This is a genomic window from Pseudomonadota bacterium (genome assembly GCA_039193195.1).
Lineage (GTDB): Bacteria > Pseudomonadota > Gammaproteobacteria > Steroidobacterales > JBCBZW01 > JBCBZW01.
This window is the reverse complement of record JBCCWS010000027.1, coordinates 1-57671: the sequence shown is the minus strand read 5'-3', so window position 1 is coordinate 57671 and position 57671 is coordinate 1. Positions and strand designations below refer to the sequence as shown.

The window sequence follows — 57671 nt, the reverse complement described above, 5'->3', positions numbered from 1 at the left end:
GCTGCCCGGTCTGGAGTTGGCGCTCGACCTCGGCCAGGCGCTCGTACATCGTCGCTAGCTCTTCCTCGACACGCCACAACTTCGAGTCGATCCGGCGGCCTTCACCGATTCGCCTTCGGAACCGGTAGGACCCATCTCGGATGCTCACGCCATCGGGAAGCGGTGGTCGCTTGCTCACGTAAGCGTCTCGAAGTTTGGACCAGGCTCACCCTTGTCGAGCTGCGGCGCACGGTCTAAGCCCAGGGCCTGGATGCTGGCAATCAGATATCGCGATCGGAGGCAAAAGATTTGCGCTTCAGGCGAAAAGATACGTTTTCCAGTGCTGGTAAGTGAATTTCAAGAATTCAGAAGCTTTCGAATTCGATCGGTCAATGATTTCTGTATGCGGGGGTCAAGGGGTCTTTGGCGCGATAGTTAGTGACCTTAAGTCTGTAACTTGCTGACTCTCACTTCGCGGTTGGAATGCTCTCGGGGTAGTTAGTGACCTAAAACGCGCAAGTGACTGATTGCTCAATGGCAACTTATCGCTCAGGTCGCTAGCGGTCGAACGCAGCGGCAAGGTCCTCGTTGCCTAGCACGCGGACGATCAGAACGTTGCCACTTGGCTCGAGGCGATAGTAGATCGCATGGGATCGGAACACGCAGCGCCGGTAGTCGCCGGGAAGGTCCGGCACTTCTGGCCAAAGGAGAGGCTGCGCTGGGATGCGAGCGATAGCATCGATTAGCCCCTCAGCGTAACGGTCAGCCTGGTCTAGGCCGAAGGTCAGTGCACCGTAGACATACAGGCGATCGAGGTCTTCGTCGGCCCGAGCCGTGAGCCTATAGCTTGCCATCCGCTTTCAACCGGGAGCGGGCTCCTTGGAAGATCTCCTTAGGCGTGCGTGTGCTCGTTCCGCTTTCCTCGCCCTCGGTGAGCGCTTGGCGTAAGGCTTGGAGCTTCTGCTCGCGCTCTTCGATGAGGCGCAGCCCCTCGCGGACGACCTCGCTAGCGGAGCCGTAGCGGCCGGTGGCCACGAGGTCGGAAACGAAACCCGTGAAGTGATCGCCCAAGTTGATACTGGTGGTTTTTGGCATGATCGTTCCTCCGTTACTAGATATTACCATTCCGTAGTAACTCTAGTCGCGTCCGCGCACGCCTACGGACCTAAGCGCCAGGTGCGGCCTGCGATCCGCCAGACTATGTTCTCAAGGGAGAGCCGTTCCCCTCACTCTGGGACCGAAGATCTGATAGACGTCGGCCTATCTGGTGCCGCAACCGATACGCCGGGTGGTAGAACGCGATGAGTGATTCCTAAGCGCTCCATCGCAGCAGCATTCGCAGGCGAGTTAGCAGAGCTGGTCAGGCGCGCTCGCCCTTGGCGACCTCTGCCTCCGGGCAGCCCCGGCGCTGACTCGGCGCGCGGAAGCCCAACACGCGGTCCGAGAAGTCACACCCACAACAACCGCAAGTTGCTGTTCCGTTCTCCAGCATCCCGCAGACTCACACCCATCCCCTGCTATGAAAATTGTTGATTACGCGGCGGAAGTTGGACGAGCCTTGCTGACTCTTGATCAGTAGGTTCGGGGTTCGAGTCCTGATGCCCCACCATCTCTCTCTTGGCGCCTGAGTATTCGGCCAAGTCTTGGAGAGATTCAACCAGAAGTGACGCGTTGGCGGTTCTAAATCCGTCTCCGCGCTCGTGCGTCAACCGGTCGCAGCATGCGAGTCTCAGCACGGTTTTCGTGTTCAAGAACGGGTGAGGCCCACAGACTCCAAGGACTTGTGAAGAAGTCGACAGCGGTTCGAGTCGCGTCCTCGAAGCTGATCCTAGTCCGCCTCCTTCCTCGATCCGCTCCTCAAGGGCAAGTCCTTGTTCTTCGTGATGGCGGAGCCGCCTCGTAGGCTCGCCAGTCAAGCCGACAGCTCAATAATAGAGTCCCTGGCCTCAAATCGGCCTTCGCTGGCGTGCGGTCACCGACGGAATCGTATGATGCAACGTCCGTCGCGACGCCGAACCACGCGGTAGGGTTGATGGAGATTCCGGGTACCTTCGGGCGCAGCCCCCCGATGAGTCGCGGATCTGCGTATCGCGTTGCGAGAGCGAAGAAGTGAGCGTAACGCAGATGTGTTGGCCGGAGATAGTCCTCTTCGAGGAGAATCGGCGCCTTTAACGTCGGGTGCTGCGAGGCAGTGCCGCCGGTCCACTAGGTGACCGTGGACCACCCCATCTCACTCCGCCTGATGCTTCTCCTGAAACGGTTCGGGGCGTTACGTTGACCGGTGGGGCGCGCTCAGCTCTCCATGCTATCATTTTCCGTAGTATTCACCAATGCAACGAGGAGAGAGCAGTGGCCTGTGTTGGATCCTGTACGCCATCAAGCACTTTGAGTAGGTCGGTCAGGGTGGCGCTCCTCGGTGCGACGTGTCAGGTGGCCGGTGCGATCGTACCGGCCGCCCTCGCGCAGACCGAACAACCAAGTATCGATCTAGCTACGTTGCCATCCGATGCTGGAACTCGCCTTCTCGGCCAGTCTACTGAAGAGGAGTTTTTCGGCTACTCGGTTGCAGCTGTTGGTGACGTGAATGGCGATGGCATTGATGACATCGCGGTTGGTGCAGTCGGATCAGACCGAGACGGGGAAGAATCGGTAGGAAGGGTGTATGTCGTACTAGGGCGACAAGACCTTGCGGACGGCAGTGACATTGAGCTTGAGGGATTGGATTCGCCACTCGGGTTTGTCTTCGAGGGGGTGCAGACCAACGACTTGGTAGGTGGCGCGCTTAGTGGCGTCGGTGATCTAAACGGTGATGGTTTTGATGATGTTGCGATCGGGGCATTCTTCGCTGACTCTGAGGTTGGAGCCGAGAACGATACCGGTCAGGTTTATGTCGTCTTCGGGCAAGGCGAGCCTTTCCCATCGGAGCCTCTGACGAAACTCGACCTCGACGGAGCGAACGGCTTTACTGCGAAAGGACCATTCCCGGACGGCATTACGGCTGCGGTTGCCGGCGCCGAGGATGTGAACGGAGATGGGTACGACGATCTGGTGATCGGAACAACCGATGCATATCCGGCCGATGTCCCGAGCGCGGGGCAGGGCTACATAGTCTTCGGCTCACCTTCAGTGGGAGCGTCTGGATCCGTTGACCTCGTGAGTCTTCGGGGTTCATCAGGAGCCGTCATCAATGGTGTGGAGCCGTTCGCCGATCTCGGTAGATCTGTCGGAGGTGGCGGTGACGTGAACGGTGATGGCTTGGGAGACGCCGTTTTTGGTGCGTTCGGTGCGGCGCCCGGCGGTGTAACGTTAGCAGGACAAGTTCACGTGGTGTTGGGCCGTAGAGAGCCGTTTCCCCAGAGACTCGAAGTATCGGAACTAAACGGTTCAAACGGCTTCACGTACGAGTGTACCAAGCAGGGTGCTAGGTGCGGGATCTCAGTCGACGTTCTCGGTGACCTCAATGCAGATGGGTTCGACGATATCGTGTTCTCTGGACCGGGTGCCAACGTAGAGGGTCGCGTAGATGCTGGGCAGACATACGTGGTGTTCGGAGGGGCGGACGTTGGCGGCGACGGCACGCTCTCTACGGACGACTTGGTAGCAGCGGTCGGCGTGATCATAAACGGCGCAGGTGAAGGTGATTCGTCCGGCCTGCAAGTGAGCTCCTCGGGAGACTGGAACGGAGACGGAATTGCCGATCTTGTTATCGGGGCCGCTGGCGCTTCGCCGCTTGGGCGGGCGTCGGCCGGAGCCGTCTACCTACTGTTTGGGAGCCCCACCTTCGGCAGCGAGGGGGCGCTAAACCTAGCCGACATTACCCCTTGGGAAGGTCACATCATACTCGGAGCGACCGCGGGAGAGAGCGCAGGTTTCTCAACGACAGGGGCCGGTGACTTCAACGGGGATGGAGCTGACGATCTTCTCATTGGAGCCTACAACGCGTCGCCCGGTGGCGTTTCCAGAGCTGGCATTGCTTACGTGTTGTGGGGACAACCCGATGCAGACGGCGACGGCATAGTCGATCCTCTCGATAACTGTCGGGACCTGGAGAATGCTGACCAACGCGATTCAAACGCAGATGGGTTCGGCAATGTGTGCGATGCAGACCTAAACGATGACTGTGTAGTGAACATTCGCGATTGGCTATTGATGCGAAATGTGCTGGGCACCAGCGATGCCGACGCTGACATTGACGGGGACGGCGTCGTGACCGTCGCTGATGCCCGTGTGCTGTTTCAGAATCGACTTAGCCCGCCTGGCCCGAGTGGCATCACTGATCGGTGCGAGACAACTTATTCAGATCGCATTGACGCGATTCCGCAGTAGCCTGTTCATGGCATAGACAGCTAACATCATACGCAAGCATGCGCGCAGGCTTGCTCATCCGCAGCCTGGGCACGTCGGCAACACTCCTATTCCACCGCTCCAATGAGGGGCTGGACCGACCAGGGCTACCCTGGAACGCCGTTCGGCCATCTCCCGGATGGCAACTACGTCGACACCCGGTCGCGTACGATGGACCTTAGACAGTTGACAAGGAGCATAGTGATGAGCCGGCCGCAGTCGTTTGGCATGTCCATTACGTTGACTAGGTCAGTCAGGCTGGCGCTCGTCGGTATGTCGTGTCACGCGGCCGGCGGTGACCAGCTGCAAATCGATTTAGGGAGCTTGCCGCCTTCTACCGGTACGCGGCTGCTGGGGTCGGCAATCGAAGAAGACTTTTTCGGCTACTCCGTTGCGCCGGTCGGCGATGTCAACGGAGATGGAATCGACGACCTCGCCATTGGCGCGATTGGATTTGATCAAGGCGACCAGCGCACCGCGGGTCGAGCCTATGTGCTGTTCGGAAGAAGCGAACTGGACGCGCTTGAGGAGATCCGCTTGGACGCACTGGAATCCTCTGAAGGGTTCATTTTTGAAGGGGTCAAAACAAGCGACTTCGTTGGGGGTTCGTTGAGTGCAGCTGGGGACTTAAATGGAGATGGTTTCACAGAAGTCGCGATCGGGGCGTTCTTCGCGGATTCTGAGATTGGCGCCGACAATGACACCGGACAGGTATACGTGGTGTTCGGGAGTGACGGTCCGTTCCCTGAAGCCCCCCTCACCAGATCCGATCTGGACGGAACCATTGGCTTTATCTTGCGGGGGCAGTTCCCGGGTGGAATCGCCGGGCAAGTGGCTGTTGCGAATGACGTCAATGGAGACGGATACGATGACCTTATAGTTGGCGCGACTGACGCATACCCAGCAGACATCCCTAGTGCGGGACAGGGCTATATCGTGTTCGGCGGACCGTCGATAGGGCAGTCCGGCTCTGTGGAGTTGATAGCGCTGCGAGGAGATACCGGAGCCGTGGTGAACGGGGCTGATCCATTCGAAGATATTGGGCGAGCTGTTGCCGGTGCAGGGGATTTGAACGGAGATGGCTTCGCCGATGTAGTCTTTGGGGCGATTGGAGCATCTCCAGAAGGGATCTCGTTGGCGGGTCAAGTTCACTTCATTTTTGGGAGCTCCTCACCTTATCCGCAGCGAGTGAGCGTCTCGGAGCTCAATGGTGCTAACGGGTTCACCTTCGAGTGTGAGCAGCAATCTGGACGGTGCGGGCTTTCCGTATCGGGGGTTGGTGACGTGAATGCTGACGGCCTCGATGATGCAGCGTTCTCGGGGCCCCGTGTCAACCGTGATGAGGATTTGGACGTTGGCGAGACGTACGTGGTCTTCGGATCTGCGGTGGTCGGTGGGAACGGTCTTCGCCGAGTTAGCGAAATCGATGGGTCCAACGGTGTTCGTGTGATCGGCGCTGCCGCCGGCGATCAGTCCGGTGTGCAGGTGAGTTCGCCGGGTGACTGGAACGGCGATGGGACCGCGGATCTTCTTATTGGTGCCCCCGGAGCATCGCTTCTCGGCAGGGACACTGCTGGTGCCGTCTACCTCTTGTTCGGCAAATCCGACTTCGGGAGCAACGGAGAGATTGCCCTAGGTCACTGGGATCCAAGCGACGGCGTGGTGTTTGTCGGTGCCGACCCCGGTGATAGCGCGGGCTTTGCCACCGCGGGTGGTGGCGACTTCAATGGGGACGGGGCTGACGATCTACTTATCGGCGCCTACAACGCTTCTTTGGAAGGCGAGCCCAGGGCGGGTGCTGCGTACATCCTTTGGGGGCAGGCAGGTGCAGATGCCGACGGCGATAGCGTTTCTGATGGCCTTGACAACTGCAGTGAGACGCCAAACGCAGATCAACGCGATAGCAACGCTAATGGATTCGGCAACGCGTGCGATGCTGACCTGAATGACGACTGCAGTGTCGACATCCGCGACTGGTTGGTGATGCGAGGTGTGCTAGGGACAGGGAACGCGGATGCAGATCTTGATGGAGATGGGATCGTGAATGTCACAGACGCGCGACTCCTGCTTGAGCGTCGACTCCAACCGCCCGGACCCAGCGGCTTGACCGAGAACTGCCGTGGGGAATAGGCCGCCTGTCTAAGTGGAAAGGAAAGGGCCACCGCCGCCCCCTCCACTGATCGAGGATCCACCTACATCAAGCCCCAGCTCGTCGCCGGGCGAACCCAATTCCTGAAGCTGCTCCAAGCCTCGCGATCCGGAGCGAACACGCGGTCGCCCTGATAGTGCGTAAGTGCCTCGCGTACGCGGAGCGCTGAACGCTGGTTCTCTGCGCAAAACGAGGTCTTTCAGCAACCTAGCTAGTGTCCTGTCTCGTAAGTTCGTTAAAGAATTCGCGGGTACTTTTTGCCCCTAGGCACGTTGCTCCTCCTCCCGTGGGGCCTGCCACGCTCGTCCTCCCGCCGCGCCTAGGAACAAAAAGCCCCGTGCGACTCCTTCAACGAACTTACGGGACAGGACACTAGCGCTTGGCGTACAAAAATGTCCTCAGGACAAAAACTTGCGTGACGAGTCCGGTCCTCGAGCGGTGACGATTCATGCGCGTTTTTCGATTATTCTCAGGCAAAACGCGCCGGGCCCCACGCCCCATACATGGAGGAGAAGAAGCGGATGAAGATCGCATTAGTCATCGAAAACAGTCAGGCTGCAAAGAGCAGCGTGGTCCACCGGGCGCTTAGAAATGTTGCGGAACCGCTGGGGCACGAGGTGCACCACTACGGCATGTACGGGCCGGACGATTCTGCAAGCCTCACCTACGTGATGAACGGTTTGCTGGCTGGCATCTTGCTGAACTCAGGCGCGGCCGATTTCGTAGTGACTGGCTGCGGTACAGGCATGGGCTCGATGCTCGCGTGCAATTCAATGCCTGGCGTGTTTTGCGGCCTGGTGATCGATCCCACCGATGCCTTCCTGTTCGGGCAGATAAATGACGGCAACGCCATGTCCATGCCCTACGCCAAGGGCTTCGGATGGGCCGCCGAGCTCAACCTAGAGGATTGCTACAGAAAGTTGTTCGAGCACGAACGCGGAGTAGGCTATCCCAAAGAACGTGCGGCGATCATGGCGAAGAACCGAGGGATCCTATCTGAAGTCAAGGCCGCTTCAACGCACGATATGCCAACGGTGCTGAGAAAGGTGGATCAGGGACTGCTCAGAGACACGATCGCCGGGGAGAAGTTCTCCGAGCTGTTCTTTGCGAACTCCCAGGATGCAGAGATCTCTGACTACTTGAAGTCCGTCTTGCGGTAATTTTCGGGCGTCGTAACTACGCCTTCTGGGGGCTTAGGGCTGTGCCGCTCGTCTGCTCTTGCGCGCGCGTGGCGTCCACTGCATGCTCTGACCAAGTGATCTCACTAGGTGGAACCAACGCGGCTATCTGCAAGCGTGCTACCCGGTTTCAGGCCGCGTGCAATAGCTTACTTGGCGTGGGGGCGTAGGCCGCGTTGGCGGTGCGGCTGCAGGCTCTGTGGAGGGGCGGTTATCAATTGCGCGCCGTGACCTTGTCATCTCGACCTAATTCACGGTCAAGCTAGCCTTATCGATTCCGCGGCGAACACCTCGGAACCGTTTCTTAGGTCCGCAGGGCATGAAGTCGTCGAAGCGGGTGTCACCCATCGGCGTGCCGGCGGCAACCCGAGGTGTCGGCAGCGTCGTATCCATCTGGTCGGGCATGTCGCCGCAACAGTCAGGGAGAAGGTGATGGCGACACGTTCGCTGCGATGTTCGCGATACAGCTCGTAGCCTGCGCGACATGACGTGCCGATACCCCCTCCGCAAACCCCCGATGCCTGGGTCACGCTCGTGCCAAGGCGCGCATCGATCGCGACTTCCTCCGGCCATGTCAGGCACGCCAGTTGGTAACTCAGTCCATTCGAAATACGCGAAGTGCGGTGCTCTGAGCGCCTCGAGCCTCCTCACCTAACGCCCGTTAGTGGGCGGCGGGGCATGTTGTTCCGGTGGAGGGTGCACTTAGTGGTAGGCTCCTCGCTCCATGCCGACGATAGCACCGACGTTCGCACGTGCTGTCGATGGAGTATTCGGTTCATCGACGGAGCATGTCCATCTGCCGGGAGCCACTGTCCGCGATGTCGCCGAGTCACGGCAACGTCGTGGCAACATCGCAGTTGTGACCCCTGCTCGTGATCCGACGTTCTGTGGATTGGTTCTGGCGGGTCGCCAGACGTTAACACGCAAATAGGGAAGGCGCTTAGCAATGCACGGCGAGTACAAGGTACCCAACGGCAAACTCGTGGTAGTCGACCTGGAGGTGCGCGAGGGCGCGTTGACGCAGGTGCAGCTCGCGGGGGACTTTTTCCTAGAGCCTGCCGAAGCCCTAGGGGACCTGGTCGGGGCCCTGGAAGGTCAGTCGGCGAGTGCAACGGTGGCGGAGCTGGTGACCGCCCTGGAGGCCGAGCTGCGCCCGGGCGCCGCGTTGATCGGCTTTAGCCTGCAAGCCGTTGCCATCGCCGTGCGCCGCGCACTCGGCGCGCATAAGGTCTGGCAGGACTTCGAGTGGCAGATTCTTACTGAGGAAGGGCCTTACTCCCCTGCCATGCACCTCGCCCTCGACGACGTCTTGACCAACGAGGTAGACGCCGGTCGCCGAGCACCCACCTTGCGCTTCTGGGAGTGGGACCGAGCGGCGGTGATCATCGGCGCCTTCCAGTCCTTGCGCAACGAAGTGGACCTAGAGGCGGCGGCGCGCCACAGCGTTCAGGTCGTGCGCCGGGTGACGGGCGGTGGCGCTATGTTCATCGAACGTGGCACGGCGATCACCTATTCCTTGTACGCACCTGGCGAACTCGTCAGCCACCTGAGCATCCCCGACTCCTATGCGTTCTTCGATAGCTGGATATTGACGGCGCTGAACGCTCTGGGAGTTCAGGCCACCTACAAGCCGCTCAACGACATCGCGAGCCCCGAGGGTAAGATCGGCGGCGCGGCGCAGAAGCGCTACCGACGTGGCAGCGTCTTGCACCACGTCACCATGGCCTACGACATGGATGCAGGGAAGATGATGGAAATCCTGCGTATCGGTCGCGAGAAAATCTCCGATAAGGGCATCGCGAGCGCGGCCAAGCGCGTGGATCCGGTCCGCAGCCAGACGGGTTTGCCGCGAGAGCAAGTCATGGACCACATGGCCAAGACCTTCATCGATTTGTACGGCGCGAAGCCCGGGCGCATCGACCCGGCAGAGCTCAGCCTTGCTCAGGGGTTGGCAGAGGAGAAGTTTGCCAGTGACGCTTGGCTGCGGCACATCCCCTGAAGGGGATCAGTGTTCCTTCACGGTACCAGTCGCGACCTGATCTGATGGTCATCGACCTCGATGGCTGTGCGGTTCTCAGATGAGTCTAGCGAACTGACCTTCTTCTCCCGCAAGCCGCGAACATCCGCAGCATGGGCATGGGCGGCCTGCCGCAAAGCACCTTTGACCTGTCGCCCTCGACCTGTCGCGCCTCGCCCGGGTCGAGGCGCCGGTGAATTGGCTGGAACGAGGTCGATCAATGGCTCTGTGATGGCCCACCGTCTCGTGTGGGCGCTGTTACAGCTGCCCGAAGCTCCGATACCCTGGTCTGGGTAAGGCGGCGGCGCTGCGGAGGTTGTCCCCCTGGGGGCCGGGCAGACTACGCCAGTCGGCGCGAGTGTCTCCGGGCCAGCGAACAGTAATCGAGGGGCCAATCCTCGCCCCTCGACGCCCTGCTCGACGCACGCGCGTGGCTTGAGCGTCGGCCGGTGGCGTTTGACCACCGTTGGCATCGCTGGACGCTTTCGAGTGATAGCGGCCTTCAGTAGCCAGCCGACCAGCAACCGGTCGGGGGGCGCCAATGAGCTGGGAATGATCACAAGACTATTCGAGACCCGCAGAGGCAACTGAATGACACACATCACCTTTATTCACGGTATCGCCAACAAGCCACCGGCTGACGAACTGCACGAGCGCTGGCGTCGGGCGCTGGCTGATGCAGACGGCATCGACCTTGGAACGCACAACATCTCCTCTTCGTTCGTCTACTGGGCGGACGTCATGTACGCGTCCCCGTCGAGTGACGACTCGGACCACGAGCGTGTCGGTGATGACATCGTCGATGAGCCGTCCGATGATGACAGCAGTTGGCATGCTGAGATGCCCGCCGAGAACCAAGACTTCATAACGGCGTTGGCAGCGCGACTGAACTACGAGGCTGAAGCGCCCGACGGCGATGATGCCTACGTGCCACCGCCTTCAGACGAATCTGGGTTTGAGCGCATACCCTTGCCGTGGGCGATCAAGCGGCGGCTGATGAAGGCACTGCTCAGGGACGTGCATCACTACTTGTTCAACGCGCAAAGCACGCCGAGGCCTGGTGAGACGTACCGGGTGCAAGACGAGATCCGTCGGCGCTTCGTCGAGACCCTTGCGCAGGACGCCGATGCCAACGGTGGAAACGGCCCGCACATCGTTGTGGGTCACAGCATGGGCACGGTGATTGCGTACGACTGCCTAAAGCGTGTGGCGGCGTGTCCCGCCGTCGACGGCTTCATGACCCTCGGTTCGCCGCTCGGCATCGATGAAATTCAGGACAAGCTGTCGCCGGAGTGGACGCGCAATGACGGGTTCCCGAGCAAGGTGGCGGGCGAATGGGTGAACGTCGCCGATCGCCTCGATCCGGTGTGCATCGACACCCGTCTCGCCAATGACTATCGACGCAATGGCCAGAGCGTGGTGATCGACCAGCGCCAGCGCAACGGCGGAAAATGGCGGCACGATCTGCACAAGTATATGTTGCAGGACGAGCTGCGCGAACACATGGCACGTCTGCTCGGCGTGATTTGGCCATGACGTTTCGGATCCGGGAGTTCAACGATGCGCTCTTCGACGCGGTCAGCACCTTCGACCAGAGCAAAGCGGAGGAACTGTCGAACGAGCTGATCGACCACATCATTGAGCGCGATGATGCCTACCCGGTTCAGGAAGCGGCGAAGGCACTCGGCTTGCTCAGGCGCCGTCGCTACTTCGTCCTGATGGAGCGCGTTGCCGATGCGCTGATCCAGAACGGTCAGCGCGGGCCCAAGGTGCGCCGCCTGTACGCTCAGGCACTCATCGATCAGGGACGACTGACCAGCGCTATCTGCGTGCTCGAGCGCCTAAAGCACGATAGCGACGTAGGCGGAGCGTGTGCTGACCCTGGGGAGCACGCAGAGGCCCTGGGCCTGCTAGGCAGGAGCTACAAGGACCTGTACATCAACGCAGCCAACCCCCAGCGAAGCCGACACCGTGCCTATCTGGATAGCGCAATTGGCTACTACAAGCAGGTCTACGATGTGAACAGCGAAATGGCTTGGCACGGCATCAACGCGGTGGCCCTGCTGCAGAGGGCCGATCGCGACGGAGTCGACGTGAGGGGAATTGCGGACCCCAAGCGGGTGGCCCAGTCAATGGCCAGCCAAGTCCTCGCGGAGATGACCAACCGGCTGCAGATGGACACGGCGACGCGGTGGGATCACGCGACGGGCTTAGAAGCCTGCATCGCCCTAGCGAAGGATGAAGAATCGCTCGAGTGGCTTGGCTCCTACATTGGCGATAGGAACACGGATGATTTCGAGCTGGGCAGCAGCTATCGTCAACTGACCCAGGTTTGGCAACTGAAGACCAGCGAACCGCTCGGCGCCAAGGTACTTCCGGCGCTCAAGGCTGCCCTGCTCGAACGGAAGGGGGGCGACATCGAGATCCCCGTGGACGAAGCCAGCCACGAGGGAAGCGGTGTTCTCAAACTTGGTGAAGGCTTCGAGAGGCGCTTCGGAAGCGATGGCTTTCAGACGTTCTCGTGGTTCAACAGATGCATGACTCGGGCCCGATCCGTCGCCCAGATTCTGACTGATTTCGACGAAGCGATCGGTACCGGCTTTCTAGTTCGCGGTGGTGACCTATACGAGGCTTGGGGTGATGAACTCCTGATCCTGACCAACGCGCACGTGGTTTGTAGCGACACTACCGTCAGCAGTGCGATCCGACCGCAGCACGCCAGGGTCACGTTTGAACTTTGGAAAGGCGGTCCACAGGCCTTTGAGGTTGAAGAGCTATGGACATCAAGGCCGGACAAACTGGATGCAACGGTGCTGCGACCGAGGGTTGATCTGGCGGGCATCGAGCCGGTTCCGGTGGCAGGCACTCTACCTGCCAGGGATGGCAAGCAACGCGCTTACGTCATCGGTCATCCAAACGGCCGCAAGCTGTCGTTCTCCATCCATGACAACCACCTTCTTGACTACGACGAGCGCCTGATGCACTACCGCTCGCCGACTGAACCGGGCAGCTCCGGCAGCCCGGTGTTCAACGCGCGTTGGGAGCTGATTGCCTTGCATCACCGAGGCCTGAAAAAGATGCCGAAGCTAAACGGGCAGGAGGGGACGTATCCTGCGAACGAGGGGATCGTCATTGATGCGATCGTGGAAGCACTTGGTACTTCGTCGCTGTCCTGACCCATCCGGAGCGACTAGCCGAATGGGCGCGCGGGAGTATCCATGGCCATGGGTGGGTTGATACCCCTGCGCCTGCGCTTCTCGCCGGTTGATCGCACTAGCTGCGCGCTTACCCCGTTGCGATCATCCGCACTTCCCCCGAGACGCTCACACCGCTCCCAGGCGTATCACCCAAAGCGACCTCAATCAGCGATGGACTCCCCATGTCTTCGCCCTGGCGGATCTTGAATGCCCCACCGTGAGGCCAGGCCTGATCCCGTAGGTAGCCCGCGAAAGCGGCGGCCGCCGCGCCGGTGGCGGGGTCTTCGAGGACGCCACCGGAGGCGAACGCATTGCGTGCGATGAAGGTCTGATCGTGTTCGATGAAGACGAGCATTACCGTCACCCACCCATGCCGGCGCATGAGCTCGCGGCCCTCGGCGAGGGAGTAATGCATGCCGGCCACGGTGGTGCGCGACTTTAACGGCAGGACCAGGTGATCCGCGCCACCGTGAATCCTCGCAGGTGCAAGGCGTGGGTCGAGGTCGGACGCCGTCAGCGAGAACAGCGATAGGGCCGCCTGCAGCTCTTCTGCCGCGACCTCTCGACTTCGAGTGGGGGGCGAGGTGAGCGTGGCGATCATCCGATCATGCCCGCCTTCGGCATCCACGGTGACGGTGGCGTCATTCAACGTCAGTGTGTAGGTACCAGCACCCCCCCGCTGCCCGAGCACGGCGCCTAGGGCGATGGTGGCATGCCCGCAGAAGGGCACTTCCGACTCCGGCGAGAAGTACCGCACCCGCCACTGCTTGCCGCTAGCGTCCTGGGGGAAGGCAAAGGCGGTTTCTGAATAGCCGACCTGCGCCGCCACCTGTGCCATGGCCGCTTCGGTGGCCGCTTCGCGAAGCAGCACGACCCCGGCTGGGTTGCCGCCCTCGTCACCTTGGCTAAAGGCCGCAAATCTCTGGACCTCCATGTTGCTCTCCTCTCGACAGTGTTCACGTGGGAATAAGCCTAGCCGTCGCGCACGCTGCTGTCCCATGGAAGTCGAAGGAATATTGAGCCCATGATTTTCGATTCGTGGGCTGCGGTGTTAGTTTGCTTTCATGGCGAAGCCACTCGACAAAATCGACCGGTCCATCATCGACTTGCTCGAGCGAGATGCGCGTGCCAGCCTTGCGCAGATCGGCAAGACCGTTGGTCTCACGGGGCCCGCGGTAGGCGAGCGACTGCGCCGAATGCGCGACTCGGGCCAGCTGGGCGGCTTTGTCGCTCGCGTGGACTTGGCGGCCCTCGGTTACCCCATTCAAGCGCTGGTGAGGGTGAAACCACACAGCGGACAGCTGTGGGCGGTGGAGCGCATGATTCGAGACGAGCGCAGATTCGTCTCCTGTGACCGTGTCACGGGCGATGACTGCTACGTGGCACGCCTAGTCCTCGCCGAGCTCGCCGAGCTGGATGAGATCCTATCTGCGCTGCACGAGCGGGCGGAGACGACCACGTCGCTGGTGAAGTCGTCGATCTTTGCTGATCGGTTGCCGCCGCCCAAGCCATCGGTCTGACAAAGGTGTCGGCCTGCGGCGGGCCGTGGTGCTGCAGGCATGTTAGGTGCAGTGGCCGGGCCTCGCCGCCTGGGGTTTGGCCTGCCCGGTGGGGACCACCGCACTGAACTGACCAAGATCCAGACGGTCCACCCTCTGGGTGAACATCGGGGATCCCTTATGAGAGCAATGTGGATGATAGGCGGGGTCGGCTTCGTCGCCGTGGCGATCCTGCTCACGCTTGCTATGCCATCGATGCAGCGCAAGCCGCTTCCTGCGCCCGAGGGGGCAGCCGTCTCGGCAGCGCCTTCGACGGCGAGCGGCGGGCCGCGCACGCCGGCACCCCCCAACACACCCAATCAGCCGGCGGCTCTATCCCAGTACGTGATCGAGTGTCCGCGCGAGACGCTGTGTTTCCCCAACGGTCATCGCGAGGCAGTGCGTTGGCGGGAGGATGGGCCGCGCCCGGCGGGGCCAGATCACCTAGAGCCGCCGTATGCCCCCCACATGCCGGCACTGCTTGCCCGCGCCGAGGCGGGTGATGACGGCGCGGCCCTATTGGCCCACAACATTCTCAGCGGCTGTGCCCGATCGCCGGCAGACCCGGCTGCACTGGACCGCGCCATCGTGCTGCTGATGGAGACGCACCAGCTAGAAGATGCGCAGACCGGATACGTCGGGCGCGTGGGGTCGACCAAGATCGACCAGTTCGAGCAGATTCTGCGTCAGGGCTACGCCGACTGCGAAGGCGTTCCGCGCCTAGGCGAAGCGGAGCGGCTGAAGTACCTCGCCATCGCCGCCGCAGGACCCAAGCCCTTCGCCCGCGTGCGCTATGCAGAGGCGCTCCGGCAATCGGATCCCGCGCGTGCGCGCCAGCTCTATGTGGAGGCCTGGGACTTGGGTTACCTGGATGTCCTCCCTCACTTGGCCGACTACTCGCAGCAGGACTACCAGTCCGGTACCGCCACCGAGGGGTTGATCGACGCGATGGCAGCCCGCTACGTCTACGCCTCGCTCTACCACGCCCGGTACGGCATGGACGAGGCGCGCATCATCGGTCGACACGTAGCGACGGTTGCTGGACGCCGCCGAGGCGACCGCGGCTCAGCTACGAGTCCACGAGCTAGCGCTGGCCATGGCGCGCGCCGAGAGTCTGCTGGTGGAACCGTGTTGCCTCGACGACCTGTAAGTCATGCTCGGCCGCATTCTGTCCATCGCTCGGTCCCTTCAACAAGCTGGCCGATCGGCCGCCCGGTCCTGGATCTGACCGGACTGATGGACCGAAGCGTACGCGTGAGATGAGAGAAAGCGCGCGCGAATCACACTGTGGGGTGTAGGGACCGACCGCTCGCTCGCCGCGGAGCACAAGCACCGGGTCAGGAGGCCGCCCCCGTCAGGGCGTTGGCAGGCGGACTTTAGCCCAGCGTCCCCGACTGAATCTCAGAGCAACTCAGGAGGAGTTCCATGAGCGCGCATCAAGCCCGCGACCACGAGTGGATGGAGTACTACGGCAAATTCTCAGAGTATTTCCAGCCCAACGCGGTCCGTGATGGCTGCCACCCTAGACGCTATCTGCATGACGAGCCGACGGGCGAGGCGATTGTGCTCGTGCACGGTCTTTCCGACTCGCCGCACTTCATGACCGCGATCGCTGAGCACTTTCATACGGCGCTCAACTACGACGTGTTCCTACCGCTGCTGCACTTCCACGGCTTGAAGCAGCCCCAAGGGATGAACGGGATCTCGCTGGTGGAGTGGCGGACGAACGTCGACTACGCGGTCCAACAAGCCGCTGTGCGCGCCCCGCACAAGGTGTCCATCGGAGGGCTCTCCACGGGGGGAGCACTGGCGTTCTCGGCGGCGGTCAAGGACGCCCGAATCACCGGGGATCTGTACCTCTTCTCTGCCGCGCTGGATCTTGCGGGAGGCCCCTTGGGGATCATCGGGGAGCTTAAGGAGCGCTTGCCGAGAATGGGGCTCGCGGACTTGCTGAAGAAGGACAAGCCCCTCATTGGTGCCAATCCCTTCCGCTACACGCACGTCGATTTGGACGCTGCGGAGCAGCTGTCACGGCTTATGCAGGAGAACGACGCAGCGCTAAAGCACCTTCGCGGTCGCGGACGACGTTTTCCCAAGCGCGTTTTTGCCGCCCATTCGCAGGCCGATCTCACGGCGGACATCCGCGGCATAGAGCGCTTGCAGCGCGTTACCCCCGCAGAGCGCTTCACGTTCTTGCGCATCGAAGAGCAGGACGATGTCTCTCACGCAAGCCTGGTGCTGAGCCAAGCTGTAGTGAATCCGAACGATCCGAAGGAGACCCTCGAAGAAGCTAACCCGCTGTTCCCGCAGATGCTGGAGGCGATCACTCGCTTCGAGGCCAGAACCTCCCGCGCGCTCCAGCGCCAGCTTGAGGAGCACTTCACGCAGCACGTAAAGCCAAGCCTGTCTGGCGACCCTCGCTACGACCCACACGATGCCTACTTTCTGGCCGCCCTATGCCAGCTCGCCTACGAGCCCGACGACCAGGCGCGCCAGGCCACCATTCGCGCCTGCCCCGGTTGGGAGCACGCTGAGGTCCACGCGTTCTCCAAGCGCCTCGGTCGTGACATCGATACGGAGGGTTTTCTGGTCCACAACGAGTCGACGGTGATCGTCAGCTTCTGCGGAAGTGAGTCGCTCCCCGATTGGTTGGGCAACGCGCAGATCGTGACCGACCCCGGTCCACTGGACCCCGAGGCGCGGGTGCACGAGGGATTCCAGGATGCCCTATTTCCGGTGATGCTGCAGGTCAGCCGCCTCCTGCATGAACACCTGCAGGCAGGTCGTAGGCTATGGGTCACAGGACACAGCCTAGGAGGGGCGCTCGCCGTGTTGCTGGCGGGTATGCTCCTGGAAGACAAGATCCCTCTCGCTGGCCTCTATACCTTCGGTGCCCCCCGCGTGGGTAACCGACGCTTCCAGCAGGCCTTCGATGCCAGGACCACACAAATTCCATCGTTCCGCGTCGTGAACCAGGGGGACATCGTGCCCTTGATCGTGCCGAGGCTCTTGGGGTACCGGCACACCGGAGAGCGCATCTACCTCGACGAGGAAGGCGGTGTCAGTGCGGGTGACGACTCCACTGCCTCGAAGCTATCAGACACGCTGGGTCGCTGGCTCGACACCTTCGGTGATCGCAAGATCGAGGCGAAGGAGAGTCACGTGCTGAAGACAGGGTACCTGCCCAAGTTGAGCCCACTCAGCGACCTGCGACGCGAATGACACATGGGCGCGTGTGTCCGCGAACGACCAGCACTCAGGTTTACTGACTTGGTGTGTTTGCTCGCATGGCTGGCACGTCTTACTGCTTTCGATTGAATGGTGTATTTGACGGAGAGAGAACATGGAATGGAAGACTCGTCGGGCCCCCCAATTCGCGATGCTTGCTCTGGTCGGTTTGACCGCCAACGCGCAGCCCGTCGCGAGCGTTGGAGACGATATCACCAAGACGGTCGAGGAGCTGAAGGGACGGATAGAAGAGCTCGAGAAGGAAGTCGCGGCAAGCAAGCCGAAGCCGCCACCTGAGGGCATTTTGCCGGAGTGCTGGAACAGCCGCGTCATGCGGTGCGATTTTGATGTGGACATCAACTTCGGCTGGGGTTTCGATACATTCACCCCGTCGGATCTCTCCAACGTGGTTGAGCCCGAGGATGCCACGGACGTCAATCAGAGCGCTCTGCTCGATTTGCGCTTCAACTACAAGCTGGTTGGTGCTACTAACGATGTTGCTGCGCTTTGGCTGACAGGACGCACAAGACGCACCGTCCGTGGCACCGAGGTGTTGTGTAGTGACTTTGCGAACTTCCCCGGCTGCCCGGAGGCGGGTGAGCCCATTGACATCCCCGATCTGAATGCTGCAATCGCTGTGCTACGCGACGCGGAGTCCATTGAAGGTGAGGTTGGCTTGCGGGCAGAGTTCTTGCGGAGCAAAGCTGGTCCAAAGGGTGCAAAGGCTACGCCCTACCTGATGGCTCGTTACGGAGCAGCGTCTGTTAGTGGCCTCGACGACCTTGCGGAATACTACTTCTTCTCCTTGGGTGTGATTCTCGAAGAGACGCACCTGCACGGATCCTTTATCGATTTCGGCATCGGTTCGAACGACCTCTTTCCTGCCGACCGTCGGGATCGGAATCAGCTGCGGGTGCACCTCGAGGGTAATCCGTTCCTGAGCTTCACCGACAGCGACTTCCTGAGCAACCTACGGATGTTCATTGAAACGGAGGTCGACTTCGACGGCGGGAGCGGCAGTGACTCGGTGCGGACGTTTGTGGGGGTCGAGTTCCCCTTCGGCTCGAAGAAGAAGTCCGAAAGTAGCGATCAGACAAAGAGCCCCGGTACCTGAGCAAGCTAGCTGCTACGTCGGCGGCGGCATTTGCGAGGCGCAGGGTAGCAGTGGTCGGTGCGGCCTGAGTCGTGATCGAGTGCGGTCTCCGGAGAGGTAGTCCAAGCCGTGACGGATTCGGAGAGCCCCGCCATGGCTCGCTACAACAATGGCCAAGCGCCGACGAGCCGGTTCAGGGGCAGGCGTTGCGCAAGCCGGTTCTGCGATCCCAACAGCGTCTCACACAAGGCGCACCTGGCTCGTGATGGTGCCTGTTTTCCAACGGCTGGGTTTCCGTGGTACGTAGTCCGGTAAGCTCCATATTAGTGGCCACCTGATCAGGCAGCTATCTAACTTGAGCTTTGCGCAGCGGTTGGCAATGCCACCTCGCGCTGGACGGTGATCTGGCGAATCGTCTTGTTGGCTTGCGTTGAAACTCAGCTCGTCGGAGCCATGCAAGGGTGGGGCGCTTCACTCCCGCTGCGTGCCGCCGCAGTGTTAGCTTTCAGTGTCGCGATGCGCGATTGAACTTCAGGCTCACGGCCAGATGCGCTGGACTCAATCGCGGCATACATGTCTACCATCGCGTCGTGAACGAGTTGGCTTTGTATGGAGGCTAGTCCCCAACAACTCAGCACCTGCAGCGCGACGGTGACAAACTGTGTTTCATCTGCTCTATCACGCACTTCAGTAATCAACTTGATGAGTTCCAGTGATGTCGTTTGCCCGGGCCTGCCGTACTGGAGCAGTCGCATCAGAAATCCAGCCGCTACTGTCAATGATTCTTCGGCAAGACGTGTCTTTTCATTCGACTCCCGCCTCCTTTCGTTGGCGTAAAGACCCAAAATGATCGAGACCGAGAGGAGAATGGACGCGGCAGTCAGCGCCCACCTCAAGCGCCTCTCCTGCCGCAGAGACTGCGCCAGATCTTCAGCGAGCGTCTGCTGTTCCAATTCACGGATGGCGCCCACGATCCTATCAATAAGTCGCAACTGGTACTCGGGATCAGCAGATTCAGCTTCATTGCTCGAAAGGTGAATCCGATTGATGTGAGGCCATTTGACAGTCAATAGCTTCGGAAGCCAGAGATGGCCATCCCCCTTCGGATCCACGACGATCGGAGCTACTCCTCGCTGACGCACCCACCACTTGAGCTCCGCGTAAAGCGAATCAGATCCCTTCTTGCGCTTGGAAAGATCCTGGGCTATTCCTGGTGTACAGACGAGGAGCATTGCTCTCGCTGTTCTTAGTGCCCCGAGATTCTGCAGTTTCCAGTCATCTACGCCGGCGGCCGTCTTGTCGTAATAAGTTTTGAGGATGCATGGTTGGCCGCTATTGTCGACATACTCCAGCCCCTCTAGGTGTCTATGTAGCCACTCAGCGTGCCAGTCGCCGTCGCTGCGCCGATAAGAGATGAAGATTTCTACCAGTCGCGCACTGGTCGACGCTGAACTAGGAACTTGAGATTGCGTGGTTTCCATTGCCTACCGAACATGCACAGGATTCGCTACAACATTAGCGAAGTAGGTTAGCTGCCTTGCCAGAGCCTTGAGTGTCGTGTGTACGATCGGCTCTACTGCAAGCGTTTAATCTGAAGAGGCAGTCCAAGCTGAGCTTGGTAAACACACGAGATCTTGGCGCGTCGTTGGCACTCGCGCAAGACTTCGCCTAGTGTCGTTGTTGAGACAGCTGTGCCGGTGTCTGATCGCGCGCCAAGCCCAGGGACCCAGACTGTCGGATCTTGCCGGACAGCAGCCGCCTGTGGTCTTCGGCGCGGGACTTGGGGTGGCGCGAGGCTACCTAGAGCCAAGCACCCGTGAAGCATGACTTCCTGGTGCATTCCAACCCTCAGCGTTGATCGAGGTAGGTGCAGTTCACTTACTTGGCGACTTGCTCTACGACGCCTAGAATTCGCCGGACCAGGCCCGTATCGCTGGTGAGCAGGGCGCGTCTGCTGGACGTTGCCGTTATGATGTCCGAGGCGATGCATGATCTCGAGCAAATGGTCGGCAGCTGTTGTCGACCTTCCGGAGGAGGGAGGAGGCGCGAAAGGGAGCACAGGCGTGGTAACTTGGAGATGCTCTGATTCGAAGGAGCGAAGATCTACGCTTGGCCTGACCCCACAGGACTCCCGGACCAAACAGTAGTGTTCCGAGTCGCTCGCGGAGAATCCATGACAGCGCCCCCTACCGATCATCCCAGCACCGACCTCCACCCGCCGGTCGAGCCCTACGAGACCGGATTCCTAACCGTGGGCGATAGGTCCAAGCACGAGCTCTACTACGAGCTATCGGGCAATCCGGAGGGTTCGCCGGCGCTGTTTCTGCACGGCGGGCCAGGCGGCGGCACGCGACCCGGCGTGCGCCAGTTCTTCGATCCCGCTCGGTACCGCATCGTCCTGCTGGACCAGCGTGGAGCCGGCAAGAGTCGACCGAACGTCTCCCAAGACTTTAAGGGAGCGCTCGCGGACAACACGACCGGCCACCTCGTCGCAGACCTAGAGGCGCTGCGCGAGCACTTGGGCGTGTCCGTCTGGCACCTGGTGCTCGGGGGTTCCTGGGGCTGCACCCTCGCGCTCGCCTACGCTCAGGCCCACCCGGACCGGATGCGCCACTTGCTCCTGCGGGGCATCTTCACGTTCCTGCGCGACGAGGTGGATAACCTATTTCGCAATGGTGCGACGGCGCTGCACTACCCCGAGGTGTGGGAGGCGTACCGAGACTTTGTCCTAAAGCACCCAAAGCTGCCTGAACCTCCTGGTGATCTCCTCGAGGGCTATCGACGCCTCTTGGCAGATCCAGACACGCGCGATGCGGCGGCGGCGGCGTTCGTGGCGTACGAGCTGGCGTTGTCTTCGGCGATCCGTAACGAAGAGCGGATCGCAACCACGCTCGCGACGCCGGCCACGCTGATACCGTTCGCGAGCTTGGAGGTCGCCTACATGCTCGCTGGTGGGTTCATGGAGGAGGGGCAACTCCTGCAACCGCACCACCTGGCGCGCCTGCGCGATATGGACATCTCTATCGTGCACGGGCGAGCGGACCACGTGTGCCTCCCCACCGCGGCATGGCGCCTGCATAAGCGACTGCTTGCGCAAGAAGTGTCAAGCCGCCTTTGGTTCGTCGACGGCAATGGTCACTCCGACGCGGAGCCGGGCATCGGCGGGGCGCTGCGGATGGAGGCAGACCGTATCGCCGGCTAGCGTTGGCCTCGACTCCGTTGCAAGCGCCCAACTGTGGCGTCGCCCGGCTAGCTAAAGCTGCTTTCACGCGATCCGAAACGTGATCAAGACTAATAGAATGCATAAGCCCTCATCAGCGAAAGCTAACTTCGTCAACGCCCTGTGCCTGACGGCCGTCATCTGCACCGCGGCGTCGCCTGCGAGTGACGCCGCCGCGCCCAGCGTCGTCGAAACGCCGCACGTGACCGCACGACTGGTTGCGGATCAGCACGGCTACGTGTCGGGACAGCCGCTCAGTGTTGGATTGCACTTTGCACTGATCCCCGGTTGGCATGTTTATTGGCGCAATCCCGGCGATTCCGGAGAGCCACCTTACGTCGACTGGCAGCTGCCCGAAGGCGTAGAGGTTGGTGAGATCGCCTGGCCGATGCCGGAGCGTATCGATGTGGGGCCGCTACGTAACTACGGCTACGAGGAGTCCGTGCTGTTCGCGGCCCCGCTCGATCCCGGCGACCGAACGGGCCCCCTAACCATCCGCCTCGAGGCAGCTTGGCTCGTGTGCGAGGAGCTGTGTATCCCTGAGGAGGGGACGTTTACCCTCACCTTGCCTCCGGCCATGGCGTCGAGCCCCGGGCCGGACGCGCCGCTGTTTGGGCAAGCGCGAGCCGATACCCCAATCGCGAGCCCCTGGCCGGTACGATACCGGTCGACGGACGGCGGGATCGAACTCGAGCTGGAGTTAGCCGCAGCAACAGCCGCGCGGATAAACGACGCGTACTTCTTCCCCCATGAGTACGGGGTGGTTAGGCACGCCGGTGAGCAGCCTTGGCGCAACACGCCAAGCGGTCTTCGATTGACGCTGCCCTCGGGCGAACTCGGTCTCGCGTCCGCCAGCCCGCTCGTGGGCGTTCTCGTCGTCGAGGAGGATACCGCTGACGGACCTCGTCGGTTGGCCTTCACCGTCGATGCGTCGGAGGTCTCGTCTGCGTCGCCGCCTACCGGGCCGGCGCTCGGGCTTCTGATAGCCATCCTGTTCGCTCTCGCCGGTGGCCTTATCCTGAACCTGATGCCCTGCGTGCTGCCGATTATCGCGGTCAAGGCGCTCGGCTTCGTCGAGCTTGCGGGTGCCGATGCGGCGCGCGTGCGGGTTCACGGTCTTGCCTATGCCGGCGGTGTGATTTCGGGGTTCTTGCTCCTCGCCATCGCGCTCATTTCGCTGCGCGCCGCCGGCGCCGCGGTGGGGTGGGGATTTCAGCTGCAGTCGCCGCTAGTGGCGGCGCTGCTCGGGCTGCTCATGTTCGGCTTCGGTCTGTCGCTGTCCGGGCTGTTCGACGTTGGTAACTCGATCGTCGGTTGGGCTGGCGGCGTGCGCGACCCGGGTGGCGCGACCGGTTCCGTGCTCACCGGGCTGCTCGCCGTCGCACTCGCGACGCCCTGCACGGCGCCCTTCATGGGAGCAGCGCTCGGTTTTGCCCTGACCCAGCCGTGGACCACGGCCCTCGCCGTGTTTGCGGCCCTAGGTCTTGGCATGGCTGCACCGTATGTGGTGCTATCGCTGCGCCCGGCCTGGGCCAATCGGCTGCCTAAGCCTGGACCGTGGATGCAAACGCTGCGCCAGGCGCTGGCGTTTCCACTCTACGCCACCGCCGTCTGGTTGGTCTGGGTGGTCGCGCGTCAAGCCGGTGCCGACGCCGCGGCCGGGACGCTCGGCGCTGGCGTGCTGCTCGCGTTCGCGGTTTGGCTCGGCAGCCGCCTCGACAAACGTCTCGTCGAGCCCATCGGCGCTGTGTGCGCTGTCGGTGTAGTCCTGCTCGCAACAACGCGCCTTAGCGTCAACCCCGTCGCTGAGACCGTGAACGGTTGGGAGTCATGGTCCCCCGCGCGCGTTGCCGCGCTGCGTGCCGAGGGGCGTCCCGTACTGGTGAACTTCACGGCGGACTGGTGTATCACGTGTAAGGTCAACGAGCGCATTGCCCTGTCGACTGCTGCAGTCCGCGCATCGCTCGCCGCGCATGACGTGGCGCTGTTGGAAGGTGACTGGACTCGCCGAGATGCTGCCATCGCGGGTGCCCTCGCCGAATTCGGGCGTAGCGGCGTGCCGCTCGTCGTCCTGTATCCTGTGGTCGGCGACCCCGAGGTGTTGCCTGCGGTCCTGACCGAGAAGCGCGTATTGGCAGCCGTCGAGAAGACGGTGGTCCGTGCGGCCCTTGCCTACTGAGTTGAATCGGCGAACTCCCTTACCCTGCTGACTGGAGGAGAACCTATGAGTGCTGCAAGGAATATCGCGATGGTCGGAGCGCTGGCGTTGACCGCGTGCGGCATGGCGGCCGCTGGGGTGGAGATCGGGGCGCCGGCCCCTGACTTTACGCTCGAGAGCAGCGACGCTGCCACGGTGAGCCTGGCCGATTACCGCGGCCAGTACGTGGTGCTCGAATGGACTAACCACGACTGTCCTTACGTACGCAAACACTACGAGTCGGGCAACATGCAGGCGCTGCAGCGCGAGGCAACCGAGCAGGGAATCACCTGGCTGACGATCATCTCGTCGGCGCCCGGCAAACAAGGTCACGTCGATGCGGCGCAGGCCAACTCGCTCACCGCTAGTCGGGATGCAGCACCTGACGCAGTGCTCTTCGATTCGAACGGTGACGTCGGCAATGCCTATGCTGCTAAGACGACACCGCATATGTACATCGTCGATCCACAAGGTAGGCTCATTTACCAAGGTGGCATCGATGACAAGCCGACGAGCCGTAAGGCCGATATCGAGACGGCGACCAACTACGTGCGCAAGGCGCTCGGCGAGGCGCTTGCGGGCGAGCAGGTAGTAAACGCCGTGACGCGGCCCTACGGGTGTTCGGTCAAGTACAAGAGCTGAGCCCGAGGGTAGTGAGCGCAATGGGGCGTGTCTGGTCGTCGACCGGGGGTTGGGCGCGATCCGAGCTCTCGTCTGGCCTAGACCGCCGCGGGCGCGCTTGCACGCAATACGAGGGGACTGTCCGGCCTTACCTTTGGGCCCCATAGTGCTCTTGGTAGTGTCACGCGAGCGTTAACGCGCTGACGAACCAGCAAGCGCGTGAAGTGCCTGTCTAGTCAGCTCGACACTAGCGTGATCCACCCGTCCGTGGGCGTCGCCTTGCTCCTTTTCCTCGATCGCGCGCTCGAGCCAAGGTCGAGCGCCTTCGTGATCACCTGTTCGGGAGAGGCAATACCCGACCTGATGGAGCGTCTTGCCCAAGCTCTCGTGGTCGACGGATCCGTGCACATCGCCCCGGCCCTTCTGCTCTACGGCGCGTTGGAGCCAGGGTTTGGCAGCTTCGAAGTCGCCGGCTTCGCAGAGGCAATAGCCGACCTGGTGCAAGCTCGACCCTAAGCTGTCGTAGTCGACGCGCCCATGAACGTCGCCGTGCTCCTTCCGCTCGGCGGCGCGCTCCAGCCACGGCTTAGCACCTTCGTAGTCACCCGCTTGAGACAAGCAGTATCCGACTTGGTGTAGGCTCTTCCCTAGGCTTTCGTGATCAACGCGCCCGTAGACGTCGCCTGTCTCCTTTTCCTCGACAGCTTGCTTCAGCCAAGGTTGAGCAGCTGTGTAGTCGCCGGTTTCGGCGAGGCAATACCCGACCTGATGCAGGCTCGATCCTAAGCTCTCGTGGTCAATGCGCCCGTGTACATCGCCTCTTTGTGCCTGTTCGACGGCACGCTCGAACCAAGGTCTGGCACGTTCATAGTCTCCGGCCTGGAAGAGGCAATAGCCGACCTGATGCAGGCTCGATCCCAAGCTCTCATGGTCAACGCGTCCATGAATATCGCCTGGCTCCGCTTGCTGGACAGCGCGCTCGAACCAGGCCTTTGCAGCTTCGTAGTTACCCGTTTCGGAGAGACAGAGACCGACCAAATGCAGGCTCGTTCCTAAACTCTCGTGGTTAACGCGTGCATGGACATCTCCCTGCTCCTTCTGCCTTACCGCGTCCTCTAGCCAGCGTCTCGCACCCACGTGATCGCCCGTTTGGGAGAGGCAGTAACCGACCAGATGTAGGCTCTGGCCCAAGCTCTCGTGATCAATGCGTCCTCGGTCGCCGCCTTGCTCTTTCTGCTCGACGGCGCGCTTGAGCCAGACTTGTGCTTCTTGGTAGTCGCCATCTTGTGAGAAGCAGTGACCGATCAGATGGAGGCTTCTTCCGAGGCTCTCGTGGTTAACTTGCCCATAGACGTCGCCTTGCTCCTTCTCCTCGACAGCGCGCTTGAGCCAGGTCTGAGCTCCTTCGTAGTTGCCTGTTCGGGAAAGGCAGTAGCCAACCTGATGCAGACTCCGTCCCACGCGCTCGTGGTTGACGCGCCCCTGAACGTCGCCTTGTTCGGACTCCTTGACGGCGCGCTCGAAGGAAGGACGCGCACCTTCGTAATCACCTGTTTGGAGTAGGCAATACCCGATCTGATGCAGGCTGGATCCCAGGGCTTGGTGGTCGACGCGTCCATGGACGTTACCCTTCTCTGCTTGCTCAAGGGCGGACTCGAACCAGAGCCGCCCCAAGTTGAAAAGGCCGATCTCAACAAGGGCGGCGCCAATCGAGTACGCGTCAACTCTCGACGCCAACGAACCATCCCCAGGTTGCCAACTGTCCGGCGACAGTGAATAGCAGTGGAGATTGGAAGCCGAACTGCTACTCGCGGGGTTTGCTCTTACGTCCTCCGCCGCAATCATGAACGCCGCCGAGTGCGTATCGTGGAAGTGCGCGAGCTGCGTGGTGTTCACACCTGGCGCCGACCTCACGAACTCCTGAAACAACCGATGCATCCGTAGCTCTTCGCCAGCCTGGAGGAGCGACAAGTCCAGACAGGCATCGAGCGCACGGTCAACGCTTGCAGAGGTCCAACCTGCCTCCTGCAACCGCGACCGCAATAGGTCGGCGCGGATGCGGTCAGGGTTGAAGAACGTAGCGGCGCTCAATAGCAGTCGGCCCTCATCATCGAGTAAATCCCAGACCGCCGAGAAGCTGCTCGTTGCCTCCGCCTCGATCGCAATCGCCGCATTGCCGAGCCGTTCCATTGATTTGGCGACCCTGCGGGTCGCCGGGCAGAGCTGCACCGGCAGGCCCGCCGCGCTCGCTACGAGCGCAGGCCCGTAACTTCCCTCAACCTCAGGGCCGCCTAGCGCCCCTACCAGGTCGCGTGCGTCATCCTCGCTTAGAGGGGGCACCTCAACCGCACGCCAACCCCGCCAGTCTTCCCAAGTGCTCGTGATCAGTACGTGCGTCGCCTCATCGTTAGCCGGCAACCATGGTGAGATTGCATCCGGGCTGGTCACGTTGTCGTAGATGAGCAGGGTCGGTGCTGCGAGCTGCCTCAACACCAACAGGCATTGCTCGTCGATCGCTAGGCGATTCGAGTGGATTCCAAGGTTCCGGACGCCATAGGTGGCCAGATCGACGGGCACTGTCCCTTGGTCCATGCCGATAAGAAAGGCGCCGTTCGCGTAGTGCGACTGATGACGTCGAGCGTACTCAAGTGCCAGTTCGCTCTTGCCCACACCCGGCATACCCCGAACGATAACCACGCCCGGCTCCCCGATTGTCGGTAGCTGTTCTGCTAGCTGGTTGAGCTCATCTGCCCGCCCGACAAATGACTGCTTCGCACTGATGGGAATTCGGCCCGGGACGATTACGCGTTCGGCACTCGACTCGCTTGGCATTGCCAGCCCGGAGGAAGCCAATTTGCGAACAAGCGCATCGAAGTCCGTGTCCCAATCCGCAACCCGCAGCCTGGCGCCCTGGCATTTGGCGAGTGAAGCGATGCTTGGCACGCTACCGAAGGCCTCCGCCGGTGGTGGCGATACGCCATCGACGAGTACCGGAATGACCTCAGCATGGCCCACAAGCGCTTCTTCCACCTCCCGCCGCACCCAGTCCCCGGGCATATCGAGGCGTCGCTGCCCGTACTCGCCCTGCTCGGTGAGCCAGCGCTTGCCAATCACGACGAGCACGAACGATGCGTTCTTGACGGCGGTCTCGATGTGGCTATCCCAGCTATCGCCCGGCTCAACCGTTCGGCGATCGAAGAATACTTCGTTGGCACCGAATCTCCGCTGCAGCTCGAGGGCTAGCCGATCGGCCGTGGGCAAGGTGTCCGCGATTCGGTAGCTGACAAAGATAGATGGATATGCCTGAGGGTCGTTGGGCACCGGAACGCTCCTCCATGCGCTTGCCTATTGGACTGAACTGCCTGAGCAAGACTACCGGATTCGATTCCTCATCATAAACTCCGGGGAGGGACCCACCGCATGGCCGTGGCGGGGGCGGGATGGGGTCTTTTGCAGGGGATTCGCAGTGTTCACCAGGGCCTGATCGAGATCACGGGTCGCTTTGTTTCTCTTGCCATGTAACATTATGGGGGGCGGGGGCCCAAGCCTCGTCCAGGGCGTGCGCACAAACAAATACCGATTAGCGCACGCAAACCGCCGACTGCAACGAACGCCGACATCGTGTCCCTGCTTGAGCTGCCCAACGCCTGTCAGGCGATCAGGAGCAACGGGGTTGCGACCCGCCGGAGGAGAACCCCTCATGTCGTCAGATGCAGCTGTCACCCTCGACGCGGACTCGGTCAGGGTATTGGTCGCCACGCTTCGCAAGGCGAGCAGTTTCGAGAGCCTCAGGGACACCTTCGCTCAGCAACTCACCGCCTTCGGTGTCAAAATGATGAGCTACCACCATCTTCCGCCGCTAGGGGCATCCGACTTCCAGTCCCACATCGCCGTCTTCGCCCACGGGTTTCCCGACGCGTGGGTCAGTCGGTACGTGCAAGATCAGCTCTATCGAATCGACCCGATCTCGCGTAAGGCGGCGGTCGCGTCGCTACCGTTTCGATGGTCTGCAGTGACGTCCTTTGGCGACCTGTCGACGCAGGAGCGCCGCTATCTGCAGATGCTTGAGGCGGCTCGGCTTGGGGACGGGCTCGCCATCCCCGTATTCGGCCCCCATGGGCGAAACGGTTACGTGGGCTTCGGCTTCGGCACGGCAACCCTGCCGATCGACGAGGAGCAGATCGGGCTGCTCCACTGGGTTGCGCAGCTCGGCCACCTGATCTACTGCAGCTTGCTGCGCGTAGCGCCTGCCGATGAGCTCAAGTTGGCGCCCCGGGAGCGCGAAGTGTTGCAACTCGCGGCTCGCGGTAACAGCAACGGGGCGATCGCCGAGGCCCTGCAGGTGTCGCGGCACACGGTCGATACGCACATGCGCCGGATCTTTAGCAAGCTCGACGTAGGGGATCGCGTGACCGCGGTGCTTCGGGCGCTTTCCCTGGGGTTGATTTAGGTGTCAATTCGCCAGGGTCGCCGTCGTCGACAGCGCGCCGACAGGGCAGGGTGACCGTAACGGAGCTGCCCCGTCCAGGGATGCGGTCGATGTCCACGCGGCCACCTATGAGATTCGCAAGGCGCTCGACGGTGGAAAGGCCGAGTCCCCCACCACCAAAGGTAGCTTCCAAGGGGTACTGATCCTTCGGTTCACGGCGTTCGATCTTCTTTGGCGCAGCCGTCGCGTCGTCGCGCGCGTCGATGACCAACATCGCTTCCTTGGTGCCTCGGTGTAGGTAGGGAATAACCCGCGCGATCAGATCCACCTCTCGTGCCCGCGACGCGCGCGCGTTGATGACCAGGTTGATGAGGATCTGATCGAGCTGGGAACGTCTCAGGTCGAGGGCGACACGCTCGCCGCTCGCATCCATCGCCACCGTCAGCGACGTACCGGCTGCCACATCTAGCAGGGCGGATGCTCCCCTAAGCTGCGCGATCGCGTCTCGGCACAGGTCATCGCTGTCCTGTTGCTCCATCAGGTGCATGGTCTGTTGGTTGATGCGAATTGCCCGGTGGCACAGCTCGGTGATAGTGCGTGCCAGTTGGTGGTGCGTTTCTTGGCGCGTGATGTCTCGCAGCTGCTCCGCGTGGGCGTCGATGCACATGAGAACGGTGTGTGTACTGTGGCTGATGCTGGCCGCCGTGAGGCCGACGCTGAGCAGCCCGTCTTGCTGCAGTCTGCGCTGATGCCATCGGCGGTAGGCGAAGAACGCCGCCAATAGGATGGATGCGATCGCCAAGATCGTCACCGCAGTCATCGTCGTTGAACTCATCGCTCACCTCCTTCCGCGAGACTCAAGCGTGTGACCGGGGCACGGTCAGGCCAAGAAGTGGGCGGGAATATAGCGTCAGGTCGACGTGACAGCATGTCCCCCATTTGCGGTACAGGCAATCGGAGGGCAAAGGGGAGGTGGCTGGAAAACGCTGAAAATAGCGCGGTTTTAGCGCGGATGTTACGAGAGTTTACTGCTGAGCACCCTCGTGAACATTTGCCAACGAGGTTGTTGGGTCGGCCTTTGTGGGGCGCTAGGTCACCTGAGACGCCAGATGATCCCCTAGGCGGTCGGCGAGGGCGATGATTGTCATGGTCGGGTTCGCCCAGCCGCCGGTGGGGAAGACGCTGCTGCTGGCCACGTACAGGTTTGGGCTTTCATGCAGCTTACAGTGGGCGTCGACAACGCTGCTGGCAGGCGCCTCGCCCATCCGCGTGCCGCCCATGTGGTGGTAGCCGCCAATGGGGTGGGCGGAAATCAAGGGGTCGGTTTGCCAAGCGGTGTTCTCCTCGTGGAGCCAGGAGGCGAGCGCAACGTCGCCCCAGCCTAGACGTTGGTACTCGCCCTTTAGGGTCTCCATCAGAACGCGCACGCTGCGCTTGTCGATGTCCGAGAACTGCCAATCGAGGGCAAGGCGGCGCATCCCCAGGGCGTCCACTTGCTCACCCAAGGTCACGCGACTCTCAGGGATGGGCGCTTGCTCGGCCCGCACGACGGCGTAGAGGCCCTTCTTCTCGTGTCCGCGTTTGAGAGAGAACACGGTCGGCCAGGGGTCGGACACCTCCAGGAGGCGAATTGCGGCGCCCTTCAATCCCTTGTAGAGGGAGCGCCAAAAGCGCGTGCTGGGCAGATCGTGCTTGAGCTTGCCCGTGGCGGCAGATAGGGCGTCCATCTGCATGCCTTCGTGGCGTCGGGCGGCGAAGCTGATCGACGTGTTGAGAATGCCTAGGGAGCGTTGGAGGGCATCCGCGGGCCGTAGGTAGGCCGCGTAGCGCTTGCCCTGCACCCGCAGGGCTCTCGGCAGTACGAGGATCGACTGGGCGAGGCTGACGGGCAGGATCTGGCCGCCGCGGGCATGGGGGTGCTCCATGAAGTAGCGGCCGAGCTGATCGCGGTCGTTGCCAAACCCCTGGGGTCGCTCGGGGACGGCAGCGAAGAGCAGGCGAACCGACTCGAGGGCGCCGGCAGCGAGCACGAAGTGTTCGGCAACGAACTGCACGGTGCGTCCCCCTAGGGATTGCGCCGTGATCGCCTCGACCAGGCCCTGCGCTCCAACGTCGAACTTGGTGACCGTGGTGCCCAACACAATCCTGACCTTGCCTAGGGATCCACGGCGCGTGTCGGTGAAGCGCTCGCCGTTCTCATCGAAGCACCACAGGCCGGCGTCGAGCTTGGCGGCGTCGAAGGCTGGCTTGTGGCGGCCGACGACGGACCACAGGCGGTCGCCCGCTGGGCGCTCGAGGCCCATCTCCCGGAAGGCGTGCTCGTAGTAGGGCGCAAGGTCGGCTTTGGTGATGGGCCAGCCGCTGTGCGGTAGGTAGTCGCGCTTCTCAAAGTCGATGGCGTCGAGCTCGGCGCAGCGCCCGCCCCAAATGGCAGCGGTGCCGCCGAACAGGCGCAAGCGAGTGGTGTCGAGTTCGTAGTACTCCTCGCCCACGTTGTCGCCCTTGGCAATCGCCTGTTGCTCGGCGTCGAATTCAGGGCCGCCACTCTCGAGCAGCAGCACGTCGACACCCTTGTCCGCTAGGCGCATCGCCACCGCTTGGCCGGCAGCACCGGCGCCGATGACGCACACCTGGGCACGCTGTCGCTCGGGCGCTTCGTTCTGATTCAGATCGATGATCATAGGCCGCAGAGCCTACAGGGCTTGCTCTGGATGGCAAGCCGGCGCCGGCGCCTCAAGCGGGGGTTCGGGGTGTGAGTCGTCCCTGCTCGTAGCGCAGCTCGCCCCGTGTGAGTTGGCGCGCCGTGTCAGGATGCGCCCGCGCCCAGGCGATGAGCGCGTTGACGTAGCGCGGCACCTTGCGTCGACCTTCGAGCCAATGGAACACGGCCTGGGTTTTGCGGTCGATCTCGCGGTAGCTATCGCCCTCGTAACCCACCAAGCGTGCTAGCTCGGCGGCGTTGAGGTCGAACTCATCCATAAAGGTGCGTAGCTCGTCGATCGAGAGGTGTTGGTCCATGCGCTCTACTTCAGCAACGGGTGGTCATCGGGCAGTTGGTTGGCGTACCAGCGGGCCAAGCGTAGGCGGATGGACTTCTGCGACACCTGCGCCTCGGGCATGGGCGCGAGTAGCTTGTCGTGTACCAATAGGCGATAGACGTAGAGCGCCTTGTCGGCGTTGGAGTCGCCGGGCTCGAACTGCACGGCCTTGCGTTCACTTTCGGCATAGTGCACGCCGGCGGTCAGGGCGGCTTTGAAGAGTTCAGCTTCGTTCTTCAGCTTCTTCACGGGCGAGCTCCTTCTCCTGCGCGGCGGGCGCTCAGCATAGCAGCCGCGCAGGGGAGGGAGGGGTCACCCGCGGCTAGAAGCGCAGGCCGACGCCGGCGGTGATCGTGAGGGGGTCGTAGCGGCGGTGATGCGCTGCAGTGCGTCGCCAGGGCGCTCCAGGGTGACGTCATCGCTGATGAGGTAGCGCAGACCCACGTCGACGAACCAGCGATCGCCCGTATCGTAGCGCACGTCCGCCTGGAGCTGAGCGGCCACGTCGTTGGTCTGAAACGACGTCTCCTGGCCGTCGATGGTGAACTCGATGTCGATCTCCTCGATCAGCACGATGCCGGCGCCGAGGTAGGTGCGGTAGCGATCGCTGCCGAAGAGGTTGAAGTCGACCAGGGCTGAGAGGCCGATGCCGAGGCTGGCGTAGTTGCCGTCGGTGGCGTCGCCCAAGCCCTGGACCGTCACGTCCTGGAGGCCGTTGGTGCGATACATGAGTTCGCCTTCCAGGCGGAAGCGCTCGCCGAAGTAGCGACCCACGCGCCCGCCGGCAGCTAAGGACGGATTGAAGTTCGCGTCGTTCTGCGTTCCTCGCGTGCCGGTTCCGTCTTCGTACGTGAGGGTCTGATCGCTGAGGAGGTTCAGCCCTAAGTCGGCGGTGACGTACCAGTCCTGGGCGCCGGCCGAGGTGGCGAGCGTGGTGGTCAGGGTCAAAGCGGCGATCGTGCGTAGGCGGTAGTTCATGGGAAGCGTCTCTCTCGAGGCAGGGCCAGCCAGGTGTGGCCGGCGACGAGAGCACTTTCGGCGCTGCGTCGCTGGTGCGATGCGCCGGCGCCGAGGGCGATTCACCAACGGTTGCCAGCCTTCACGAACGGTGTGAGGGCCTACCGGTCTGCGATCTGCCGGTCGCCAGTTCGGGCCTGACGCGCCGAGGGGCGGAGCACCGCTCGCCGGGCGGGCCCACGCAACCGCGGCGGCATTTGCGGCATCTAAGTACGCACAACTGGTTCCTTGGCGAGGCTGGGAGAGCGCCTACACTGCGGCCCCACCGGCGTCATGACCGCGCCTGAGTTTGCGTCAACCTCTTTGATTGGCTAGATGTTCGCTTGTGCTCGTCCGCCGCCCTCACCGTGGGGACGGGCGCTTACCGGAGTAGAGACCCTATGCGTCTGATACAAGCTGCTTCCCGCTCCCCGCTTACCGCCGCCCTGGTATTGATGGCGGCCGTGATGGTGGCCCCCGCCCAGGTCGTACAGGCCGCCGACAAGGCGCCGTCTGGCCTGAAACAGGTCGATCGCTTCGACGTCACGGCCGCGTTCGTCCGGCCGGACACGGACTTCAGCGCCTACGACCGGGTGATGTTCATCGAGTGCTCCACCGCTTTCGTGAAGGGCTGGCAGGATCGCGTCAATCGCCGTCGCAAGCCCAATGAGCGGGTGACCGATCAGGACTTGGAGCTGATGAAGGCAGACCTGTCCCAGCGCTTCCAGGAGGTCTTCGTCGAGGAGTTCACCACTCGCGGCGGCTACGAGCTTGCGCAGAAGGAGGCTAAGGGCGTGCTGCTCGTGCGTCCCGCCGTGTTCGACGTGGACCTCGTGGCACCGAGAAACTCCAAGGGACTGTTCCTCGGCACCTCGCAGAGCGAGGGCTCTGGCGCCGCCAGCCTGTTCATCGAACTCTATGACGCGGCCACCGGCACGCTGCTGGCGCGGATGATCGACCGTCGCACGATCCGTGATGCAGGCGTCACCCAGGTGGCGGGCCGCAACACCAACTCCCTCGGCATGCGCAAGCAACTAACCTTCTGGGCACGTAAGGTGCTGGAGGGAGTGGAAGACCTGCAGCAAAACCCGGTCACCTAGGGAAGCTCTGCACAAGTTCGCTCACCGTCCCCGCGCACCAGCAACCCGATCTCGGCGTTGCGCAAAGTTCCCTGTAGCTGCGGCTACAGAGAACTTCGCGCGCCTTGATCTTAAGTCGCTGGACGCACGGGGCCGCCGACCGAACCTATACTGAGCTACCCCAGCCGGGGCACGATCGGAGCGGCCCCTAGGCGATGGCCGCTCCGGTCTGAGAGATCACAGCATCCGGACTGACGTCCGGCCCGCATTCGACGAGCACGAACCCGTACACCTGCAGCGCCGCTAACTAGAGCATGGTCCTCTTCGTCGGCCACTTCGCAGATCCGGCGCGGCATTTCGATTCGCTGCCAGGAATTGGCGAGCTCATAAGCCCTGCCGTGGCCGCACCCTACGCCAGTGCTTCGATAGCGCTGCGCACGAACCTCGCTAAGTGGGTGTATGAATCAGCCTCGACCTCGGCCGATCGAGTGCGCGAGACTGCTGCCAATTCCCGCCACCGGATCCGTGGCCGTCCGACCGAACACCGCCACCAATGCTCCCGCGCGGTGGGGAAAAGCCCCACCAACGCCTCTAACGCGTCGTAGGAGTGGTTCGAGGAGAACTGGCGCTCCACGATGCCCAGGCGGTGCGCGGTTGGGGCGCTGAGAAACGGGCGACGAGTTTCTCGGGCTCGATCGTCTGGGCATCGCAGACCTGATGATGGTTGCCCAACCCTTTGGTGTTCGGTGAAGTCAAGCCGTAGCCTGCAGCATTGCCTGCGGAAATCTGCGCATTGATCGTTGCTCGCGCATGAGGTCAGATAGGAATCGCCGAGGAGGTATGTCTTCCACGCCACCCATGGCTACGACTTACCGGAGGTTTCATGGCCCTGACACGGCGACACGACGCATTGATCTGGCGGGCGAACGCTGCGTTCGTCGGGCCTGTGCAGGTGAGGCGCTCCCTGCCGGCAGCAGATATCCAGTCGATAGGCCCGATCGTGTTCCTCGATCACTTCGGCCCCGTGGATGCGCCTGAAGGAAAGCTACCGGCGCACCCCCATGCGGGCATCGAGGTGATGACCTACCTGCTGCAGGGCGCCAACGAACACACGGACAGCCAGGGGCATGTGGGCCAGATTGCAGACGGCGGCACACAATGGATGCGTGCCGGGGCAGGTATCCTCCACGCGGAGCGCAACCTGATCGACCGCGCCACCACCATGCACGGGCTGCAGATCTGGGCGCGCCTACCGATCGCTGAACAGGACGCTGAGCCCGCTTACCGAGCGTTCCAAGCGAGTGACATGCCCACCTGGCGCCAGGATGGCGCCGACATTCGCCTGTTGTCGGGCGCACTACGCGGCCACGCCGGGCTCATCCCGTTGGCGCTGCCCTCGCTCATGGCACATGTGCGCGTGTCCCACGGTTCATCCGCGACGATCACCCTTCCGCACCCCGATCACGAGTACGGCGTCTACACGGTGTCGGCCACCGACGGTGCGCGCGTCGATCGGCATGTGCTTGACCGACCGGGTCTAGCCGTGCGCCTGGCCGCCGACGCCGGCACCGTCTTGCTGACGGCAGGGGCGGATCAGGCGGCCGACTTCTTCCTGTTCGGTGGCGAACCTGCGCCGCAGCCGCTGGTGTATGGCGGCCCCTTCGTACTCGACAGTGAGGCAGCCATCGCCAAAGCACAGCACCGCTATGAGGCGGGCGAGATGGGTACTTTGGATGGGGTCCCGTTCTAGCCGAGACGCGCGGGTGTCACCAGATCCCTAACTAGAGGTATTGGCCGATCATGAACGTACTCGCCTTCGCTGCAAGCAACAGCCGACACTCGATCAATGGGCAGTTGATTCAGTTCGCCCTGCAGCGTCTGACCACATCCATCATGCCGGGGGCGGCCACGCGTGTTCTAGATCTCAACGACTTTGAAATGCCCATCTACTCCATCGATCGGGAGCAGGCCGATGGCATCCATCCACTGGCGCAAGAGTTCTTTGACGCCATCGGCGAGGCCGATGCCATCGTCGTCTCCTTCGCTGAGCACAACGGTTCGTTCACAGCGGCCTGGAAGAACATCTTCGATTGGATGAGCCGCATTGATAGCAAGGTGTGGCAGGGGAAGCCGATGGTGGCGCTTGCCGCGACGCCGGGCAAACGCGGTGGTGCAGGCGTCCTCGGCACCGTCGAGCGGCTAGCCCCATTCTTCGGCAGTACGCTCGCTGGCAAGTACGGTGTCGCCAACTGGGCCACGGCCTGGGATCCAGCCAGTCAGTCCCTCAAATCGGATGCAGACCTGGCAGGCCTGGATAGCGCGTTGGCCGGCCTCAGGGACCACTAGTCCAGAACGGGGTCGGCGCGAGTGAGCAGCCTTCGCTACGCGTGCGGTTCGCGATGCGCGGCACCTGCGCCCGAAGATCTGCGCTTAGCGCAGGAGGAACCCCTCGCGGAACGGATCCTCCGGGTCGATCACCCACTGCGTCGCGCCGGTGACCCAGGCGCGACCTTCCACCTCCGGGACGATCTGAGATCCCAGTCCGCCGCCGTGATCGTGCTCCTCCACGACGCGACAGTAGAAGCGGCTGCCGAGAATGCTCTCGATGCCGATCGTCTCGGCCACGGCGATCTGCTCCCGCGCTCGCAGCAGCGCGAGGCGCCCGCTGACGCCCGTGCCGGTCGGGCTTCGATCGACTTCGCCGTCGGCGAAGACGCACACGTGGCGCGAGTGGTGCTCAGGATCACTGGCGGGGCCGGTGAAGATCGTGCCGTACAAAAACGATAGGTCTTCATCTACCGGATGCCGCGGCCGGTCCGCGGCCTGCACGGCCTGCTTGATCGCGCGGCCCGCCTCAATGAGGCGTTGGGTCGAGGCCGGCTCGAGGGTCAGGCCGACGGCGTCGGCGTCGAGATAGGCGTAGAAGGCGCCGCCGAACGCCACGTCGTAAGGCACGACTCCCACATCCGGTACGTGAATCTCTCGGTCCAAGCTCACCACCCACGAGGGGACGTTCTGGAAGGACACCGCCTGCACGGCGCCCGTTTCCTGATCGAGCCTGACCGTGGCCCGCACGGGGCCCGCAGGCGTATCCATCACCATGGTGGTGACCGGGCGCACGACGGGCACCAGGCCGAGTTCCACTGCCACCCGCGCCATCGCCAGCACGCCGTGGCCGCACATGGTCGAGTAGCCCTCGTTGTGGGTGAACAGCACGCCGAAGTCCGATCCCTCACGCTCGGCGGGCACGACGATGCAGCCGTACATGTCGGCGTGGCCGCGGGGTTCCCACATGAGGGCCCGGCGCAGGTGATCGAGGCGATCGTGCGCGTCGCGCCGGCGCGCGAGGATCGTGTCTCCGCGCAAGTCTTCGAAGCCTGACAGGATGATGCGAAGGGGTTCGCCCTCCGTGTGGGCCTCCACGCAGTGAAAGGTCTTGGCGCCGGCGGGCGAGGGTGGGATGAGCTCTGGGCGTGGCGCGGCGGGATCCATCGGCGGGCTCTCTCGGGCGGTGGCGACGGTCTAGTACCCTACGTGGCGCGGTGGGCCCGGGAAAGCGTTCGTCTGGTCGCGGGCACGGCTCGACCGGTCGCAAGCCGCACGCACGCGACGGCGATGGTCTGGCCGCACGGTAGGCTGTGACACCCCACTTGGGATGAGCCTCCGTGTTCCCCTAAGGGCGCCCATCGGCACTTCGGGGGGCCAACTCTCGCGGATTGGGTGCCGCCAGGGAGACCTCGGTTTCCCCTGAACCCCATCGATCAAAGGGGCTTCACGCCGTCCCTGAGGCCATCTGCAGCAGATTTCTTAGCTCAGGTGCTATCCCGCCTCGCACGCGTTGTCGACACCGCTAGGGCCTGGCGCCGTGAAGCGTGCCTCGAACAGCGCCAGAGCGTCGCCACCATTGACTATGCCGTTTCCGTCCAGGTCGGCATCAGCGTTGTCCGTGAAGAGCACGTCGCGCATGATGAGCCAGTCTTGTCCTGTCACCAGACAGTCGTTGTTTAGGTCGGCATCGCAGACGTTGCCAAAGCCGTCATCGTTGGTGTCCCGCTGGTCGGCGTTCGCCACATCAATGCAATTGTCCGATGTGTCGACGATGCCATCGCCGTCCACGTCCGAAACCGTGTTCCTGCCGAACACGACGTAGGCCGTCCCTGCAGCGGAGATGTCGTCGGGGCGAGCCTCTGGACAACCAATGATCAAATCGTCAATGCCATCACCATTGACGTCCCCAGCGGAATCCAGCCCGTCTCCGCAGTCACCCCTTTCCTCCGGAGAGAACACGGTGAACCCGTTGCTACCATCAAGCATCGAGATCAACAGCGGACCGGATTCTCCAAAGCCTGGTCCGCCGAAGACGATTCGCGCTGCGCCGCCGGGGTAAGGCTGGCCAGGTGCATCGGTGTCCAGTTGGAAGATCGGCAAATCCGGATAGCCATCCCCGTTGAAGTCGCCCGAGGCGCCCAGCGTCGTTCCAAGCTGACTGGGAGGGTCTGCCTCACCGATAATCGCTGTCCCGACCGCGCTTGGTTCGTACAAGGCACGCGGGTCGATCTCGCCGCTCTCACCGACGTCCGGGCTACCAAACACGATGAAGATAACGCCAGAGCCTTCCCCGTTGTCGCGGTTTCTCCCTTCGGCAATGGCAATATCGTTGAAGCCGTCCGCGTTGAAGTCTCCCAAGCCTGCAAGGGCCTCACCTAGATTCGTGGTTTCCCCCGTGCCGGTGAGCGTGAACCCTCGCCCGATTGGATCAGCGGCGAACTCTTCCAGATCGAGCAGCCCACCTGGCGCGACCGCCGCGCCGCCAAAGATCAGGTACGCCCTTCCAACATTGTTTACCTCACCGACATCATGACCTTGTGCGCCGACCAGCACCTCGTCGAAGCCATCCCCGTTGATATCGGGGACGATCTCGATCTTGTCCAGGCCCTGTCGCTCGGCCTCACCGATGATGGTGAACCCATTTGTCCCGTCGAGCTGGTTAAGATCAAATGTCGCTGACGCACCGAAGTCCCCCCCACCGAAAACCACGTAGACGCGGCCCTGACTCACCAGGCCGTCGGGTTCCGCGCTGGGAGCAACCGCAGCCATGTCCTGGATACCATCCCCATTGATGTCGCCGGTCTTTCGCGAGATCCGCTCGCCGAACAGCTCCCCTGGCTCAATGCCATTCATCCGAAACCCGTTGTTCTCGTCCAAAGTCGAGAGCCGGAAGTTGCCGTTCCCGAAGAGCTCGGGCCCAGAGAATAGGATTGCGACCTCACCGACACCCCCGGCATCAGGAAGATCCACGCCCGAACTGCTAATCGCAAAGTCGTGCAAGCCGTCTGCGTTGACGTCGAACATCGCCGACATCGACACGCCCGAGACATCGAACGACTCGGCGCCCACGACACGGAATCCATTAGCACCGTCCAGCCGCAGGGACAACGCGCCTGATGATCCGATGTCGGGGGCGCCGAAGAAGACGAAGGTCACGCCTGTGTTCGGACGGTCTGCCACGTCGTAGCGAAAGCCCGACACGCCGAAGTCACCGATCCCATCGCCGTTCAAATCACCGAGTCCGCTGACCGTCGCACCCAGGTCGCCGTTCCGTTGGATCCCGGAGATCACAAAGCCGTCCGTCCCGTCGAGCTGCGTCAGATCAATTAGTGCCGGGAATTCAGCCGACCGACCTGATCCACTGATTAGCAACAACGCGACACAGACGGAAGTGCCAACACACTTCATCCTCATGGGTGACCTCCTGGACATCCTGTCTTGGCCCTGAACCTAGCTGCAGGGACCGGTCGTTACATCCGGCGGGCAGAGTTCTGCGCGGCGCAACACTAACCTCGCTCGATTTCCCCAGTCGGGAGTGTAGTCGCAGTTGCCATAGTCAGCGGTAATCGCATCTTCCCGCGGCGAGTAGTAGGTTACGGGCCTGGTGAGGCAGCGAGGGTGTCCTTTACACTCGAAGCAAGTTCCTTGGCTGCGAGTCAACTGACGATGATTTCTCAGCGTATGTACCTAGCGCTCCTGGGCTTATCCACCCTCGCGCTCAGCGCGTGCGGCGGAGGCGACGGCGGCAGTGCCGCACCGGCACCGCCCGAAGTCGCCAGGCCACCGCCAGACTCCGCCCCGCCCACACCCGACGTGTTGTTGAGCGACGCCCAGCTGCAAACCGGGGCAGATGCCAACGCGGCCCGCGTGGACGACGACGCTGCCGCCTGGTTTGCGGCAAACGCGAAGACCGTGCGCTCGCTGACCGTCGACGACGACTTCTCGGACCTTGACTTCCTCGCCGACGTCCTCGAGTCAAAGCGCCTGGTTGCCCTCGGCGAGAGTAGCCACGGGGTCAAGCAGTTCTCCCAAGCGAAGGTGCGCTTGATCAAGTACCTACACGAAGCCCTCGGCTTCAACCTCCTCGCCTTCGAAGGGGGCTTGTTCGATTGCGAATACGCCCAGGGCATTCTCGAACGCGGCCTGGCGCGCGACGCCATGAACAGCTGTCTGTTCAGCGTCTGGCAGACGGCGGAGCTACGCGAACTCTTCGACTACCTGGTGTCCACCCAGTCCACGGCGACGCCCCTGCGTATCACGGGCTTCGACGTTCAGTTCAGCGGGGTGAACAGCGACCAACGGCCTGCCGAACTGGAGCGTATGGTGGCCAAGGTGTCGCCCGCCTACGCCGAGGAAGTGCTCGAGCTGGAACAGCGCTTCTTCGCGGCCATCGGCGCAGCTCAAGCGGCGACCAGCGCCTCCAGCAACGCCATCACGAGCCTGACTGACGCCGTGCCGGGCCTGCAGGTGGACTACACCACGCTCAGCGACTACCTCCTCGCCAACGAGACGATCATCGTCGGCGACGGTGAGTACACTCCATTACAGGTGCGCATCGCGGCCCAGTACACGCGCACGGCCCCGTTCTTCGCAAGCCAGCTTGCGCAACGCTTTACCAATACCTTCGGCGCGAGCGAGCGAGATCGGGGCATGGGCGAGAATCTCATCGCCCTCGCCACCCAAATTTACCCGCAGGAGAAGATCATCGCGTGGGCGCATAACGCGCACCTTAGACACCAAGGCACGGGGTTTCTGCCCGATGCCAATATGGGTGTCTTCGTTCACGACCTCCTCGAGCCGCAGCTCTACACCGTGGGCTTCTACATGTACCGCGGTCAGCACGCTTTCAACGATCGCAGCGTGCAGCAGGTGTTGGCGCCGTTGAATTTCAGCCTCGAGGCGATCTTCCACAGTAGGCGCCTGGCGTACCTGTTCCTCGATATTGAGGGTGCCGACCCAGACGCTGAAGGCGGCGCCTGGCTGCGTACGACCACCCCCACGTGGGAATGGGGCAGCGAGCAGACGCCGCTCACCCTGTCGGAGGAATACGATGGGGTGCTGGTGATCGACACCGTCACCCCACCCGACTACCTCTGACCGGGCCCACGGCGCCGTCCGTTTCGCGGCGGGCTACCCCGCCTGCAACACCTCCGCCGGCCGAGTGCCCGACACACGCACTACCTGGATCGCCGTCAAGCCCCAGGTGATCGCCAGCGCCAACGCGCCCGAGGCCACGAACAGCAGGAGCGACGAGTCGACCCGGTAAGCAAAGCTGTCCAACCAGCGTTGCGACAGCACCCATGCGATCGGCCAGGCGATCAGCGACGCCACCAGCACCGGACGGGAGAACTGCCACAGGAACAGGCGCAGCAGATCGACGACCTCCGCCCCCATCACCTTGCGCAGGGAGATCTCATGGCGTCGCGCCGCGATGGCGTGGGCCAGGAGGCCAACCAGACCGAGCACGGCGATGAAGATGGCGATGGCCGCGAGGGTGGCGAGCACCGTGAACTGGCGTTGCTCGGTCACGTACTGCGCGACCAGCTGTCGATCCAGGAACTCCTGGGAGATGGCCTGCGAGGGCAACACCGCCGTCCACCCTTCCTCGATTGACGCGAGCGCCTGGGCGCGCTGGCGCGGGTCGAAGCGCACCAGCAGGGTGTTGAAGCGCGTCGGGTCCGGGAAGAACACCATCGGATTGATGCGGCTCTTCAACGACTTGAAGTGGAAGTCGGGCACGATGCCGACGACGCGGCCGTTGCGTGTATCCCCCGGTGCGAGGTCCAGGCGCATGGCCACGCCGACCGCCTCGCTCGGGACGCCGTAGCCGAGGGAGCTTGCCGCCGAGACGTTCAGCACGAGCGGCAGCTCTACCTCGCCCCGGCTCTCCAGATCCCATTGGGCGCGGTCGGGGCCGAAGTCTTCGCTGAACACACGCCCGGCGAGGGGCTGCACGCGCAGGACGCTGAAGAAGTCCGTGTCCACGGCAAGGCGGTCGACGGTGACGGCCGTGTCCGCCGGTCGGTCGCTGCGATGTACGCGACCGTCGTCTGTGTAGTCCCACGAGGGCGAGGAATGGGTGCCACTCACGAATTCGATGCCGGGCTGTCCTTCGATCGCCTGGTCGAGCTTGCGGGTGAGCTCGATGGTGCCAGCGGGGCTGCGGCGCACGCCGTTCAGGAGCACGACGCCGCCGCGGTCGAAGCCCAGGTCGGCGGATTCGAGGTAGCGCACCTGCTGCCAGATCGTGCCGGCCATCACCATGAGGGCGATCGAGGTGGCGAACTGGAACACCACGAGCACGGTGCGCAAGCCCTGACCTCGGCTGCCTACGCCGCCCGGGTGGAAGATCTTGGCAGGCTTGTAGTTGGCTAGCACGAACGCTGGGTAGAGGCCGGAGAGCAGCACGACTAGCAGCAGTAGGGCGGCGAAACTCACCAGCGCGGCGGGCTGCAGCAGCACGCTGAGCGAGAGGGCTTGCCCGACGAAGTCGCCAGCGGGGCCCGCGCTGATTTCTGCCAACATGAGCGCCAAAAGCGTGGCTAGCAGGGTGAGCAGGGCCGATTCGCCGAGGAACTGGATCACCAGCTGCTCGCGGGTGGCGCCGACCACCTTGCGCATGGCCACCTCGTGGGCTCGATCGGCGCTGCGGGCGGTGGCGATGTTGACGGTGTTGATGCACGCCACTACCAGCACGAGGAGTGCGATGGTGGTGGCGATGACCAGCGCTGTGGCGTTGCCCGTGCGCGGCTTCGGCACCTGGGCGTAGTCCTTCCCGTTCAGGTGCAAGGCGGTCACGGGTTCGAGGAAGAACGACAGGTAGCGCTCGACGGCGACACCATCGGGGGCTTGCGTGTTGCGACGGGCGATGGCTTGCAGTGCCTCACCGGCAGCCGCAGGGTCGGTGCCCGCCGCGAGCCTGAAGTAGGAGAAGACCGACGGGAGGGTCCAGTCGGCTTTGGGAGTGACGCCGCGGTCCGTCACCAGCTTCGCCTCCAAGGCGGTCAGGATGTGCAGCTCGAGATGACTGGTGGACGGCATGTCCTCGTACACGCCCATCACCTGCAGATCGTTCTGCCCACCGAAGGTGACCGTTTGGCCGAGGTAGGGACCCTCGCCGAAGAGGCGCTGGGCCATCGAACGTGACAGCAAGGTTGCGCTGAGGTCGTCCAAGGCGTCGGCATTGCCCTCGAGTATCTTAAGGCCGAGCATGCGCGGGAAGTTGGCGTCGACGGCACCGAGCTGATGGTTGAACTCCAGCCGATCGTCTATGGAAATTGTGTACCAGCCGATCCAGGCGCGCGTGCTCGCCTCGACACCGGCGACCTCGGAGACCGCTTCATCTGCCAGCGGGCCCTGGGTGGTGAGCACGAGCTGTGAGGCCCGTCCGGGCGCCGCGAGCAAGGTCTCGCCGATGTACAGGCGCTGCGCGTCCGGGATCTGGCGGTCGTAGTGCGTTTCCTGCCAAACGTAGATGAACGCCAGGGTGGAGACGGCGAGGCCGAGGATCAGGCCGGCGAGGGAGATGAGGGTATAGCCGCCCTGGCGCAGGTGGTTGCGCAGGGCCGTCAGGAGGTAGTTACGAAGCATGGCGGATGCCTCCTCAGATCGCTTGGCGGATGTCGTGGGCGATGACCCGTCCATCCAACAGGTTGACGGTTCGCTTAGCCCAATCGGCGTGAGACGGCGAGTGGGTGACCATGACGATGGTCGCCCCCTGCTCGTTGAGGCCCCGGAGCATGCCCATGACTTCCTCGCCGTGGGCGCTATCCAGATTGCCCGTGGGCTCGTCGGCGAGGATCAAGTCCGGTGCCACGATGAGTGCGCGGGCCACGGCGACGCGCTGGCGTTGACCGCCGGAGAGCTGGGCCGGACGGTGATTGGCGCGGTGACCGATACCCACCTGGTCCATCACCTCATCGGCACGGGATTGCCGTTCTCTGGTGCTGACGTTCTGGTAGAGCAGGGCCAGCTCGATGTTCTCGCGTACGCTTAGCTCATCGATTAGGTGAAAGTCCTGGAAGATGATGCCGATATGTCGCTTGCGTAGGCGCGCGAGGCGGGTCTCGTCGTAGGCGCCGACGTGCTCGCCCCGGAACTCGTAGTCGCCGCGGGTGGGCGAGTCGAGCATGCCGAGGATGTTGAGCAGGGTGGATTTGCCGCAGCCGGAAGGGCCCATGATGGCGACGAACTCGCCTGGGTCGATCTCTAGATCGATACCGGCGAGGGCGGCGGTCTCGACCTCGGACGTGCGGTACACGCGGGTCACATCGCGCAGGGCGAGAAGGGGCTTCTGGTTGGTGGGCTGGCTCATCAGGGTGTTCCTTGTCCGGTAAGCGGGGAGCAGCGCTCAGCGATTGGCAGCGAGCACGAGGCGATCCATGGCGAGAAAACCCGTGTAGGGGCTCACGATGACACGCTCGCCGGGCTGTAGGCCGTCGAGCACTTCGATGTGTTGGGCGTTGCGTCGTCCGAGGCGTACGGCGCGGCGCGCAGCGGTGGTACCGTCGGCGGTGATCACGAAGACCCAGTTGCCGCCCGTATCCTGGTAATAGGTGCCGTTGGGGATCAGCAGGGCCTGGCTCGGGTCGCCGAGCTGCAGGCGCGTCTGCAGGGTCTGTCCGCGGCGCACCTGCGGCGGCGTGTCGGCCGTGAGGCTGAGGTCCACCTCGAACTGGCCGTTGGTGACCTGCGGGTAGATCTTGGTGATGCGCAGGTCGATGGGCTTGCCGTCCACCTCCGCGCTCGCCGGCAAGGCGATGTCGACGCGCGGCAGGTAGAACTCATCGATGAGGGCGGAGAGCTTGTAGCGATCGGGGTCGTCGATGTGGCCGATGCGCTCGCCGCGGGCGAGGGACTGCCCCACCTCCACGTCGAAGGCGGTGAGCTGGCCGGCGACGGGGGCGCGAACTTCCAGATTCGCTAGGTTCTCCCGCGCCAAGCGCAGGTTGGCGCGCAGCTGTTCCGCCGCGGCGGTGAGTTGGCGTAGCTGGGCTTCCTGCAGACTCTCATCCGTCGCCTGCGCCTCTAGGGTCACCTCGCGCAGGGCGCGCTGGTAGGCGAGTTCGTCGCGGGAGTCGTCGAACTCGCGCTGGCTGACGTAGCCGTCGCTGATCATGCGTTCACCGTCCTGCGCCAGGCGCGACAGGCGACGGATCTGGTAGTCCACATCGATCAGCGTACGCCGGTGGGCGAGGCGGTTCTGTGCCAGCTGCAAGCGCAGGGTATCGAGGTTGTTCAGTTGCTGGGTGACTTCGGCTTCGCGGGCGATCACATCGAGCTGCAGCTGGGCGTTGCTGAGGCGCACGAGCACCTGGCCGGCCTCGACCGTCGCGCCGTCCTCCACCAGCACGGCCTCGACGCGACCGCCTTCCACGGCGTCGAGGAAGACGGTGCTGCGCGGTACCACCCGGCCGCGCACGGGGATGAAGTCCTCGAACATGCCGCGGGTCACCGTGGCGATGCTCACCTGCTCGTGGCCGACTTGGAGGCTGCGCCCGCCGTCGGCGAGCCAGCCGCGGGCGAGGGTGAGGCCCAAGCCGAGGGTGATCACGGCGGCGGCGCCGATGAACCACCAGCCTCGCCGATCGCGGGTGACGGGGCGGTCCATGGTGGCGCCGCTGCGGGGCGCGAGACGGGTCGGCACAGCATGCAAGTTGGCGTCGTTCATACGATCAGCTAGAGCAAACGCTGTGCCAGATTTGAAAAGCTCATCCGTTCAGGGGCTTACGCTGATGCCCGCTGCGCGCCTGTGCGATACTGGACAGCGTACTGTTCGGATTCGGACACTTTTGCCATGGTCAGTCAGCAGCAACCCCGCGACGACGTCGAGATCATCCTGGTGGACGACGACGAGGATGTGCTCACGGCAGGGCGCCTGCTCCTCGCTCAGGCCTACGGCCACGTGCGGGCGATCAGCCACCCGAAGGCCATCGGTCCGCGTGGCGCCTTGCCCCGCGTGCTCCTGCTCGACATGAACTTCGGTCCCGGGCAGACCACGGGCGAGCAGGGCCTGCATTGGTTGGCCCGCTTGCTGAAGCACGACCCCGATGAGGTGGCGATCATGGTCACCGCCCACGGCGACCTGGGCACGGCGGTGGACGCGATGAAGTGCGGTGCCTGCGACTTTGTCACCAAGCCGTGGCAGAACGCCCAACTGCTCGCCACCGTCGAGGCGGGCGTGACCCTCGCCAGGACCCGCGCCAGGGCCGGCGGTTCGGCTGCCGGGCGCAACGCTCCCGAGTCGCCCGCCGTCGACGCACCTAAGATCATCGGTGACTCGATGGCCATGCGACGCGTGCTGGAGCTGGTGGCGCTCGCCGCGCCGGTGGACGCCAACGTGCTGGTCCTCGGCGAGAACGGCACGGGCAAGGACCTCGTCGCCCGTGCCGTGCACCAGGCCTCGCGACGGGTGGATGGCCCCTTCGTCGCCGTCGACCTCGGCGCGGTCCCGGACACCTTGTTCGAGAGCGAACTCTTCGGTCACAAGCGCGGCGCCTTCACGGATGCCCGGAGCGACCGTACGGGGCGCCTCTTGAGCGCATCCGGCGGCACGCTCTTTCTCGATGAGATTGGCAACGTACCCCTGGCCAGCCAGGCAAAGTTGTTGGGCGCCCTCGAGCAGCGGCGCGTGACCCCGGTCGGGGCGACGGCTAGTGAACCCTTTGACGTACGCCTGATCGCCGCCACCAATCTGCCCCCGGAGCAGCTCGCGGATCCGCAGACGTTTCGCCAAGATCTGTTGTTTCGCCTGAACACGATCGAAATCGTGCTGCCGCCGCTTCGCGAGCGACCGGAGGATGTACCTGCCCTGGTGCGGCACTACCTGCCGTACTACGAGGAGCGCTACGAGAAGCCCTCGCGCGAGGTGGACGAGTCCGTCCTCGATGCCCTGGCGACCCACCCCTGGCCCGGTAACGTGCGCGCCCTGCGCCATGCCGTGGAACGCGCGGTGATCATGGCCGGGGGCGCATCGTACCGCTTGGAGGACTTCGCCCTGCCGGCCACCGCGCGTGCTGTCGCCACCGCCGCCGCGTCCTCGGGAAGCACTCCCCTGGACCAGGAGCTCAATCTCGACGCGTTGGAACGGCGGGCGGTGTCGGCAGCGCTCAACAAGCACGGTTTCAACATCTCCCGCGCCGCCAAGGAGCTGGGGCTAACGCGGGCGGCGCTCTATCGGCGCATGGAAAAGCATAGCCTCTAGCCTAGGCGTCAGGTGATGGCCGGAACAATGAGCCTTCGTCGCCACTTCGCCGTGCAGGCGACCCTGCGCGCCGTGCTGCTGCTGCTGGTCATGCTGGCGCTCTCGTGGGTGGTGTTTCGCACGCCCTTCGTCATCACGCCACTGGTGCTGGGGCTCCTGTGCATCGCCCTGGTCACCGAGTTCGTGGTGTTCGTGCAGCGGACCAACCGTGAGGTCGCGCGGTTCTTCGACAGCATTCGCCACGGCGACTTCAGCCATCGCATCGATCCTTCCCTGCGCGGCGCTCGCTTCGCGGAGTTGGGGCACAGCATGCGTGAGGTGGTCACCGGCTTGCAGCAGTTGCGCCATGCGGGGGAGGAGGACCGGCTGCGCCTGCAGGCCATCGTCGAGCATGTGCCCGTGCCCATGTTCAGCGTCATCGGGGCCCACAAGGTGGTGTTGCACAACCATGCGGCGCGACGCTTGTTCGCCGCCCACTCGGTGACAACGGTGGACGACCTGAACGCGTTCGGTGCCGAGTTGGCCGTTGCCGTTCGAGATCAGCACCCCGGGGAGAGCGGCGTCGTGCGCCTCACGCTGGCCGATGGCGTGACCCAGCGCATGACCCTGTCGCTCACGGAGATCGTGGTCGGGCAGGTGGGTCAGCGCCTTGTCACGCTGCAGAACATCAGCGACGCCTTGGCCGCCAGCGAACTCGAAGCGTGGCAGCAGATGGGGCAGGTGCTCGCCCACGAGATCATGAACTCCCTCACCCCCGTGGCCTCCCTGGCCGGGACCGCCCAAGCGCTGTTGGCCGCGGGCACCGAGGAAGAGGAGGATCTCACTCGGGCACGCGATGCTGTGGATACGGTGGCGCGGCGGGCGGAGTCGTTGATGGGATTCGTGCAGGGTTATCGTCAGTTCACCCGTTTGCCGGCACCGGTCAGGGCAGCGGTGGAGCTGCGAGCAATGTTCGCCGATATCGCGGCGCTCCTCGAGGAGGAGCTTGCCCAGGCCAAGGCGTCGCTCACCTTGAGGGCACCGTCGGCAGGGGTTCGCGTGCAAGCGGACCGGGCTCAGCTCGAGCAGGTGCTGATCAACCTCGTGCGCAACGCGCTGGATGCTCTCGGCGAGACGCCTGAAGCGAAGATACGACTCAGTGCGTCCTTGAGCCGTGAGGGGCGGGTCAACATCGAGGTGGCGGACAACGGCCCTGGTGTGCCTGAGGATTTGCGGGAGCGAGTGTTCGTGCCTTACTACACCACCCGCGCCCAGGGTACGGGTGTGGGTCTCGCGCTCACCCGCCAGGTCATGTTGGCGCACGGCGGCGCCGTGGACATCGGCAAAGCGGCGGACTTCGGCGGTGCCCGGGTGACGTTACGGTTCTAGCGTCTCGCGCCCAAGCGGTCGCTGACGCGTCGGCGCCGCCGCGCCCAGGTTTCGACGTACTCCTGCGGCCGGTGCCTCAGGGCACCGTTCCGCGGATGGTGAACGCCACATCATCCTGGTCCGCGATCTCAAGGCCCAGGCCCGCGCAGTCCACTCGCGACGCTACGTCCTCCAGATCGAGGGTGAAGAACTGTCCCGTCGTGAGGTTCTCACAGCGGAACACCAGATTATCCGCCAAGCCGATGAATTCGGCATTGAAGCTGCTTCCGAAGTTGCGCCCCTTCGCCTGCATCGTCACCGAGTCCCCTGCTGTCGCCGTCAGGCCAAGCGCTATGCAGTCGACGGTTTCCTCGAGGGCAAAATCAGGCAACACGGTGGTGACGGTCTGCGGATCGGTCATGTTCCTGCAAGCGCCTGAGCGCGTATCCACCCCGGACACCGCAAGCGTGAGCACCCGCTCCGGTGGTGCGTCGGGCGCCACCACCCCCTGAATGCGTACGCGCGCCTCCTCCCCAGGATCGAGTTGAAACCCCGCGTTACCGCAATCCCAGGCGTTGGCCAGCACGCGGACCGTTCCCACCTGCCCGGTGGTGAGGTTCGTGCACGTCACCAGCGCTTCAGGCGCCAGATCGGAGGCCTCACCGCTCAGGCCCGGATCCGAGAACTTCACGCCATCCGCCTGGAGGATGAGCTGGTCGCCTTCGCTGAAGGCGAGCCCCAGCTCCAGGCAAGCGAATGACTCATCCAGCGCCACGTCGGGTGATGTCCCGCTGACGGTCTGGCCGGTACTCGTGTTGCGGCATGCAAAGGTGCGCGTGTCGATGCCGACGACGCGGGCCCGCGGATCGAGGCCTGCCTGCCCATACACCACATAGGCTTGCTCGCGGTTGAGGCTGCCCGCCAGGAGGTCGTTGATACCATCACCGTTGAAGTCCGCGAGTGCCGCCAGCGACTGGCCGAAGCGACCACTGGATACGCCGGCCCCGTCGACCACCAGCGCTTGCGTGCCATCTCCGCCCTGGTTCACCCGCAAGGAGAGTAGTTCGAGTTCCGCCGCGAAGGGGGTACCCGGCGGGCGCCCGTAGATGATGAAGGCGAGGCCGCTGGCCGCATCCGCGTCGGGGGCGCCGAGGATCAGATCATCGATCCCATCGCCATTGAGATCACCGAAGGCGAGCACATCGTCCTCCGCGAGCCTGGGGTCGGCGGGAACGCCCAGCAGTACGAAGCCCTCGCTGCCATCACCGCCGTTGGTTACGAGCAGATCGGCAAGGTCGATCTCGGGGGGCAAGCCGCTATCACGACCGAACACGACGGCCACATCACCGGACGTGTCCCCTTCGCCGTCGAAAGCACTCAGAAAGACATCGTCCAAGCCATCCGCGTTGAGGTCGGCGCCTCCCCCCACACTGGTCGCCCAGCGCTCACCCGGGTTCAATCCGTTGATCGCGAATCCGAGGCTGCCATCTGCACCGCTCTCGGTCAGGAGGTCCGCCAGGTGAACCTCCGCTGCCAGGCCGCCGAGACGCCCGTAGACGACGTAGGCCTGCCCAACGCCCTCGAGTTCCTCGTCCCCGTGGCGAGCAGCACCGATGATGATGTCATCGATACCATCACCGTTCACGTCGCCGGCCGCGCCGACGGAGTTTCCCGACTCATCGCCACCGGCCGCCCCGAACAGCACCGTGCCGATGGAGCCGTCCCCGCCGTTCCCGGAGAAGAGACTGCTCAGCGGCACCTCTGCGGGGAAGCCATCAGGGTTGCCGTAGATCAGATAGGTCTCCCCCGCTGCTCGCTCAGTGAAGTCCTCACCGAGATCCGCGAGGATTGCACTGATCAGAAAATCGTTGACCCCGTCACCGTTGATGTCGCCTGCCCCGCGCACGTCGCGGCCGGCCAGGTCCACCGAATCGGCGCCCAGGAACACCGTGCCCCGACTGCCGTCCCCGCCGCCGCTTACGAACAGCTCCGCGGCATCGAAGGTGGGGGCAAAGGGCTCGGTGCTGCCGAGGATCAGGTAGACCTGCCCACCCCGGGTGACGCCGTTCTCCCCGGTCGCCAGGCGAGCACCGATCAGGATGTCATCGAGGCCGTCGCCATTGACATCGCCCACCGCGCTCACCGAGTTCCCGGTCTCCTGGCCGTTCGCGGCGCCGAACACCGTGAATCCCTCGCTCCCGTCCGCGGTGAGCGTCGCCACATCGACCTCGGGGGGAAAGGGCTCCGCCGGGCCGAAGACGATGCTCACGCGCTCTTCGAAGACGTCGGAACGGCCAAGGAGCAGATCCTCGCGACCATCGCCGTTGATATCACCCGCGCAGGACACTGACGATACGCCCTCCAGCCCTTGCAGCACGAAGCCGAGCGACCCGTTGCCGCCTTCGCTTTCGAACAGGTCATCGATGGCCAACTCGGCAGAGAATCCGGTGGCTGCCTGAGCCGATGCGGCGGCGCCGACCGAAGCGATGAGAGCGCAGCGCAAGCCGGGTGTCAGTGCGGGCGCGGGCGAGCAGATTCGGGGAATGAGAATAAGCATCGGTGGCCTCCTGGCGATCGCCGGTCGCGATCCACTGCGTCGGGTCGGGAGCGCTTCGACGCCCCGAGGTCTCAGCCCGCAGTATGCCACATGCAATAGCCATCCCCTTGGCAGTCATGTGCTTCAGCGGACCGAAGTCATTCGCTAGCTGACGATTGCAACGCAGAGCAGATCCACGCGCTCGGTTTCTGCTCTTGGAAGACCGACCCGCTAGGCGAGCTCCACTCGCGCCAGCCCCACTCGATGCCTTTAGCGCCAAGGGCCGATGTTCGTTATTTCGTTCGATGTCCGTACTATTCTGTGGATGTTGGTCATGGAGTTGCAGGATGCACTCGACGTTATGTAGAGGGGATCGGTCCTTCCGGGCACGGATCGCGTTGATAGCGTGTCTAGCTGGCGCTTCCGTCGCGGGGGCCTTCGAAGCGACTTACGATCTCGCTGACCTACTGGAAGAGAACGGTGGCGACGGCAGCGAGGGTACGGTCTTCTCTGGGGAGGCCGTCGCTGACTCCGCGGGCTCCTACGTTCGAGGCCTTGGCGACATCAACGGCGATGATCTCGACGACTTCGCCATCGTAGCGAGCAGCGCTGACCTGGATAATCGCCCGAATGCTGGCCGCGTGTACCTCGTGTACGGCACGCCCAGCGGGTTTCCAGCTGAGCTCACACTCGCCTCTCTGCACGCCGACGCAGGTGGCGACGGGAGCGCGGGCGTCGTCCTCAATGGGCTCGGTGAGAACGTGGGTGTCGGCGACGTCGTCAAGCGCATCGGTGACGTCAATGCTGATGGGTTCGTCGATCTCATCGTGACCTCGCGCGCGGCGCAGCCATTTGGCGCGCGTCAGGCGGGCGAGGCTTATGTCGTCTTCGGTCCCGCACAGAACCTCGGCGTCGAGTTCGAGCTGCGCGACTTGCTTCCTGCGCTCGGCGGCGACGGCAGCCGGGGGTTTGTCCTGAGCAGCTATGAGGACTTTACGGACGTTGGCGTGGATGCGACCGGCGGCGGCGATTTCAACGGTGACGGAATCGACGATGTGGCCGTGTCCGCGGTGGGCGCTACCGTCGACATCCGCTTTGGTGTCGGTCGGATCTTCGTGTTCTTCGGTCGTGACGACGGTGCTTTTTCGCCGCGCCTCGATCTCAACACCCTGCTTGTCGCCGAGGGCGGTGACGGTAGTGTGGGCGTTGTGCTCAATGGCAACAGTGTCAACGGGGGCGGCGCGGGCCGTGGCCTCGAGCAGACGGACTGGAATGGCGACGGCCTGATGGACCTGCTCATTGGCTCGCCTAACACCGATGTGGATGATGCTGAGGGCGCCGGCCAGAGCTATTTGTTGTTCGGATCCAGTGATCCACTCCCGCCTGAGTTAGCGCTGACGGATCTTGATCCGGCCAACGGTGGTGACGGCTCCCGCGGCATCGTGTTCAACGGCAGCGTCGCCGGCGCAAGCAGTGGTCAGTCTGTGGGCTTTGCAGACTTCGATGGTGACGGCGTGACCGACGTGCTCATCGGCGAGGATGAGGCGGGCGCCGGTGGGCAGCTCATCGTGGCCTATGGGGCCTCCCTGGCCGGCGTAGCAAGAAAGGAGCTGGCGGACATCGTCAGCGGTGATGGAGCGGATGGTGTCGCGTTGGTAGGGCTTCCCGGTGAACGGGTCGGATTTCCCCCTGCCAGCGTCGATATCAATGGCGACGGCCACCAGGACGTCGTGATCGGCACAGCCGAAGGGCTGAATACCGAGGGCGAGCAGACGGGACTGGCCTACGTGGTCTATGGAGGCAGACCCTTGGGTAGGCCAACGCTTGCGCTAGGGGCCCTTCGCCCGGCATTCGGTGGCGATGGCTCCCTGGGCCTGGTCGTCGATGGCATCGACGCTGGGGACTTCGCCGCTCGACGTATCGCCGCCGCGGGCGACGCCAATGGCGACGGCGTGGGGGACCTGCTCATCGGCGCAAGTGGTGCCCAGCGCGACGGTGATCGCGATGTGGGCGAGGCCTACCTCCTGTACGGGCAACCCTCCCTGAGCGCTGGCACATCGGTGAGCGGTATCGATCTGCGCCTGGCCGTGTGTCTCAACCTGACTGCGCCGGGTGAGCCTATTCGTGTTCTCTTCCCGGGCAGCGATTTCGAGTCCGAGGTGGATTGCCTGAGGAGCGGCCTGCTCGCATCGTCTGACGATCAGGTGTTGCTGGTGCTTTTGGGGCAAGCGGGCGACACGGGGATCGCAGGGGGTCTTACCCAGGGCTATGCCGGGGCCAACGTCGACTGTCGGAATCGTTCCACGGGTGCTCGGATCAGCGCCCCCCTGGGGCCGACTGGGGCGTGGGACTGCATTGATGCGGGCTTGCCCGTGGCGCCTGGCGACGAGCTCCTGATTCAACTGCGCGGGCCCCTCGAGTGATCGAGGTCTCGCCCTGACCTTACTAACGAGCAAAAGCCCTGGAGACGCCTCACCCTACCGTCCCATGGGAGACCTCAGGGCACGGGCGTGGACCTCGCGCTCACCCGCCAGGTAATGTTGGCGCACGGCGGCGCCGTGGACATCGGCCAAGCGGCGGACCTCGGCGGCGCCCGGGTGACGCTACGGTTCTTCCGCCTCGCGCTCAGGCGGCGCTCTGTTCGGGCGTCGCGGCGCGGTATTCCTCCGCCAGGCGCGTCGCGATCGGGTTGTGGCGCAACCTCGCCTCGATCGCTGCCCACAGGGAGGAGGCGGCGTCTAGCTTGCCCGCGCGCTTCCACGTCAGCGCCAGGAACGCGCGCACCTCCGTGCCCCAGGGCGCGACCGCAGGCCCGGCCTCGTACTGCTTCACCTGTTCGATGGTCTGCGCCAGCTGACGTTCGGCGATCTGAAGCTGACCGCGCTTGAGGGCGATCAAGCCACGGGCGTACATGAAACCACCGAGCACTAACTCGCTGAGCCCGTCGGGATGCAGGCCGCTCAGCAACGTCTCCGCCTCATCCACCTCGTCGGTGTAGCGGGCGAGGGACATCGCCAGGTCGACGCGCATCGGGGCTGGGTCCGGGGCCAGGTCGATCGCGCGGCGCTGAGCTGCGATCACCCTCGGCCAGTCCCCCGCAGCGCTGTACAGCGCCGCCAGGCCGTTGACGTAGTCGGGCGCTGAGATGTGGTCTTCGAAGGTTTTCCAGTGCGCTAGGGCAGCGTCTACGTCGCCCTGGCCGGCGAGGAGCTTGCTGTGTTCGAGCTCCAGCTGATGGCGGTAGTAGGCATCGCGCGCGTCGGCGCGAGATTGGCAGATGCGCAGCAGCGCCGATGCCGTCCGCCAGCGTTCGCCGTTGCGGGCGCGAATCAACCCATCGTAGGCGAGCGCCGGCAACAGGTGGTACGCCACGCCGAGTACGGCGAGGCTCAGGTAGGTGAAGGCCGCGTAGTCTCCCCAGCCGTACGGCGGCCCATCGCTCAGCACCCAGGCCACGAGGAGCAGCGGCGGCAGCCAGAGCAGCCAATTGCCCCTGATCATCAGAACCAAGTTCTGCCACCAGCCGCCGGTCATGCTTCGTAGGTAAACGTCGAGGCCCGCGTCATCGACCTGTAGTTGGCCGCCATCGATGGTCGGGTCGACGACGATCTTCGAGTCCATGAGGCCCATCTGCTGCAGCTGACGCTTGGCATCGACGGTACTGGTGGCCATGAGCTTGCCGCGCACATCGCCGCGCTTGGGATCGACCGCCTGATAAACGTATTCGTAACCTTGCGCGGACGACTCCGCGTCGGCGAGCTCCGGGTCGATCCCGTAGATCACCGCCGGCAAGGGATAGCGGACCTCGCCGAGGCGCTGGCGCCGACGGCTGGTGCCGGGCAGGCGCCCCAACACCTCCTGGTAGAGCCGTTTGCCGCGCAGCTCCTGGGCCAGGCATTGGGAGAACACCAGTTCGCTCGCATCGTCCATGACCAGCATGTCGTGCAGGCGATCTTCCGGCAGTCGATCGTGGACCACGTGGAGGTCATCGCCGATGCGGTCCCAGGTGACCGCGTCGAGTCGGCTGGCGCGACGGAAGCGATCGAGAGCGGCTTCCTCCACCTGGTCGAGCCACGCCGAGTGTTCACTGCTAGCAGCCAGTTCGATTTGCGCCGGAGTCGCGGGCGGGCGGCGCTCTCGGCCCCGCTTCTCGAGCGCTTTGCGCGACGGGGCGCGCGCGAGCAGGCCGTCCATCCGGGCGGCGTAGGCTTGCTCGTAGGCCGCGCGAAAGAGCCAGCCATCCATCGCTCGTGGCGAGGTGTCTGCAAGGGCATCTTCCAGATGCGCTAACGCTTGTTCTGGTGTGAGCGATGGGAGTACAGTCCAGCGCAGGCGTTCGGTTTGCGCCGCAGGCGTGGGGCCGGTGCCTATCGCCAGCACTCGGTCATCGGTGGTCACCGCAAAGCACTCCAGATGGCAACCGCCCTCGTGGAGGATCAGGGCGGCGCCGATACGCTTTTCCGGGTGGTGCATGGCGCGCAGGATCGGCAGCTCGTAGGACTCGCTCTCGTAGTCGCCGAGCGTGAAGAAGCCGAGGGTTCGCAACGTGCGCTCGCGTGCTTCGAAGGCTGGATTCGCGGTGGGGCCGCTACCGACGTAAGGTTGCAGCTTCAGGCGGGCGGGGCGATTGACCGTCACATCGACCAGTTCACAGGCCACGCTCCAGTCCCCCACCTTGCGTGCCAGCCAACGCCGTGCGAACCACAGCGCAGTGCCGCCGCCGACAGCGAGAACCAGTACCACCGCGGCGACGATCATCAGAAACGTGCCCATCCCAAGACCTCCTCCGGGCGAGGCTCCGGACCTTGCCTGAGGTGGTGCGCTGATAGAAGCTGCTCGGGTCTCGAAAAAATCCCGAGGAACGGGGATTCGAGCGCTGGTGCTCAGAATACGGCGGAGCGGCGTCGAATCGTGCCGGCCTTGGGGATGAGCGCCGCAGCGCTCAGGTGCGTGAGGCGGTCACATCCACGTGTAGCACCAAGGCCTGGCCCGGGTGAATCAGGGCATCTCGCGCGATACCGTTCCACCCGGCGATCTTGTTCACCGACACGTTGAACTTCGCCGCGATCGCCCCTAGCGAGTCTCCCGAACGGACCCGATAGGTCACGGTGCGCACGGTAGCGCTTCGGCTGCGCGCGCCTGAGGCATCGGTGTCGCCTTGGGGCACGATAATCTTCTGGCCGATCTGCAGGTAGTCCTTCGGCCCCACGTGGTTCAGCCGCATGAGCGTGCGGGTGGAGACGTCGTAGTCACGGGCGATGGTCCAGAGGGACTCACCGGCTTGCACCACGTGCACGGCGCCGCCGCTCGCCGCCCGCGTGCGCGCGGGGGTCGGGTAGTCCTCAGCGGCCAAGCTTGAGGTCGGGATCAGCAGGTGATCCCCCGCGCGAATGCGTGAGCTGGAGAGTTGGTTGATGCGCTTGAGCGTGGCGACGTCCGTGTCGTACGCCAGGGCGATACCACCTAAGGTTTGGTTTGGGCGGATCCGATGGCGGCTCCAGGCGACGCGCTGATCCTCCGGGATCGCGGTGAGTGCCGCCTGGGCCGCGTCGGCGCGATCGGCGGGGACGATCAGCCGGTGCGGGCCGTCCGGGTGGGTCGCCCACTGATTGAGAGCCGGGTTCAGGGCGTAGAGCTCATCCACCGTGAGGCCTACCGCGTCCGCGGCGCGGGCCACGTCGATCTGCCCCCCGGTCTCAACGCTCGCCGTCGCAACGGCGTCGGCCGGGATGCCTTCGAAGGGTAAGGCCACCTCGTAGCCGTTCGGATCGGCGGCGATGGCGGCGAAGGCCAGCAGGCGCGGCACGTACGCGGCGGTCTCGCGGGGCAGCTTGAGATCGAAGAAGTCGGCGTCCGGGCCGGGGCGCCGGACGGCGCGCGCCCCGCGACCATCACCCCCGGTGTTATCCGCCCCCCCCCAGGTCCAAAAGCCCCAGCGCGCATGCAGCGCAGGG

40 protein-coding genes (1 of these 40 running past the window's edge) are annotated in these 57671 nt (G+C 63.6%); 21 read left to right on the top strand and 19 right to left on the bottom strand.

Annotation, left to right across the window (positions count from 1 at the left end; genetic code table 11):
- The 3 genes from AAGA68_18385 to AAGA68_18375 all read right to left on the bottom strand — a co-directional run.
- A protein-coding gene (locus AAGA68_18385; GenBank protein ID MEM9387037.1) for a hypothetical protein crosses the window boundary here: on the bottom strand, positions 1 to 49 show its 5' end (the start). 419 nt of this gene lie to the left of the window's left edge; 49 of the gene's 468 nt are visible here — the first part of the coding sequence; the start codon lies at positions 47 to 49; its stop codon lies beyond the left edge, outside the window.
- A gap of 487 nt (positions 50 to 536) precedes the next feature.
- Positions 537 to 833: a type II toxin-antitoxin system RelE/ParE family toxin gene (locus tag AAGA68_18380; protein ID MEM9387036.1), complete on the bottom strand. Its 297-nt coding sequence runs from the start codon at positions 831 to 833 to the stop codon at positions 537 to 539.
- A complete protein-coding gene (locus tag AAGA68_18375) occupies positions 820 to 1077 on the bottom strand; it encodes a type II toxin-antitoxin system ParD family antitoxin (GenBank protein ID MEM9387035.1) in 258 nt (85 codons plus the stop codon). Before AAGA68_18375 ends, AAGA68_18380 begins: the two co-directional genes overlap by 14 nt.
- Positions 1078 to 2382: 1305 nt before the next feature.
- Between AAGA68_18375 and AAGA68_18370 the strand changes: the two genes are divergently transcribed.
- The 6 genes from AAGA68_18370 (at position 2383) to AAGA68_18345 (ending at position 12843) form a co-directional block, all read left to right on the top strand.
- Positions 2383 to 4305 (top strand): integrin alpha, encoded by a 1923-nt coding sequence (locus tag AAGA68_18370; GenBank protein ID MEM9387034.1) that lies wholly within the window; start codon positions 2383 to 2385, stop codon positions 4303 to 4305.
- Between the two features lie 222 nt (positions 4306 to 4527).
- On the top strand, positions 4528 to 6453 hold the full coding sequence (locus tag AAGA68_18365; GenBank protein MEM9387033.1) for a hypothetical protein: 1926 nt from the start codon (positions 4528 to 4530) through the stop codon (positions 6451 to 6453).
- Between the two features lie 540 nt (positions 6454 to 6993).
- Complete coding sequence (locus AAGA68_18360) at positions 6994 to 7632, top strand: RpiB/LacA/LacB family sugar-phosphate isomerase (protein ID MEM9387032.1); 639 nt, start codon at positions 6994 to 6996, stop codon at positions 7630 to 7632.
- 964 nt (positions 7633 to 8596) lie between these two features.
- Positions 8597 to 9649, top strand: a complete 1053-nt coding sequence (locus AAGA68_18355) for a biotin/lipoate A/B protein ligase family protein (GenBank protein ID MEM9387031.1) — start codon at positions 8597 to 8599, stop codon at positions 9647 to 9649.
- Positions 9650 to 10258: 609 nt separating this feature from the next.
- Positions 10259 to 11203 carry an alpha/beta fold hydrolase gene (locus AAGA68_18350; protein ID MEM9387030.1) on the top strand — a complete coding sequence of 315 codons (945 nt, stop codon included), beginning with the start codon at positions 10259 to 10261 and terminating at the stop codon, positions 11201 to 11203.
- Entirely contained in the window at positions 11200 to 12843 is a 1644-nt protein-coding gene (locus AAGA68_18345; protein ID MEM9387029.1) for a serine protease, read from the top strand. The genes AAGA68_18350 and AAGA68_18345 overlap by 4 nt, the downstream gene beginning before the upstream one ends.
- A gap of 109 nt (positions 12844 to 12952) precedes the next feature.
- Here AAGA68_18345 and AAGA68_18340 read toward each other — a convergent pair whose 3' ends face one another.
- The gene (locus tag AAGA68_18340) at positions 12953 to 13798 is read right to left on the bottom strand and encodes a PhzF family phenazine biosynthesis protein (protein MEM9387028.1); all 846 of its coding nucleotides are present in this window, start codon (positions 13796 to 13798) and stop codon (positions 12953 to 12955) included.
- A 130-nt stretch (positions 13799 to 13928) separates the two neighbouring features.
- Between AAGA68_18340 and AAGA68_18335 the strand changes: the two genes are divergently transcribed.
- From AAGA68_18335 to AAGA68_18320, 4 genes are all read left to right on the top strand, one after another.
- On the top strand, positions 13929 to 14384 hold the full coding sequence (locus AAGA68_18335; protein MEM9387027.1) for an Lrp/AsnC family transcriptional regulator: 456 nt from the start codon (positions 13929 to 13931) through the stop codon (positions 14382 to 14384).
- Between the two features lie 174 nt (positions 14385 to 14558).
- On the top strand, positions 14559 to 15665 hold the full coding sequence (locus AAGA68_18330; GenBank protein ID MEM9387026.1) for a hypothetical protein: 1107 nt from the start codon (positions 14559 to 14561) through the stop codon (positions 15663 to 15665).
- Positions 15666 to 15827: 162 nt separating this feature from the next.
- Positions 15828 to 17624, top strand: coding sequence for a hypothetical protein (locus tag AAGA68_18325; protein ID MEM9387025.1), 1797 nt, complete (start codon positions 15828 to 15830; stop codon positions 17622 to 17624).
- A gap of 121 nt (positions 17625 to 17745) precedes the next feature.
- On the top strand, positions 17746 to 18744 hold the full coding sequence (locus AAGA68_18320) for a hypothetical protein (GenBank protein MEM9387024.1): 999 nt from the start codon (positions 17746 to 17748) through the stop codon (positions 18742 to 18744).
- 416 nt (positions 18745 to 19160) lie between these two features.
- Here AAGA68_18320 and AAGA68_18315 read toward each other — a convergent pair whose 3' ends face one another.
- A complete protein-coding gene (locus tag AAGA68_18315; protein MEM9387023.1) occupies positions 19161 to 20204 on the bottom strand; it encodes a hypothetical protein in 1044 nt (347 codons plus the stop codon).
- A gap of 692 nt (positions 20205 to 20896) precedes the next feature.
- Between AAGA68_18315 and pip the strand changes: the two genes are divergently transcribed.
- The 3 genes from pip (at position 20897) to AAGA68_18300 (ending at position 24782) form a co-directional block, all read left to right on the top strand.
- On the top strand, positions 20897 to 21925 hold the full coding sequence (gene pip / locus AAGA68_18310) for a prolyl aminopeptidase (GenBank protein ID MEM9387022.1): 1029 nt from the start codon (positions 20897 to 20899) through the stop codon (positions 21923 to 21925).
- A 97-nt stretch (positions 21926 to 22022) separates the two neighbouring features.
- Entirely contained in the window at positions 22023 to 24122 is a 2100-nt protein-coding gene (locus AAGA68_18305) for a protein-disulfide reductase DsbD domain-containing protein (GenBank protein MEM9387021.1), read from the top strand.
- 45 nt (positions 24123 to 24167) lie between these two features.
- Positions 24168 to 24782, top strand: a complete 615-nt coding sequence (locus AAGA68_18300; GenBank protein ID MEM9387020.1) for a redoxin domain-containing protein — start codon at positions 24168 to 24170, stop codon at positions 24780 to 24782.
- A 171-nt stretch (positions 24783 to 24953) separates the two neighbouring features.
- Here the strand turns inward: AAGA68_18300 and AAGA68_18295 are convergent, their stop codons facing one another.
- A complete protein-coding gene (locus AAGA68_18295) occupies positions 24954 to 28082 on the bottom strand; it encodes a tetratricopeptide repeat protein (protein ID MEM9387019.1) in 3129 nt (1042 codons plus the stop codon).
- Positions 28083 to 28461: 379 nt separating this feature from the next.
- Here AAGA68_18295 and AAGA68_18290 point away from each other — a divergent pair, with 379 nt between their 5' ends.
- The gene (locus AAGA68_18290; GenBank protein MEM9387018.1) at positions 28462 to 29211 is read left to right on the top strand and encodes a LuxR family transcriptional regulator; all 750 of its coding nucleotides are present in this window, start codon (positions 28462 to 28464) and stop codon (positions 29209 to 29211) included.
- Here AAGA68_18290 and AAGA68_18285 read toward each other — a convergent pair.
- The 5 genes from AAGA68_18285 to AAGA68_18265 all read right to left on the bottom strand — a co-directional run bounded on the left by AAGA68_18285 (position 29144) and on the right by AAGA68_18265 (position 33206).
- Positions 29144 to 30025, bottom strand: a complete 882-nt coding sequence (locus tag AAGA68_18285; protein MEM9387017.1) for a HAMP domain-containing sensor histidine kinase — start codon at positions 30023 to 30025, stop codon at positions 29144 to 29146. The genes AAGA68_18290 and AAGA68_18285 overlap by 68 nt on opposite strands.
- Before the next feature lie 253 nt (positions 30026 to 30278).
- Positions 30279 to 31871, bottom strand: a complete 1593-nt coding sequence (locus AAGA68_18280) for a GMC family oxidoreductase (protein MEM9387016.1) — start codon at positions 31869 to 31871, stop codon at positions 30279 to 30281.
- A 52-nt stretch (positions 31872 to 31923) separates the two neighbouring features.
- Positions 31924 to 32208, bottom strand: coding sequence for a hypothetical protein (locus AAGA68_18275; GenBank protein MEM9387015.1), 285 nt, complete (start codon positions 32206 to 32208; stop codon positions 31924 to 31926).
- A gap of 5 nt (positions 32209 to 32213) precedes the next feature.
- Positions 32214 to 32477 carry a DUF5062 family protein gene (locus AAGA68_18270; protein ID MEM9387014.1) on the bottom strand — a complete coding sequence of 88 codons (264 nt, stop codon included), beginning with the start codon at positions 32475 to 32477 and terminating at the stop codon, positions 32214 to 32216.
- Between the two features lie 63 nt (positions 32478 to 32540).
- Entirely contained in the window at positions 32541 to 33206 is a 666-nt protein-coding gene (locus AAGA68_18265) for an outer membrane beta-barrel protein (protein MEM9387013.1), read from the bottom strand.
- A 419-nt stretch (positions 33207 to 33625) separates the two neighbouring features.
- Here AAGA68_18265 and AAGA68_18260 point away from each other — a divergent pair, with 419 nt between their 5' ends.
- From AAGA68_18260 to AAGA68_18250, 3 genes are all read left to right on the top strand, one after another.
- A complete protein-coding gene (locus AAGA68_18260; protein MEM9387012.1) occupies positions 33626 to 34324 on the top strand; it encodes a DUF3313 family protein in 699 nt (232 codons plus the stop codon).
- Between the two features lie 862 nt (positions 34325 to 35186).
- Positions 35187 to 36053, top strand: coding sequence for a pirin family protein (locus tag AAGA68_18255; GenBank protein ID MEM9387011.1), 867 nt, complete (start codon positions 35187 to 35189; stop codon positions 36051 to 36053).
- 50 nt (positions 36054 to 36103) lie between these two features.
- Positions 36104 to 36649, top strand: coding sequence for an NAD(P)H-dependent oxidoreductase (locus AAGA68_18250; GenBank protein ID MEM9387010.1), 546 nt, complete (start codon positions 36104 to 36106; stop codon positions 36647 to 36649).
- Between the two features lie 84 nt (positions 36650 to 36733).
- Here the strand turns inward: AAGA68_18250 and AAGA68_18245 are convergent, their stop codons facing one another.
- Complete coding sequence (locus AAGA68_18245; GenBank protein MEM9387009.1) at positions 36734 to 37795, bottom strand: proline racemase family protein; 1062 nt, start codon at positions 37793 to 37795, stop codon at positions 36734 to 36736.
- 327 nt (positions 37796 to 38122) lie between these two features.
- Entirely contained in the window at positions 38123 to 40045 is a 1923-nt protein-coding gene (locus AAGA68_18240) for an integrin alpha (GenBank protein ID MEM9387008.1), read from the bottom strand.
- Positions 40046 to 40297: 252 nt separating this feature from the next.
- Here AAGA68_18240 and AAGA68_18235 point away from each other — a divergent pair, with 252 nt between their 5' ends.
- Positions 40298 to 41728, top strand: a complete 1431-nt coding sequence (locus tag AAGA68_18235) for an erythromycin esterase family protein (protein ID MEM9387007.1) — start codon at positions 40298 to 40300, stop codon at positions 41726 to 41728.
- A gap of 33 nt (positions 41729 to 41761) precedes the next feature.
- On the opposite strand, the gene AAGA68_18230 is transcribed toward AAGA68_18235, so the two are convergent.
- Genes AAGA68_18230 through AAGA68_18220 form a run of 3 tightly spaced genes read right to left on the bottom strand, consistent with a single transcriptional unit; the run spans position 41762 to position 46301 of the window.
- Positions 41762 to 44221, bottom strand: coding sequence for an FtsX-like permease family protein (locus AAGA68_18230; GenBank protein ID MEM9387006.1), 2460 nt, complete (start codon positions 44219 to 44221; stop codon positions 41762 to 41764).
- Positions 44222 to 44234: 13 nt separating this feature from the next.
- Positions 44235 to 44945 carry an ABC transporter ATP-binding protein gene (locus tag AAGA68_18225; GenBank protein ID MEM9387005.1) on the bottom strand — a complete coding sequence of 237 codons (711 nt, stop codon included), beginning with the start codon at positions 44943 to 44945 and terminating at the stop codon, positions 44235 to 44237.
- 36 nt (positions 44946 to 44981) lie between these two features.
- Positions 44982 to 46301, bottom strand: a complete 1320-nt coding sequence (locus AAGA68_18220) for an efflux RND transporter periplasmic adaptor subunit (GenBank protein MEM9387004.1) — start codon at positions 46299 to 46301, stop codon at positions 44982 to 44984.
- A gap of 126 nt (positions 46302 to 46427) precedes the next feature.
- Between AAGA68_18220 and AAGA68_18215 the strand changes: the two genes are divergently transcribed.
- Both AAGA68_18215 and AAGA68_18210 read left to right on the top strand, forming a co-directional pair.
- Positions 46428 to 47834: a sigma-54 dependent transcriptional regulator gene (locus AAGA68_18215; protein MEM9387003.1), complete on the top strand. Its 1407-nt coding sequence runs from the start codon at positions 46428 to 46430 to the stop codon at positions 47832 to 47834.
- 27 nt (positions 47835 to 47861) lie between these two features.
- A complete protein-coding gene (locus AAGA68_18210) occupies positions 47862 to 49202 on the top strand; it encodes an ATP-binding protein (protein ID MEM9387002.1) in 1341 nt (446 codons plus the stop codon).
- Between the two features lie 76 nt (positions 49203 to 49278).
- On the opposite strand, the gene AAGA68_18205 is transcribed toward AAGA68_18210, so the two are convergent.
- Entirely contained in the window at positions 49279 to 51738 is a 2460-nt protein-coding gene (locus AAGA68_18205) for an integrin alpha (protein ID MEM9387001.1), read from the bottom strand.
- 377 nt (positions 51739 to 52115) lie between these two features.
- Here AAGA68_18205 and AAGA68_18200 point away from each other — a divergent pair, with 377 nt between their 5' ends.
- A complete protein-coding gene (locus AAGA68_18200; GenBank protein MEM9387000.1) occupies positions 52116 to 54140 on the top strand; it encodes a VCBS repeat-containing protein in 2025 nt (674 codons plus the stop codon).
- Positions 54141 to 54342: 202 nt separating this feature from the next.
- Here AAGA68_18200 and AAGA68_18195 read toward each other — a convergent pair whose 3' ends face one another.
- A complete protein-coding gene (locus AAGA68_18195; GenBank protein MEM9386999.1) occupies positions 54343 to 56490 on the bottom strand; it encodes a hypothetical protein in 2148 nt (715 codons plus the stop codon).
- Positions 56491 to 56659: 169 nt separating this feature from the next.
- Positions 56660 to 57671: LysM peptidoglycan-binding domain-containing protein (locus tag AAGA68_18190; GenBank protein ID MEM9386998.1), on the bottom strand; the 1012-nt coding region annotated here is incomplete at its 5' end.

Excerpts from the sequence above, each read along its gene's own strand:
- AAGA68_18255 (MEM9387011.1), top strand. The coding sequence starts at position 35,187 with ATGGCCCTGACACGGCGACACGACGCATTGATCTGGCGGGCGAACGCT.
- AAGA68_18380 (MEM9387036.1), bottom strand. The coding sequence starts at position 833 with ATGGCAAGCTATAGGCTCACGGCTCGGGCCGACGAAGACCTCGATCGC.
- AAGA68_18305 (MEM9387021.1), top strand. The coding sequence starts at position 22,023 with ATGCATAAGCCCTCATCAGCGAAAGCTAACTTCGTCAACGCCCTGTGC.
- AAGA68_18355 (MEM9387031.1), top strand. The coding sequence starts at position 8,597 with ATGCACGGCGAGTACAAGGTACCCAACGGCAAACTCGTGGTAGTCGAC.
- AAGA68_18265 (MEM9387013.1), bottom strand. The coding sequence starts at position 33,206 with ATGAACTACCGCCTACGCACGATCGCCGCTTTGACCCTGACCACCACG.
- AAGA68_18315 (MEM9387023.1), bottom strand. The coding sequence starts at position 20,204 with ATGGAAACCACGCAATCTCAAGTTCCTAGTTCAGCGTCGACCAGTGCG.
- AAGA68_18205 (MEM9387001.1), bottom strand. The coding sequence starts at position 51,738 with ATGCTTATTCTCATTCCCCGAATCTGCTCGCCCGCGCCCGCACTGACA.
- AAGA68_18325 (MEM9387025.1), top strand. The coding sequence starts at position 15,828 with ATGAGCGCGCATCAAGCCCGCGACCACGAGTGGATGGAGTACTACGGC.
- AAGA68_18245 (MEM9387009.1), bottom strand. The coding sequence starts at position 37,795 with ATGGATCCCGCCGCGCCACGCCCAGAGCTCATCCCACCCTCGCCCGCC.
- AAGA68_18285 (MEM9387017.1), bottom strand. The coding sequence starts at position 30,025 with ATGAGTTCAACGACGATGACTGCGGTGACGATCTTGGCGATCGCATCC.
- AAGA68_18330 (MEM9387026.1), top strand. The coding sequence starts at position 14,559 with ATGATAGGCGGGGTCGGCTTCGTCGCCGTGGCGATCCTGCTCACGCTT.
- AAGA68_18260 (MEM9387012.1), top strand. The coding sequence starts at position 33,626 with ATGCGTCTGATACAAGCTGCTTCCCGCTCCCCGCTTACCGCCGCCCTG.
- AAGA68_18210 (MEM9387002.1), top strand. The coding sequence starts at position 47,862 with ATGAGCCTTCGTCGCCACTTCGCCGTGCAGGCGACCCTGCGCGCCGTG.
- AAGA68_18250 (MEM9387010.1), top strand. The coding sequence starts at position 36,104 with ATGAACGTACTCGCCTTCGCTGCAAGCAACAGCCGACACTCGATCAAT.
- AAGA68_18240 (MEM9387008.1), bottom strand. The coding sequence starts at position 40,045 with ATGAGGATGAAGTGTGTTGGCACTTCCGTCTGTGTCGCGTTGTTGCTA.
- AAGA68_18365 (MEM9387033.1), top strand. The coding sequence starts at position 4,528 with ATGAGCCGGCCGCAGTCGTTTGGCATGTCCATTACGTTGACTAGGTCA.
- AAGA68_18280 (MEM9387016.1), bottom strand. The coding sequence starts at position 31,871 with ATGATCATCGATCTGAATCAGAACGAAGCGCCCGAGCGACAGCGTGCC.
- AAGA68_18350 (MEM9387030.1), top strand. The coding sequence starts at position 10,259 with ATGACACACATCACCTTTATTCACGGTATCGCCAACAAGCCACCGGCT.
- AAGA68_18215 (MEM9387003.1), top strand. The coding sequence starts at position 46,428 with ATGGTCAGTCAGCAGCAACCCCGCGACGACGTCGAGATCATCCTGGTG.
- AAGA68_18230 (MEM9387006.1), bottom strand. The coding sequence starts at position 44,221 with ATGCTTCGTAACTACCTCCTGACGGCCCTGCGCAACCACCTGCGCCAG.
- AAGA68_18360 (MEM9387032.1), top strand. The coding sequence starts at position 6,994 with ATGAAGATCGCATTAGTCATCGAAAACAGTCAGGCTGCAAAGAGCAGC.
- AAGA68_18320 (MEM9387024.1), top strand. The coding sequence starts at position 17,746 with ATGGAATGGAAGACTCGTCGGGCCCCCCAATTCGCGATGCTTGCTCTG.
- AAGA68_18225 (MEM9387005.1), bottom strand. The coding sequence starts at position 44,945 with ATGAGCCAGCCCACCAACCAGAAGCCCCTTCTCGCCCTGCGCGATGTG.
- AAGA68_18235 (MEM9387007.1), top strand. The coding sequence starts at position 40,298 with ATGATTTCTCAGCGTATGTACCTAGCGCTCCTGGGCTTATCCACCCTC.
- AAGA68_18290 (MEM9387018.1), top strand. The coding sequence starts at position 28,462 with ATGTCGTCAGATGCAGCTGTCACCCTCGACGCGGACTCGGTCAGGGTA.
- pip (MEM9387022.1), top strand. The coding sequence starts at position 20,897 with ATGACAGCGCCCCCTACCGATCATCCCAGCACCGACCTCCACCCGCCG.
- AAGA68_18335 (MEM9387027.1), top strand. The coding sequence starts at position 13,929 with ATGGCGAAGCCACTCGACAAAATCGACCGGTCCATCATCGACTTGCTC.
- AAGA68_18195 (MEM9386999.1), bottom strand. The coding sequence starts at position 56,490 with ATGGGCACGTTTCTGATGATCGTCGCCGCGGTGGTACTGGTTCTCGCT.
- AAGA68_18275 (MEM9387015.1), bottom strand. The coding sequence starts at position 32,208 with ATGGACCAACACCTCTCGATCGACGAGCTACGCACCTTTATGGATGAG.
- AAGA68_18345 (MEM9387029.1), top strand. The coding sequence starts at position 11,200 with ATGACGTTTCGGATCCGGGAGTTCAACGATGCGCTCTTCGACGCGGTC.
- AAGA68_18300 (MEM9387020.1), top strand. The coding sequence starts at position 24,168 with ATGAGTGCTGCAAGGAATATCGCGATGGTCGGAGCGCTGGCGTTGACC.
- AAGA68_18340 (MEM9387028.1), bottom strand. The coding sequence starts at position 13,798 with ATGGAGGTCCAGAGATTTGCGGCCTTTAGCCAAGGTGACGAGGGCGGC.
- AAGA68_18220 (MEM9387004.1), bottom strand. The coding sequence starts at position 46,301 with ATGAACGACGCCAACTTGCATGCTGTGCCGACCCGTCTCGCGCCCCGC.